General features: G+C 63.7%; 51 protein-coding genes, 1 other RNA gene and 1 pseudogene (1 of these 53 running past the window's edge). 25 read left to right on the top strand and 28 right to left on the bottom strand.

Annotated features, from left to right (window positions below; genetic code table 11):
• The first annotated feature begins 107 nt into the window (after nt 1–107).
• Together DEVEQU_RS05485 and DEVEQU_RS05480 are read left to right on the top strand one after the other, a co-directional pair.
• Nucleotides 108–884 (top strand): hypothetical protein, encoded by a 777-nt coding sequence (locus DEVEQU_RS05485; protein ID WP_126149570.1) that lies wholly within the window; start codon nt 108–110, stop codon nt 882–884.
• A gap of 243 nt (nt 885–1,127) precedes the next feature.
• The gene (locus DEVEQU_RS05480; RefSeq protein ID WP_126149569.1) at nt 1,128–1,793 is read left to right on the top strand and encodes an OmpA family protein; all 666 of its coding nucleotides are present in this window, start codon (nt 1,128–1,130) and stop codon (nt 1,791–1,793) included.
• Nucleotides 1,794–1,842: 49 nt separating this feature from the next.
• Here the strand turns inward: DEVEQU_RS05480 and DEVEQU_RS05475 are convergent, their stop codons facing one another.
• The 10 genes from DEVEQU_RS05475 to DEVEQU_RS19835 form a co-directional block, all read right to left on the bottom strand.
• Nucleotides 1,843–2,139 carry a hypothetical protein gene (locus tag DEVEQU_RS05475; RefSeq protein ID WP_126149568.1) on the bottom strand — a complete coding sequence of 99 codons (297 nt, stop codon included), beginning with the start codon at nt 2,137–2,139 and terminating at the stop codon, nt 1,843–1,845.
• Nucleotides 2,140–2,262: 123 nt separating this feature from the next.
• Entirely contained in the window at nt 2,263–3,810 is a 1,548-nt protein-coding gene (locus DEVEQU_RS05470) for a tripartite tricarboxylate transporter permease (RefSeq protein WP_126149567.1), read from the bottom strand.
• Nucleotides 3,810–4,310 (bottom strand): tripartite tricarboxylate transporter TctB family protein, encoded by a 501-nt coding sequence (locus tag DEVEQU_RS05465; protein ID WP_126149566.1) that lies wholly within the window; start codon nt 4,308–4,310, stop codon nt 3,810–3,812. Before DEVEQU_RS05465 ends, DEVEQU_RS05470 begins: the two co-directional genes overlap by 1 nt.
• The gene (locus DEVEQU_RS05460; protein WP_126149565.1) at nt 4,307–5,251 is read right to left on the bottom strand and encodes a Bug family tripartite tricarboxylate transporter substrate binding protein; all 945 of its coding nucleotides are present in this window, start codon (nt 5,249–5,251) and stop codon (nt 4,307–4,309) included. The genes DEVEQU_RS05465 and DEVEQU_RS05460 overlap by 4 nt, the downstream gene beginning before the upstream one ends.
• A 119-nt stretch (nt 5,252–5,370) precedes the next feature.
• Nucleotides 5,371–7,236, bottom strand: a complete 1,866-nt coding sequence (locus tag DEVEQU_RS05455; RefSeq protein WP_164550266.1) for a bifunctional diguanylate cyclase/phosphodiesterase — start codon at nt 7,234–7,236, stop codon at nt 5,371–5,373.
• 297 nt (nt 7,237–7,533) lie between these two features.
• Nucleotides 7,534–7,704: a hypothetical protein gene (locus DEVEQU_RS19840; RefSeq protein WP_164550265.1), complete on the bottom strand. Its 171-nt coding sequence runs from the start codon at nt 7,702–7,704 to the stop codon at nt 7,534–7,536.
• Between the two features lie 239 nt (nt 7,705–7,943).
• On the bottom strand, nt 7,944–8,252 hold the full coding sequence (locus DEVEQU_RS05450; protein WP_126149563.1) for a hypothetical protein: 309 nt from the start codon (nt 8,250–8,252) through the stop codon (nt 7,944–7,946).
• A 9-nt stretch (nt 8,253–8,261) separates the two neighbouring features.
• Nucleotides 8,262–10,727, bottom strand: coding sequence for a sensor histidine kinase (locus DEVEQU_RS05445; protein WP_126149562.1), 2,466 nt, complete (start codon nt 10,725–10,727; stop codon nt 8,262–8,264).
• Nucleotides 10,728–11,396 (bottom strand): response regulator transcription factor, encoded by a 669-nt coding sequence (locus DEVEQU_RS05440; protein WP_126149579.1) that lies wholly within the window; start codon nt 11,394–11,396, stop codon nt 10,728–10,730.
• A gap of 242 nt (nt 11,397–11,638) precedes the next feature.
• Nucleotides 11,639–11,806 carry a hypothetical protein gene (locus tag DEVEQU_RS19835; RefSeq protein ID WP_164550264.1) on the bottom strand — a complete coding sequence of 56 codons (168 nt, stop codon included), beginning with the start codon at nt 11,804–11,806 and terminating at the stop codon, nt 11,639–11,641.
• 217 nt (nt 11,807–12,023) lie between these two features.
• Between DEVEQU_RS19835 and uxaC the strand changes: the two genes are divergently transcribed.
• From uxaC to DEVEQU_RS05420, 4 genes are all read left to right on the top strand, one after another.
• Nucleotides 12,024–13,442, top strand: a complete 1,419-nt coding sequence (gene uxaC, locus DEVEQU_RS05435; protein ID WP_126149561.1) for a glucuronate isomerase — start codon at nt 12,024–12,026, stop codon at nt 13,440–13,442.
• A gap of 334 nt (nt 13,443–13,776) precedes the next feature.
• The gene (locus tag DEVEQU_RS05430) at nt 13,777–14,628 is read left to right on the top strand and encodes an aminoglycoside phosphotransferase family protein (RefSeq protein WP_126149560.1); all 852 of its coding nucleotides are present in this window, start codon (nt 13,777–13,779) and stop codon (nt 14,626–14,628) included.
• Nucleotides 14,629–14,649: 21 nt separating this feature from the next.
• On the top strand, nt 14,650–15,159 hold the full coding sequence (locus DEVEQU_RS05425) for a CAP domain-containing protein (RefSeq protein ID WP_126149559.1): 510 nt from the start codon (nt 14,650–14,652) through the stop codon (nt 15,157–15,159).
• A gap of 112 nt (nt 15,160–15,271) precedes the next feature.
• The gene (locus DEVEQU_RS05420) at nt 15,272–16,198 is read left to right on the top strand and encodes a pirin family protein (RefSeq protein WP_126149558.1); all 927 of its coding nucleotides are present in this window, start codon (nt 15,272–15,274) and stop codon (nt 16,196–16,198) included.
• Between the two features lie 58 nt (nt 16,199–16,256).
• Here DEVEQU_RS05420 and sthA read toward each other — a convergent pair whose 3' ends face one another.
• On the bottom strand, nt 16,257–17,729 hold the full coding sequence (gene sthA, locus DEVEQU_RS05415) for a Si-specific NAD(P)(+) transhydrogenase (protein WP_126149557.1): 1,473 nt from the start codon (nt 17,727–17,729) through the stop codon (nt 16,257–16,259).
• 69 nt (nt 17,730–17,798) lie between these two features.
• On the bottom strand, nt 17,799–18,665 hold the full coding sequence (locus DEVEQU_RS05410; protein WP_126149556.1) for an LOG family protein: 867 nt from the start codon (nt 18,663–18,665) through the stop codon (nt 17,799–17,801).
• Nucleotides 18,666–18,759: 94 nt separating this feature from the next.
• Here DEVEQU_RS05410 and DEVEQU_RS05405 point away from each other — a divergent pair, with 94 nt between their 5' ends.
• Entirely contained in the window at nt 18,760–19,362 is a 603-nt protein-coding gene (locus DEVEQU_RS05405; RefSeq protein ID WP_206437793.1) for a pseudouridine synthase, read from the top strand.
• Nucleotides 19,363–19,435: 73 nt separating this feature from the next.
• Here the strand turns inward: DEVEQU_RS05405 and DEVEQU_RS05400 are convergent, their stop codons facing one another.
• The 3 genes from DEVEQU_RS05400 to DEVEQU_RS05390 all read right to left on the bottom strand — a co-directional run bounded on the left by DEVEQU_RS05400 (nt 19,436) and on the right by DEVEQU_RS05390 (nt 21,475).
• Nucleotides 19,436–19,999 (bottom strand): fasciclin domain-containing protein, encoded by a 564-nt coding sequence (locus DEVEQU_RS05400; RefSeq protein ID WP_126149555.1) that lies wholly within the window; start codon nt 19,997–19,999, stop codon nt 19,436–19,438.
• A gap of 211 nt (nt 20,000–20,210) precedes the next feature.
• Nucleotides 20,211–20,921 carry an anti-sigma factor gene (locus DEVEQU_RS05395; protein WP_164550263.1) on the bottom strand — a complete coding sequence of 237 codons (711 nt, stop codon included), beginning with the start codon at nt 20,919–20,921 and terminating at the stop codon, nt 20,211–20,213.
• A gap of 2 nt (nt 20,922–20,923) precedes the next feature.
• Nucleotides 20,924–21,475, bottom strand: coding sequence for a sigma-70 family RNA polymerase sigma factor (locus DEVEQU_RS05390; RefSeq protein WP_126149553.1), 552 nt, complete (start codon nt 21,473–21,475; stop codon nt 20,924–20,926).
• Nucleotides 21,476–21,619: 144 nt separating this feature from the next.
• On the opposite strand from DEVEQU_RS05390, the gene ffs reads away from it, so the two are divergent.
• From ffs to recR, 4 genes and pseudogenes are all read left to right on the top strand, one after another.
• An RNA gene (gene ffs / locus DEVEQU_RS05385) (signal recognition particle sRNA small type) lies at nt 21,620–21,715 on the top strand.
• Between the two features lie 128 nt (nt 21,716–21,843).
• Nucleotides 21,844–23,610 (top strand): annotated as a pseudogene (locus tag DEVEQU_RS05380) (DNA polymerase III subunit gamma/tau); the annotation flags it as partial.
• On the top strand, nt 23,607–23,930 hold the full coding sequence (locus tag DEVEQU_RS05375) for a YbaB/EbfC family nucleoid-associated protein (protein ID WP_126149551.1): 324 nt from the start codon (nt 23,607–23,609) through the stop codon (nt 23,928–23,930). The pseudogene DEVEQU_RS05380 and the gene DEVEQU_RS05375, both read left to right, overlap by 4 nt.
• A gap of 105 nt (nt 23,931–24,035) precedes the next feature.
• Nucleotides 24,036–24,632, top strand: a complete 597-nt coding sequence (gene recR, locus DEVEQU_RS05370) for a recombination mediator RecR (protein WP_126149550.1) — start codon at nt 24,036–24,038, stop codon at nt 24,630–24,632.
• Between the two features lie 11 nt (nt 24,633–24,643).
• Here the strand turns inward: recR and DEVEQU_RS05365 are convergent, their stop codons facing one another.
• Both DEVEQU_RS05365 and DEVEQU_RS05360 read right to left on the bottom strand, forming a co-directional pair.
• Nucleotides 24,644–25,108 carry a hypothetical protein gene (locus tag DEVEQU_RS05365; RefSeq protein WP_126149549.1) on the bottom strand — a complete coding sequence of 155 codons (465 nt, stop codon included), beginning with the start codon at nt 25,106–25,108 and terminating at the stop codon, nt 24,644–24,646.
• Between the two features lie 88 nt (nt 25,109–25,196).
• On the bottom strand, nt 25,197–26,342 hold the full coding sequence (locus tag DEVEQU_RS05360; RefSeq protein ID WP_126149548.1) for a DNA recombination protein RmuC: 1,146 nt from the start codon (nt 26,340–26,342) through the stop codon (nt 25,197–25,199).
• A 120-nt stretch (nt 26,343–26,462) separates the two neighbouring features.
• Here DEVEQU_RS05360 and def point away from each other — a divergent pair, with 120 nt between their 5' ends.
• The 3 genes from def (at nt 26,463) to truA (ending at nt 28,768) form a co-directional block, all read left to right on the top strand.
• Complete coding sequence (gene def / locus DEVEQU_RS05355) at nt 26,463–26,978, top strand: peptide deformylase (protein WP_126149547.1); 516 nt, start codon at nt 26,463–26,465, stop codon at nt 26,976–26,978.
• A gap of 129 nt (nt 26,979–27,107) precedes the next feature.
• Nucleotides 27,108–28,031 (top strand): methionyl-tRNA formyltransferase, encoded by a 924-nt coding sequence (fmt, locus tag DEVEQU_RS05350; protein ID WP_126149546.1) that lies wholly within the window; start codon nt 27,108–27,110, stop codon nt 28,029–28,031.
• Nucleotides 28,031–28,768 carry a tRNA pseudouridine(38-40) synthase TruA gene (truA, locus tag DEVEQU_RS05345; protein ID WP_126149545.1) on the top strand — a complete coding sequence of 246 codons (738 nt, stop codon included), beginning with the start codon at nt 28,031–28,033 and terminating at the stop codon, nt 28,766–28,768. The genes fmt and truA overlap by 1 nt, the downstream gene beginning before the upstream one ends.
• A 318-nt stretch (nt 28,769–29,086) precedes the next feature.
• Here the strand turns inward: truA and DEVEQU_RS05340 are convergent, their stop codons facing one another.
• The 5 genes from DEVEQU_RS05340 to dapD form a co-directional block, all read right to left on the bottom strand.
• A complete protein-coding gene (locus tag DEVEQU_RS05340; protein WP_126149544.1) occupies nt 29,087–29,647 on the bottom strand; it encodes a hypothetical protein in 561 nt (186 codons plus the stop codon).
• Nucleotides 29,648–29,663: 16 nt separating this feature from the next.
• Complete coding sequence (locus DEVEQU_RS05335) at nt 29,664–30,209, bottom strand: hypothetical protein (protein ID WP_126149543.1); 546 nt, start codon at nt 30,207–30,209, stop codon at nt 29,664–29,666.
• Entirely contained in the window at nt 30,206–31,372 is a 1,167-nt protein-coding gene (gene dapE / locus DEVEQU_RS05330) for a succinyl-diaminopimelate desuccinylase (protein WP_126149542.1), read from the bottom strand. The genes DEVEQU_RS05335 and dapE overlap by 4 nt, the downstream gene beginning before the upstream one ends.
• 32 nt (nt 31,373–31,404) lie before the next feature.
• A complete protein-coding gene (locus DEVEQU_RS05325; protein ID WP_164550262.1) occupies nt 31,405–31,863 on the bottom strand; it encodes a DUF805 domain-containing protein in 459 nt (152 codons plus the stop codon).
• Nucleotides 31,864–31,952: 89 nt separating this feature from the next.
• Nucleotides 31,953–32,795 carry a 2,3,4,5-tetrahydropyridine-2,6-dicarboxylate N-succinyltransferase gene (gene dapD, locus DEVEQU_RS05320; protein WP_126149577.1) on the bottom strand — a complete coding sequence of 281 codons (843 nt, stop codon included), beginning with the start codon at nt 32,793–32,795 and terminating at the stop codon, nt 31,953–31,955.
• A 313-nt stretch (nt 32,796–33,108) separates the two neighbouring features.
• Between dapD and DEVEQU_RS05315 the strand changes: the two genes are divergently transcribed.
• From DEVEQU_RS05315 to DEVEQU_RS05285, 7 genes are all read left to right on the top strand, one after another.
• Nucleotides 33,109–36,012 (top strand): monovalent cation/H+ antiporter subunit A, encoded by a 2,904-nt coding sequence (locus DEVEQU_RS05315; RefSeq protein ID WP_126149540.1) that lies wholly within the window; start codon nt 33,109–33,111, stop codon nt 36,010–36,012.
• A complete protein-coding gene (locus tag DEVEQU_RS05310; protein ID WP_126149539.1) occupies nt 36,003–36,338 on the top strand; it encodes a Na+/H+ antiporter subunit C in 336 nt (111 codons plus the stop codon). Before DEVEQU_RS05315 ends, DEVEQU_RS05310 begins: the two co-directional genes overlap by 10 nt.
• A 10-nt stretch (nt 36,339–36,348) precedes the next feature.
• Nucleotides 36,349–37,935 (top strand): monovalent cation/H+ antiporter subunit D, encoded by a 1,587-nt coding sequence (locus tag DEVEQU_RS05305; RefSeq protein ID WP_126149538.1) that lies wholly within the window; start codon nt 36,349–36,351, stop codon nt 37,933–37,935.
• Nucleotides 37,932–38,417: a Na+/H+ antiporter subunit E gene (locus DEVEQU_RS05300; protein ID WP_126149537.1), complete on the top strand. Its 486-nt coding sequence runs from the start codon at nt 37,932–37,934 to the stop codon at nt 38,415–38,417. Before DEVEQU_RS05305 ends, DEVEQU_RS05300 begins: the two co-directional genes overlap by 4 nt.
• On the top strand, nt 38,414–38,695 hold the full coding sequence (locus DEVEQU_RS05295; protein WP_126149536.1) for a K+/H+ antiporter subunit F: 282 nt from the start codon (nt 38,414–38,416) through the stop codon (nt 38,693–38,695). The genes DEVEQU_RS05300 and DEVEQU_RS05295 overlap by 4 nt, the downstream gene beginning before the upstream one ends.
• A complete protein-coding gene (gene mnhG, locus DEVEQU_RS05290) occupies nt 38,692–39,066 on the top strand; it encodes a monovalent cation/H(+) antiporter subunit G (protein ID WP_126149535.1) in 375 nt (124 codons plus the stop codon). Before DEVEQU_RS05295 ends, mnhG begins: the two co-directional genes overlap by 4 nt.
• 348 nt (nt 39,067–39,414) lie before the next feature.
• On the top strand, nt 39,415–42,276 hold the full coding sequence (locus DEVEQU_RS05285; RefSeq protein WP_126149534.1) for a S8 family serine peptidase: 2,862 nt from the start codon (nt 39,415–39,417) through the stop codon (nt 42,274–42,276).
• Nucleotides 42,277–42,379: 103 nt separating this feature from the next.
• On the opposite strand, the gene DEVEQU_RS05280 is transcribed toward DEVEQU_RS05285, so the two are convergent.
• Nucleotides 42,380–43,207 (bottom strand): prephenate dehydratase, encoded by an 828-nt coding sequence (locus DEVEQU_RS05280; RefSeq protein WP_126149533.1) that lies wholly within the window; start codon nt 43,205–43,207, stop codon nt 42,380–42,382.
• 261 nt (nt 43,208–43,468) lie between these two features.
• Here DEVEQU_RS05280 and DEVEQU_RS05275 point away from each other — a divergent pair, with 261 nt between their 5' ends.
• From DEVEQU_RS05275 to DEVEQU_RS05265, 3 genes are all read left to right on the top strand, one after another.
• The gene (locus DEVEQU_RS05275) at nt 43,469–44,263 is read left to right on the top strand and encodes a c-type cytochrome (RefSeq protein ID WP_126149532.1); all 795 of its coding nucleotides are present in this window, start codon (nt 43,469–43,471) and stop codon (nt 44,261–44,263) included.
• A gap of 71 nt (nt 44,264–44,334) precedes the next feature.
• Entirely contained in the window at nt 44,335–45,273 is a 939-nt protein-coding gene (locus tag DEVEQU_RS05270) for a 2-hydroxyacid dehydrogenase (protein WP_126149531.1), read from the top strand.
• 71 nt (nt 45,274–45,344) lie between these two features.
• Nucleotides 45,345–46,016 carry a YqaA family protein gene (locus DEVEQU_RS05265; RefSeq protein WP_126149530.1) on the top strand — a complete coding sequence of 224 codons (672 nt, stop codon included), beginning with the start codon at nt 45,345–45,347 and terminating at the stop codon, nt 46,014–46,016.
• Here DEVEQU_RS05265 and DEVEQU_RS05260 read toward each other — a convergent pair.
• The gene (locus DEVEQU_RS05260) at nt 46,013–46,936 is read right to left on the bottom strand and encodes a bifunctional helix-turn-helix transcriptional regulator/GNAT family N-acetyltransferase (protein WP_126149529.1); all 924 of its coding nucleotides are present in this window, start codon (nt 46,934–46,936) and stop codon (nt 46,013–46,015) included. The two genes, DEVEQU_RS05265 and DEVEQU_RS05260, sit on opposite strands and share 4 nt — an antisense overlap.
• A gap of 61 nt (nt 46,937–46,997) precedes the next feature.
• On the bottom strand, nt 46,998–48,347 hold the full coding sequence (locus DEVEQU_RS05255; RefSeq protein ID WP_126149528.1) for a leucyl aminopeptidase family protein: 1,350 nt from the start codon (nt 48,345–48,347) through the stop codon (nt 46,998–47,000).
• A gap of 139 nt (nt 48,348–48,486) precedes the next feature.
• Here DEVEQU_RS05255 and DEVEQU_RS05250 point away from each other — a divergent pair, with 139 nt between their 5' ends.
• On the top strand, nt 48,487–49,257 hold the full coding sequence (locus tag DEVEQU_RS05250; protein ID WP_164550261.1) for a tetratricopeptide repeat protein: 771 nt from the start codon (nt 48,487–48,489) through the stop codon (nt 49,255–49,257).
• 12 nt (nt 49,258–49,269) lie between these two features.
• Here the strand turns inward: DEVEQU_RS05250 and DEVEQU_RS05245 are convergent, their stop codons facing one another.
• The 3 genes in view from DEVEQU_RS05245 to DEVEQU_RS05235 are tightly spaced (each overlapping or abutting the next) and all read right to left on the bottom strand, a layout consistent with a single transcriptional unit that may run on beyond the window.
• The gene (locus DEVEQU_RS05245) at nt 49,270–49,713 is read right to left on the bottom strand and encodes a cytochrome C (protein WP_126149526.1); all 444 of its coding nucleotides are present in this window, start codon (nt 49,711–49,713) and stop codon (nt 49,270–49,272) included.
• Nucleotides 49,710–50,153, bottom strand: coding sequence for a c-type cytochrome (locus DEVEQU_RS05240; protein WP_126149525.1), 444 nt, complete (start codon nt 50,151–50,153; stop codon nt 49,710–49,712). Before DEVEQU_RS05240 ends, DEVEQU_RS05245 begins: the two co-directional genes overlap by 4 nt.
• Nucleotides 50,150–50,662 carry the 3' portion of a methylamine dehydrogenase light chain gene (locus DEVEQU_RS05235; protein WP_126149524.1) on the bottom strand. 27 nt of this gene lie beyond the right edge of the window, so 513 of the gene's 540 nt are visible here — the last part of the coding sequence; its start codon lies beyond the right edge, outside the window; it ends in the stop codon at nt 50,150–50,152. The genes DEVEQU_RS05240 and DEVEQU_RS05235 overlap by 4 nt, the downstream gene beginning before the upstream one ends.

The raw sequence follows: 50,662 nt of genomic DNA, 5'->3' as shown, positions 1-50,662 counted from the left end.
TGGGATAGTTGCGAATGACAAAGCTGGCCTAGCCACTGTGAGCGACCACTCAAGAACTAGATCGGAAAATAAATTCCGTTTTCAAATGTGCTAAAAGGCAAGCAGCATTGCAACGAAACGACTTTATTCTTTTAATTTTTTTTGGACTATTACTCCTATCCATCTGTGCTGTGGCAGCCACAACACAATTGGATCTTTCTCAGAACACGCGTGTTCTGAGCAGCATTGCGAACGCCGATAGTGAAGCCTATCGCCGTGAAAGCGCCGAAGCCACGATACGCGTTTACCAGGCGCAGGCCCATTGGGCTTCTATATCCGCCGTTATTTCAGCAATTGGCGCTGTGGCAACTGCGGCTGGCCTAATATTTGTCGCTGCCCAACTAAGAATTAGTCAGCAACAGTTGCATAAAGACAGGGCCTATATCCACTTTGATGGAATGAAGTGGCTTTCGTTCACTAAACCCCGCCCATCGACAGAGACTGAATGCTGGGGCATTTTTCCTCGCTGGATAAATACCGGCGTTACCCCTGCTCTTAATGTTAATCTCTGGTATGCAAGCAGTTGGCTACCGGTTGAAGAACTCCCCGACTGGTCTATTAAAGCTACATATCAACCTACGACCATTAGGCAGGGGGGACAGATCGAGATGTCCCCAATCATGCTCTCCCCTGACGACATAATGCGCTCCGGTCACTTGGGATCGGTGTTATGCATTTGGGGAGCAGCCACATACAATGACGTATTTCAAAAGAGAAAAAAACGCGAGACGCGCTTCTGCGTGAAGATCCTAGGTTATAGCGGCGACCTAACATTGGAATGGGACGAACAAAGTAACCCCGTCAACATACATTTCGCGAACGTAGGAGAGAACTGGGCTACGTAACCTTGCGCGTTTTTCGCGCCTATTCCATCGACACAACATGAGTGCCCACTGCAGCGACGATCGAGGAGCCCCCCAGCATCTTACACTTTCGGAGTCCACCATCGGCAGTCCGTTCGCGGAAGCTCGCCTATCACTCCCCCCCCCGTTCATCCTCCATTCATCACCTTCCGCTTACCACGCTCCTGCCTTAATGAAGGGGCAGGTAGACGCCACTCCATTCGCGAATCCTTCAGGGGGATACATATGAAGTCGAAGGTTATCGTCGCCCTTGCGGCGACCCTGGCGCTGAGCGCCTGTACCACCACCAATCCTTATACCGGCCAGAGCCAGCTTTCCAACACGGCCGGCGGCGGCCTGCTGGGTGCGGGCGGCGGTGCCGTGGCCGGCGCCATTGTCGGCGCGGCCGTGGGTGGTGATCCGCGCGTCGGCGCACTGATTGGCGCCGGTGTCGGCGGCCTGACGGGCGCTGCGATCGGCAATTACATGGACCAGCAGGAAGCCGAACTGCGCGCGCAGCTGCAGGGCACCGGCGTGTCGGTGACCCGCGTGGGCGACCAGATCATCCTCAACATGCCATCCAACATCACTTTCGCCACCGACCAGTCGACGGTGCAGCCGCAGTTCAACCAGACCCTGGTCTCGGTTGGCCTAGTGCTCAAGAAGTACAACAAGACCATTGTCGACGTGTATGGCCACACCGATTCCACCGGCGGCAACGAGCACAATCTGGCGCTCAGCCAGCGTCGCGCCGTGTCGGTTGCCACGATCCTCGCCAACCAGGGTATCGATCAGCGCCGCTTCTATATCGAGGGCAAGGGCTCTTCGAGCCCGATCGCCTCGAACGGCACCGAAGCCGGTCGCGCCCAGAACCGTCGCGTCGAAATCCAGCTTTCGCCGATCCGCGGCTGATCTGGTTGCTTTGCTCCGAAATCAACGCGGTCCCTCGGGGCCGCGTTTTTTATTGCCCGGATGCGGGCGCCATCTGCTCGGTCACCGGCTGCGATGTGGGCGTGCCCGGCTGCACATCGGTTCCCGGCGCGCCGGAGAACAGCTGCAGGACCAAGAGGAAAGCGATGACGATCCCCAATGCGATGAGCCCATAAAGCCACCAATTGGTCGGGCCGGTGCCGCCAACGCTGGCTTCGTGCTCGCCGGCGACACGAATGCCGGAATCATCGGGAACATCGATCCGCGAGCCATTTTCGTCGACGAGAAAATCGACCTTGGCCGCTTCGGTTTCGCGCTGCGCCACCATTTTGCATCCTCCGTTTTGCGGGTGTTCAGAGGATCAATGCGGTGGGTGGCGCTCGGTTCCTCCCGGAGGGGAAGCGGAGCAAGGTGTTGGCGGCGGCACACTCTGCGCATGCCGCCGGCCTGATCAGTCTTCGTCCGTCGCCAATTGGCCGAGCACCTGGCCCTTGCCGCGCATCCGCATGATGAAGGGCAGGCCGACGGCGATGATGGCGACGATGTAGAGGGTGATCGAGATGGGCGAGGAAACCAAAATGCCCAGCTCGCCTTGGCTGATGGCCAGCGCCCGGCGCAATTGCTGCTCGGCCATGGGGCCGAGGATCAGCCCGACCACCACCGGAGCAATGGGGTAGCCGAAGCGGCGGAGCAGATAGCCGAGGATGCCGAAGGCGAGCAGCAGTACCAGCTCGAAGGAAATGCGCACCGGTCCGATGCCCATGGACATGGCGCCATTGGCCCCCAGCGTGCCGAGCGTGGCAAAGACCAGGATTCCGGCATAGAGCCAGGGTTTCGGGATGGTCAGCAGCTTTACCCAGAGGCCGATCAGCGGCAGGTTGAGCACCAGCAACATGAAATTGGCCACCAGCAGGCTGGCGATCAGCGCCCAGACCAGGCTGGCATTGTTGGCAAACAATAGCGGGCCGGGCTGCAGGCCGAATTGCTGGAAGCCGGCCAGCATGATGGCGGCTGTGGCGGTGGTCGGCAGGCCCAGGGTGAGGAGCGGCACCAGCGTGCCAGCGGCGGAGGCGTTGTTGGCCGCTTCAGGCCCGGCAACGCCCTCGATGGCGCCATGGCCGAACTCTTCGGGATTCTTCGCGAAGCTCTTTTCGGCGCTGTAGGAGAGGAAGCTGGCCACATCGGCACCGCCGGCCGGCATGGCGCCGATGGGGAAGCCAATAAAGGTGCCGCGCAGCCAGGAGGCCCAGCTCCGCTTCCAGTCCTCGACCGTCATCCAGACCGAGCCCTTGACGGCCATGACCTGGGCTGCGACCTGTTCGCGATCCGAGGAGGTCTTGAGGGTTTCGCCGATGGCGAACAGCGCCACGGCCAGCGTCGTGACCTCGATGCCGTCGAGCAGATCCATGACGCCGAAGGCGAGGCGGGTCTGCCCGGTCTGCAGGTCGATGCCGATGAGGCCGAGGCCCAGGCCAATGAAGAGTGCGGTGAGCCCGCGCAGGGCGCTGTCGCCAAAGGCAGCCGAGACGGTGACGAAAGCCAGCACCATCAGCGCGAAATAGTCGGCAGGGCCGAAGGACAGCGCGAACTTGACCACGAAGGGCGCGATGAAGGCGAGGCCCAGCGTGGCGATGAGGCCGGCGACGAAGGAGCCGATGGCGGCGGTGGCCAGAGCCGGACCGCCCCTGCCCTTGCGGGCCATCTTGTTGCCTTCGAGCGCGGTGACGATCGAGGCGCTTTCCCCCGGGGTATTGAGCAGGATGGAGGTGGTCGAGCCGCCATACATGCCGCCATAATAGATGCCCGCGAACATGATCAGCGAGCCGGCGGGGTCGAGCTTGTAGGTGACGGGCAGCAGCAGCGCGACCGTGAGCGCCGGGCCGATGCCGGGCAGGACGCCTACGGCGGTGCCCAGGGTGACGCCAATCAGCGCGTAGATGAGGTTCTGCCACTGCAGGGCCGCGACGAGCCCCTGGGCGAGCAGTTCAAAGGTGTTCATCAGACGAAACTCCCGGTGGTCAGGAGACGCTCGAGCACGCCCACGGGCAGCGACAATTGCAGGCCCTTGGCGAAGATGAACCAGACGACGAAGGCGAAGACGGCGCCGATCGGAATGGTCTGCCAGAGCGGGCCGCGGCCGAAAGCCTTGGCGGTGCAGGCGAAGAGCACGCCGGTGGCAATGGAAAAGCCGGCGGTGGAGAGCAGCAGGATTTGCCCGACAAGGCCGCCCACGACCCAGAAAATGGGGCCGTAATCATCCTTGGAGCGCTCGGGGAAACCGTTGCGGAAGGCTGAAAACACCGTGCCCACGGCGAGGAGCAGCAGCCCCGAAGCCACGATATAGGGAAAGACGGTGGGGCCAACGCGCTGTTGCACCGGTGGCACGCGCATGAGGCTGGTCTGCCAGAAAATGACGATGGCGATGCCGGCCAGAATGGCCGCAATCACCAGCGCCGCCCCATCGGGGCGGCGCTGCGGGCTGGAGGAGCCTGTTGTCATTGGACCAGGCCAATGTCTTTCAGGATGGTCTCGGTGGCAGCGATATCGGCTGCCAGCTGGGTGTCGAAGGCGTCGCCGGCGAGATAGGTATCGACCCAGCCCTTGGCTTCGAGCGCCGACTTCCAGGAGGCCGAGCTGACCATCTTTTCGATGTCGGCGGAGATGGCGGCCTTCTGCTCGGCGGTGATGCCGGGGGCAGCGGCGACCATGCGCCAGTTCTGGACGGCGAGATCGACACCGGCTTCCTTGAGGGTTGGACCATCGATGCCCGGCACGCGCTCTTCGGACGACACGGCGAGCAGGCGCAGTTCACTGGCTTCGATCTGGCTGGCGAACTCGGAAATGCCAGAGATTCCCACGGTCACCTGGCCGCCGAGAATGGCGGCAAGCGCTTCGCCACCGCCCGAATAGGCGATGTAGTTGACCTGGGTGGGGTCGACGCCGATGGTCTTGGCGATGAGGCCGGCGGTGATGTGGTCGACGCCACCAGCCGAACCACCGGCCCAGGCTACGGCACCGGTATTTTCCTTGAGCTTGGCGATGAGGCCGGCAAGATCCTGGATGTCCGAAGCGGATGGCACCACGATGGCGACGGCTTCACCGGTGAGGCGGGCAATCGGGGTGACGTCGGCCAGCGTCACCGGCGACATATTGGTGAGGATGGCGCCGACCATCACATAACCGCCGACGATCAGGGCGTTGGGATTGCCATTTTCCTGCGTGGCGAATTGGGCGAGGCCAATGGTGCCACCGGCGCCGGGCACGTTGGTGACCTGCACATTGCCGGAAATGCCTTCGGCAGTCAGGGCTTCCTGCATGGTGCGGGCGGTCTGGTCCCAGCCGCCGCCGGGACCGGCCGGCGCCAGAATGGTGTAATCGCCCGCAAAAGCGGAGACAGACATGGCACCGGAAACCAGCGCCGCGAGAAGCAGCTTGTTCATAGATCCTCCCAGAAACAAGGCGAACGTCGTTGCGTCCGTAAAGGGAAGATTAATGGGCTAGCCTGTCACCGTCCTGTCACCAAGCACCGGTCCGTGCCGGGCTACGGCGTAACAAGCCACTAGCGCGCCGGCGCAAAACGCGGGCCGGCGGCGCTGGTGGTTTTACCGCCGCCGATGGATTGGGCGAAATTGCGCAAGAGCTTGGTGGCATCGGCCACTGGAACCGGGCGTGAAAACAGATAGCCCTGACCCAGTTTGCAGCCTTCCTGGCGCAGGAACTCGGCCTGCGCCATGCTCTCGATGCCCTCGGCAACCACGCGCATGTCGAGCTTGCGGGCGATATCGAGAATGGCGCTGACCACGACTTCGGCGGGGCGGTCCTCGCCCAGGCGGCCGACGAAGGATTTGTCGATCTTGATGATGTCGACTGGGAAGCTGAGCAGATGGGTGAGCGAGGCGAAACCGGTCCCGAAATCGTCCAGCGCCACCAGAATGCCCTTGTCGCGCAGTGATTCCACCGCATGCGGCACGGCGCGATCATTGCCGCCCATGAATACCGATTCGTTGACCTCGAGGATGACGTGGTGCAGCGGCACGCCGGCTTTGGCGAAAATGCGCGAGACGCGCTCGGAGAGGTTGCCGCGCTGGAAATCGCCGGTGGTGACGTTGACGCCCACATGCTGCACCGGGATGTCGGCGTCGAGCCAGCCCCGGATATCACGGGCCACCTGTTCGAGCATCGTGCCGGTCAGCTCATAGGCGATGCGTGGGTCTTCCATGGCGGTATGGAATTCGCCGGCACTGGCCAGCCGGCCATCGGGCATGGCCAGCCGCGCCAGGGCTTCGATACCGACGATCTCGGACGTCTCCAACCGCACGATCGGCTGGTAATGGGGAATGATCCGGCCATCATTGAGGGCGGAATCCACCTGCCGGATCAATCCGATGCGCTGCACCATATCGATGCGCAGATCGGGACGGAAACCCATATAGCTGCCGCGATGGGTCTGTTTGGCGTGATAAAGCGCGAAGTCGGCATTCTGGCACAGCGTGTCGGCGTCATGACCATCGGCGCCGAACAGCGCGCCGCCCATGGTGACGTGGGCCTCCACGCTCTGGTCGCCGATGCTGACCATGCCATGTGTCGCGTGCAGCAGGCCATGAGCCACCCGCTCGAGGCAGCTGTGATCGGTGCAGTCGGTGACAATGACGGCCATCTCGTCGCCGCCCAGCCGGCACGGCATGACCCCATTGCCATAGGTGGAAAGGCGGGTGGCGACAGCGCGGATCAGCGCATCGCCGGCAGCGTGGCCGATGCTGTCATTGACCAGCTTGAGATGGTCGATATCGAGGAGGATAAGGCCAAAGGGCGCGCCCAGGGCGACGCGGTCGGCCAGCACTTCGTTGAAGCGGCCGCGATTGGGCAGGCCTGTCAGCGCATCGTAATAGGCCAGGCGATGATTGCGGGCCCGCACCCGCTCATGCTCGATGGCCAATGCGCATAGATGCACACAGGTCTCCACCATGCTGGCCTCGAAGGCGGTGGGGCCGCGCGCGCAGCGGTAGTAGAAGGCAAAGGTGGCGACCACCACCCCGTTCTTGTCACAGATCGGCGAGGACCAGCAGGCACGCAGGCCCAGGTCGAGCGGCAGGGATTTGTAGCTGTGCCAGAGCGGGTCGGTTTCGATATCGGTGACCAGCACCGGCTCCTTGCGATAGGCCGCCGTGCCGCAAGAGCCCGCCGCGGGCCCGGCCAGGATGCCGTCGATGGCCCTGCAGTAATAGTCGGGCAGGCTCGGCGCCGATAATGGCCGTAGCGCGCCATTTTCATCGACCAGCAGGATGGAGCAGACAATGCCCTCCGAACTCGCCTCGACGCCGCGACAGATCTCGTCGCCGATGCTCGCAAGTGTTTCGCCGCGCGCCACCGCTTCCAGCACCGCGGTCTGAAGTCGCAACAGGAATTCGGTCTCGCCTTTGGCCATAGCGGTCCCCATGAACGCCGAAAAACCGTCGCAGAGCGCGGTAAACAGAGGGTTGGTTTCTTCGTTCGGCTGGGCGTTGGCCCGGCAAGACTGACGATCGCCGGGCACAAAACGATTTTGAGCTAAACAGAGTGTTTATGCGCACCCAAGACTAGCCACTAATATGTCTTGGACGCGTTGCTGGCGCCGGGCAAGAAAAAAGCCCGGAGGCGCGGGAGGGAAACGCGCGTCCGGGCTTCTTTGTATCGGCCTATGGTACCACAAGGCGGCTGAGGGAGGAGCGCCGCCAAGCGCTCGTCAATGGCCGATGGAGCGGAAAGCGGTGGGGTCGATGCCCAGATTGGTGAGGTGCTTGGCCTTGGGCGCCCGGCCGGCTTCAACTGCCGCCGACACAGCAGCTGCGCTGCCGAATACGGTGACGAAAGTGTCGAGCGTCGCAAAGAACTTGTTCTTGCGGGGGGCGTTCATGATCAGGTCCTCTTTCCGGGCCCGGATGATCCCGGGCCGCTTCCATGACCCCTAGATGGTCCCATATGCCGCCGGGCGGTAGAGGCGGATTGCTCAGCGCAGCTATGCACCAGGGGAAGAGCTTCGCGCATGGCGATGGCCCCTTGTCGGGCAGAGATGCCTTAAAAGTCGCATTGGGCTGGCGGAAGCATCATCGGCGTGGGGCACCAGATATGCACAAATGGCTGAGGTGGAGGCCTCTAGCCGTCACGATAGAGGCGGGCCGAGCGCACGCGATCGCCCTTGGTGTTGGCAAATTCCAAGACCACCGCGAAGCCCAGCGTCTTGCCGCCTTCCGTCACCACGCCATTACCGGCGCCGACACGTCCGTGACTGATGGCGTGGCTGATGCGCAGCGCACTGGCTGTGCTCCAGGGCGACGACGGCAAGTCGGCATCATCGCTGAGCATTTCGGGCGGGACCTTGCCGCCGATAAGGGCGATGATGAACGCCTCGACGAAGGCGTTTTTCGGCGAGTTGCCGCATTCTCCGCTGCGGATAATCTCCACGATCTGCTCCTAAGGCTTGGGCGAGACGATTTCCTGCCAGGTGTCGAGGAAGCGCTGCCGGCGCAGGGTGTCGAGCGCCACCAGCAGGCCCGGTCCCAAGGGGATGGGCTGGATAACGCCGCGCCCGCGCGCCGCGATGGCTTCGCTGGTCCATTCCCCGCTTCCCTCCGGCACCACCGATCCCAGCGCCGTCGGACCGGCGGCAATAGCCTGGCCGGCAGGGGAAAGCGCGAAATCGACGAAGGCGCGGCTCAGATCGGGCTGGGTGGCGCTGCGCGGGATCAGCATGGCGCGGGTCAGCACCAACACATAGTCGTCGGGTACGACGATTTCGATGCGCGCACCCTCGGCCTGCCGGGCGAAGGCATAGGAGCCGAGCACGTTGTAGCCCAGCGCCAGCGAGCCATCGGCAACCCCGTTGAGAATGGCCGGGCTCGATCCCGAGAATTGCGCATTGACGCGCCCGAAGGCATTGGCGAGGCGCCAGAAGGTCGAGGAAATCGTCTGGTCCTGCGCCGCCAGCAGATAGCCGACGCCCGAAAGGGCGATGTCATAGGTGGCGATCTGCCCGCGAAAACGCTCGGTCTGGCTCTCCAGCAATTCGGCCAGCGTCAGGTGGGTGCGCGGCACTTCGGCAGCGGAAATGCGGTCGGGATTATAGATGATCACTGCCGGCTCGAAGGTGAAGCCGAACACTTCGTTGCGCCAATGCGCCCAATCCGGCAGGGCGCTGAGATAGGGACTGTCATAGGCCAGCGCATAGCCGTCATTGGCCAGTTTCAGCTGCAGATCGGAGGCGGAGCTGATCAGCAGGTCCGGCGTCATGCCCAGGCTGTCCGCGAGGAAGCCCTCGAATAGCGGCAGCGAGTCGGTTTCCTCGTAGAGGACGCCGACATCGGGCCGCTGCGCCTGAAACCCCTCGATGAAGTGGGCAAAGAGCGGGGTATCGGTGGTACCCAGAATGGTGAGTATGCGAGCGGTCGAGCCGTCGGGGGCGGGATAGTGGGTGGTGGCGGCCTCCGTCGGCGTGGGCTGCAGAGCGAGCATTGTCGCCGCCGCCAGCACGACCAACGCGCCGAGGCCCAGCCCGGCGCGTCTTGGCAAGGGAAACTCCATCTCCACCGCGAGCCCACCACCGGGGCGATCCCGGAGCGTCAACTTGCCCCTATGCGCCGCGACCACCCGCGCCACGATGGAGAGGCCCAGCCCCGATCCCACCTTGCCGCCGCCGGCCTTGCCGCGATGGAAGCGCTCTAGCACCTTGGCCTTCTCGCCCTCCTCGATGCCCGGTCCACGGTCGCTGACCGCAACAATGAGCGCGCCGCCTTCGAGCCGACCTGAAATGTCCACCCCGCCCTCCGAATAGACCAGCGCATTGTCCACCACGTTGCGCATCATTTCCCGCAGCGCCACGCGGTCGCCGCGCAACACCGCCTCTGCGGCCTCGTGCGTCAGGGCCACAGCAAGCCGTCCCGCCTGATCGGGGTCGAGCCTTTGCCGCACTTCCTCGATCACGGCGGCGAGGTTGATGCTCTCGGTTTCCTGGTTCTCCATGCGGTGGGAAATCGTGGCTTCCATCAAGAGCTGGCTGACCAGTTGGCTGGCCTGCACCGCGCCGGTATGGATACGCCCGACGCGGCGGCGCAGGGCCTCCGGATCGGCCTCGTCCATGGCCACTTCCGCCTGCGCCCGCAGCGAAGCCAGCGGGGTCCGGACTTCGTGCGCCGCCTCGGCCACCAGCCCGCTGACCCGCTCCATGGCCTTTTGCAGCCGCGCCATGAAACCATTGAGCGCCGCCACCAGATGATCGACCTCGGCGGGCACCGGCACGGTGATGGGCGAGAGGTCATCGGGCGCGCGGGCGCGCAATTCGTGTTCCAGTTCGGTCAGCGGCGCGAACATGCGCGAAATGCCGGTCCAGACCAGCCCCACCGCCAGAAGCGTCAGCGCAATCACCGGCAGCACTGCATTGGAGAGAATTTCGGCGCTCAGCGCCTCGCGCTGCTTCTGGGTTTCGGCCACGTGGATGGTGACCCAGCCGGTATCGCTCGCCGTCGAGATCAGCCGGCCGACACTGGCCACCCGCACCACCTCGCCCCGATAGTCCACATCGGTAAAGCGCGGCTCGGCCGACACCGTCTCGGGCATCTGCATGGCCAGGTCCTCATAGCCTGTCACCGTGCGCGCATCGGGGTCCTCGACGGCGTAGAACACCCGGTCCTGCCCCGAAAACATGGCAAAGGCGGCGAAGGGGATTTCGACCACCACCGCCTCATTTTCCACCTGCACCGCACCGGCAATGGTCAGCGCCGAGGCGGCCAGCAAGCGGTCGAAGGCACGATCAGAGGCGCGCTCGGCATAATCGCGGATAAAGACGATGAGCACCACCGCGGCCAGCAGCAGCAGCGCCACCGCCAGCGCGAAGATGCGGCGGCGGATGGAAAACGACTTTTGCGAAGCCGTGCCGGCAGCCAACTAGGCGCCCACCCGCATCACATAGCCGACGCCGCGCACCGTGCCGATTTCGACATTGGCGGCCTCGAGCTTCTTGCGGAGGCGCGAAATATGCAATTCAAGCGCATTGACCGAGACGGCTTCGTCGAAATTGAACAGCTGGTTCATCAGCCGCTCTTTGGCAACCACCTTGCCGGCATTGGTGGCGAGAATCTCCAGCAGCCGGAATTCGCGCCGCCCCAGCTCCAACGCCTTGCCATTGACCGACGCATTGAGCCCGGCCAGGTCGAGTTCGAGATTGCCGGCGCTCAGCGTGCTCGACGCCTGCCCGCCGGTCCGCCGCAACAAGGCCCGCAAGCGCGCCTCGAGCTCGCGCAGATCGAAGGGTTTGACGAGGTAGTCGTCGGCACCCAGATCGAGCAAGCTCACCTTGTCGTCGATCTCCGAACGGGCGGTGATGACCAGGATCGGCGCATTGAATTTGCGCTTGCGCAATTCGGCGATCAATCCGATGCCGTCGCGATTGGGCAGCATGAGATCGAGCGCCACCGCGTCGAACAGATCGGCCTCGGCGGTGGGCACCACATCGGCGCCGTCGCGCACCCATTCCACCGAATGGCCGGCATTGCGCAGGCGCTTTTCGATCGCCTCGCCCAGATCCTCATTGTCCTCGACCAGCAGAATGCGCATGCGCAATCGGTCCTCCCCGGCCGGGATAGTAGTCACACGATGCCGGGCTGGAAACCGCTTTTGCGGCAATGATTAGCCCGTTTCACCTTCTGACTGATGCGGCTCCATCGTTCCCTCCCCCTTGGGGGGAGGGCCGGGGTGGGGGTCTTTGGATGACCCGCTGATGGACCCCCTCCCTCATTCCCTCCCCTCAAGGGGGAGGGAGGCGAAACTGCCTAGAGTCCGCCTCAGGCTGAAATGATCTAGATGACGTTGGTCAGGAGCACCGCTGCCACCGCCACCACGCCGCAGGTGGCAAGCCCGGCGGCAACCAGCATGGCCTGCGCCCGCCGCACATGCCCGGCATGTCGGGCCCGGCGCCGCATGGCGTCGATGTCGGTTCCGATGTCGCGAAAGTCGATATTGGCCATGTCGCCCTCCACAGCAACGGTTCACCCCGGAACCGTCGCATTGAATGGGCAGCCGCCTTGCTCAGCCGTTTCTCACCCTCTGCGCCCGAGGCTAACCCCGCTTGGCGCAGGGACGAACTCACGCCTGCAAACGGCGTTAATTTGTTTTAAATGCCGCGCATCGGCATCTTGTATGGTAGATGTTGAAACCGGCCCCGGATCGTGGCACAACCGGCCCATGACCCAGCCAGCCCATCTCCATCCCGACCGCCTGTTCCCCGCCTCCGAGCCGGCCCGCTCCATTGCGCGCGACCTTTATCCGGCGGTCAAGGACCTGCCGATTGTCAGCCCCCACGGCCATACCGACCCGGCCTGGTTTGCCGACAATGGCCGCTTTGCCAGCCCCGCGGCACTGTTCCTGACGCCGGACCATTATGTGCTGCGCATGCTGAAAAGCCGCGGCATTTCCTATGATACGCTGGGGATTGCGCGCAAGGACGGCGGGCCGGTGGAGACAGATGGGCGCAAGGCCTGGCGGCTCTTTGCCGACAATTATCACCTCTTTGCCGGCACGCCGTCGAAAACCTGGGTCGATCATTCCCTCCAGGCCGTCTTCGGCATTGCCGAGGAATTGTCGGGCAAGACCGCCGACACCATCTATGACGCCATCGACTCGCGCCTGGGCACGCCGGAGCTGTTGCCGCGCGCCATTCTCGATCGCTTCAATGTCGAGGTGATCGCCACCACCGAATTCGCGCTCGATCCGCTCACCCATCACCAGAAAATGGAGGGTGACAACTATATCGGCCGGGTGCGCACCACCTATCGCCCCGACGATGTCACCGATCCCAGCCGCCCGGCCATTGTCGACAATCTGAAAAAATTCGGCGAGCTGACCGGCGAAGACATTTCCAAATGGGACGGCCTCATCAATGCCCACCGCAAGCGGCGCGAGACCTTCCGCCGTTTTGGCGCAGTGGCGACTGACCATGGCGTGCCGACGGCCAATACCGCCGACCTGCCTCTGGTTGAGAAGCAGGCGCTGCTCGACAAGGTGCTGGCCGGTCGGCATGACGCCCAGGACGCCGAATTGTTCCGCGCGCAGATGCTGACGGAGATGGCGCTGCTTTCGGTCGAGGATGGCATGGTCATGCAGATCCATGCCGGCTCGCGCCGCAACACCGATCCGCTGCTGTTCGCTGAACGCGGGCCGGATCTGGGCGCAGATATTCCGGGCCCGACAGACTATGTCGGCGGGCTGCGGGCCCTGCTCGGCCGCTGTGGCAACGAGCCCAATCTGCGCATCCTGATGTTCGTGCTCGACGAGACGACCTATGCGCGGGAACTGGCGCCAATGGCGGGCTATTGGCCTTCGCTGATGATCGGGCCGCCCTGGTGGTTCCACGACAGCCCCCAGGGCATTCGCCGCTATCTCGACCAGGTGGTCGAAACCGCCGGCTTCTACAATCTCGCCGGCTTCAACGACGATACAAGGGCGCTGCTCTCCATCCCCGCCCGCCACGATGTGTGGCGCCGCGAAGTCTGCCATTTCCTCGGCACCTGGGTCGCCGAAAATCGCCTCACCCGCGCCACGGCCGAAGATCTGGCCAAACATCTGAGCTACCAGTCGGCCAAGGACGCCTACAAGATCGGGTAGGGTTTCGGACTCCGGCTATTGGACTGGAGCCCCTGCGGGCGCTCTGCCTTGCGGATAGGGCTCTCGCAGATGGCCCATTCCCAACGGGCTCTCATCCGCCCACCCCAGCCCTCCCCGCAAGGGAGAGGACGACGGCCGGTGCTTTTGGCTGACTTTTGCCCAGGACGCGATGCGGCTCCTCCCCCTTCTTCAGGGGGAGGTTGGGAGGGGGTGTGCAGCAGGCTCAAACCCATATGCGGTGACCCTGCCTTCCTAATCAGCACGCCCGCCGCATTTCCATCATCTTTTGCCGCCACCGGTCGAATCCGCCCTCGGCTTCTGCTTTAATGGCATCATGATGAATCAGTCCCCTGCCGAAACCGCGCTGAGCCGCGCCATGATCCGCTGGTCGCTTACCAAATCGACCCCGGTGGCCGAAACGCCGCGCAGCTGGATCTTTCGGGTCGAGCAGGGCAGCCGTAGTTCCGGGGCGCTGAAAATTCTCAAGCCATCGGTCTCGGCCGAAGAGGGGCGCGGGGCGCGTCTTTTGCAATGGTATGAGGGGGATGGCGCCGCCACCGTCTTCGACATTCATGGTGACACCATTTTCATGGAATGGATCGATGGCGGCACTTTGGGCGATCCCTCGCGCAATGGCCGCGACGACGAGGCCACCAATGCCTTTGCCACCGTGGTCGCCAATCTGCATCGTCCACGGCCGGATCGCCCCGACGGGCTGATGCCGCTGCGCCAGCGTTTCGAGGCCTTGTTCGACACCGATGTGCGCGCCTGGCCGCACACGGCCCGCGATCTCTATGCCCGCGCCGCCGGCATCGCTCTCAAACTCTTCGACAAGCCGACCGCCGAACTGCCGCTGCATGGCGATCTGCATCACGACAATATCCTCTCCTCCGATCGCGGCTGGCTGGCCATCGATCCCAAGGGCCTGTTCGGCGATCCGCATTACGAACTGGCCAATGCCTTCCGCAATCCCCAGGGCTCGCCCACGCTTTATGCCGACCCGCGCCGCATCAAGGCCATGGCCGATACCTTTTCGGCCCGGCTCGGCCTCAACCGCAAGCGCCTGCTTGGTTTTGCCGCGGCCCATTCCGGCCTCTCGGCCTGCTGGGATCTGGCAGATGGCAATTCGATCATCGGCGATCTGGCGGTGCTTCCCAATCTGCTCAGTGCCTATGACCAGGCCTGATCCTGCTTTCGGACCGTTGTCATGACCCAGTTTTCGCGCCGCGCCGTCCTCGTTCTGGGCGCCGCCGCGCTGCTATCGGCCTGCTCGGCCACCATTCCGCCGCTGCCTGCCAGCACCTCCAATCGCCCCGAGGACCTGACGCGCGAGCAGATCGTTGCCGCCATCAATGCGGTGCGCAAGGCCAATGGCGCGCCGGCCTGGAGCTATAATCCGCGGCTCGAAACCGCGGCCCGCTCGCAGGCCCGGCTGATGGCCAGCAAGGATACGCTCAGCCACGATCTCGGCGTCACCTTGCGCCAGCGCGTCACCGAAGCCGGCTATCTCGGAGCGGTCGGCGAAAACGTCGCCAAGGGCTACAAGACCCTGCCTGACGTCATCGAAGGCTGGCTCGCCTCGCAGGGCCATCGCAACACCCTGCTCTCGCCCAAATTCATCGAGTTCGGCCTCGCCACCGCCCGCACCGGCTCCGGCAAACTCTACTGGGCCATGATCGCCGGCGGCAGCTTCGATGCCTGGCGGGTGCAGGGATAGCGCCGCCGCTCATGGGTAATGGCAGCATCTGCGTAACCAACCAGGGCACATGGCTGTGCCGGGTCGACAAGGGTGTCGGGTTGGCGGCAGGATTGGGCTGAAGGAGAGGCCGATGACCTGGTTGCCCGACTACGACCCGATTGCCGGAGACAGGCAGAGCTGCGACGCGCTGGAACTGGTGGTGGTGCCGCGGACGCGCGATCTCGGTGGGGGCTTTCCGGTGCGGCGGGCGCTGCCGCATGGCAAGCGGCAAATGGTTGGCCCGTTTATCTTTTTCGATCATTTCGGGCCGGTGCAGTTCCTGGCGGGCCAGGGCATGGACGTCAAGCCGCATCCTCATATCGGACTGGCGACGGTGAGCTATCTGTTCGATGGCAAGATCACCCATCGCGACAGCGAGGGCAATATCCAGGACATTCGCCCCGGCGCCATGAACCTGATGACGGCGGGACGCGGCATTGCCCATTCGGAGCGCACGCCGGAGGTGGAGCGCGCGGACGGGCATAGTTTACTGGGGCTGCAAAGCTGGATCGCCCTACCCGCGGGGCAGGAGGAAATCGACCCTAGTTTCCAGCATTTTTCTGCCGACGCGCTGCCCTCGATCACCGATGGCGGGCTCACTGCGCGGGTGATCGCCGGAAAGGCCTTTGGCAAGGCGGCGCCGGTCAAGACGGTGTCGGACTGGTTCTATGTCGAGGTGCAGCTGGGCGCCGGCATGAGCGCGCCTCTCGACAACGACTATGAGGAGCGGGCGATCTATCTGGTCAGCGGTGCTGTGCAGATTGCCGGCGATGTGTTCGAGGGGCCGCGACTGCTGGTGTTCCGGCCGGGTGACGCCATCACGGTGACGGCGACCAGCCCGGCGCGGATGATGTTCCTGGGCGGCACGGCGCTTGAAGGGCCGCGCTATATCTGGTGGAATTTCGTTTCGTCGAGCCAGGAGCGGATCGAACAGGCCAAGGAAGATTGGAAACAGGCGCGCTTCGGGCCGGTGCCGGACGAGACCGAGTTCATCCCGCTGCCGGAGAAGAGCTACTGAGCCTGGCATTCGCATATGGTCTGAGGCTCGTGCCGGTGGCTCCTGGGCATTACAAGTCCTAGCCTTTGACCGGCTCCGGCGTGTCCGGGCTCGCGTCGGGGGTGGGCGTGGCCTTGTCCATCACGGGCGCGACCGGGGTAACGCGGGGCATGCGGTTCCAGGCGTCGAGGGCGGCGATCTTGTAGGCTTCGGCGAGCGTCGGATAGTTGAAGGTGTTTTCGACGAAATAGTCGAGCGTGGCGCCCAGATTGAGCACGGCCTGGCCGATATGGATGAGCTCGGTGGCGCCCTCCCCCACGATATGGACGCCGAGCAGCTTGCGGGTTTCCAGCGAGACGATCATCTTCATCATGCCCGACTGCAGGCCCATGATGTGGCCACGCGAGGTTTCGCGGAAGCGGGCGACGCCGCATTCATAAGGGATTTTCTGCTCGCGCACCTGCGTTTCGGTGAGGCCGATGGTGGAGATTTCGGGCACGGCATAGATGCCATAGGGGAAAAATGCCGGAGCCGGCGGCATTTTGGCGCCGAAGGCATGGAGAGCGGCGATGCGGCCCTGTTCCATCGAGGTGGAGGCCAGCGCCGGGAAACCAATGACGTCACCGGCGGCGTAAATATGGGGAATTTCGGTCTGGAAGGTATCCGGGTCGACCTTGAGACGGCCGCGCTCGACAGGGACCACGCCGCAGCATTCGAGCCCCAGATCGGCAGTGGCGCCAACGCGGCCCGCTGCATAGAGCAGCATGTCGGAGCGGATTTGCCGTCCATCGGTCAGATGGGCGATGGCCCAGCCCTGCGCATCCTTTTCCACATGATCGACCTTGCCGCCCAGGCGCAGGGTCACCCCGCGCTGGCGCAGATCATGGGTGAACTCCTCGATGATCTCGCGGTCGATGAAATCGAGGAAATTGTCGCGCGGCTCGATGATGGTCACCGGCACGTCGAGGGCGGAGAAGATGGTGGCATATTCGATGCCGATGACGCCGGCGCCCACAACGGTGAGACTGCGCGGCACGCGCAATTCGCTGACCAGGCTGTCGCTGTCGAGGATGGTATGATCGTCGAAGGCAATATTGGCCGGACGGTAGGGTGCGGTCCCAACGGCGATGATGGCGTTGTGGAAGCCGAAGAGATGTTCGTCGCCGAGATGATCGGTCACACAGATATGGTGATCGTCGCGAAAGCGGGCGATGCCGCCGAAGGTGCGCACGCCATTGCGGGCGAACTGATGTTCGAGCACCTCGATCTCGTAGTCGAGCGTCTTGCGCAGGCGGGCGCCGAGATCCTTACCCTCGATATCCTTCTTGACGCGATAAGCGAGGCCATAAAAGCCGCGTTCGCGCCAGCCGGAGAGGTTGAGCACCGTCTCGCGCAGGGTTTTCGAGGGAATGGTGCCAGTATGGACCGAGACGCCACCGAGCCGCAGGCGATTTTCCACCACCAGCACCGACTTGCCGAGCTTGGCGGCCTGAATGGCGGCCCGGCGCCCGGCAGGCCCCGAACCGATGACGACGAGATCGAAAGTTTCCAACGCATTGCCCCCGCAGTAATTGCGGCAATCTAGCTGGCTAGTGTGGCAATGCCGTTAAGGTCGCGTGTTTCAGCCGCCGAGCCAGGCCGGCTCTCCCACCTGGGGAAGATCATAGAACTGGCGGACGATGTCCCAGCCCTCTTCGGCCTTGTCGACGACACTGAAGAGATTGATGTCCTCGGGGGAAATGGTGCCGGCCTCGGCCAGGGCTTCGAGATTGAGCACCTTGGTCCAGAAATCGCGGCCGAAGAGCAGCAGGGGCACGCGCTCCATCCGGCCAGTCTGGATCAGGGTCAGCGTTTCGAAAAATTCGTCCATGGTGCCGAAACCGCCGGGGAAGACGGCGACGGCCTTGGCCCGCAGCAGGAAATGAATCTTGCGGGTGGCGAAGTAGTGAAAATTGAAGCTGAGATCGGGCGTGACGTAAAGGTTGGGCGCCTGCTCGTGCGGCAGCACGATATTGAGCGCGATGGAGGGCGCGCCCATATCGGCGGCGCCGCGATTGCCCGCTTCCATCACACCGGGGCCACCGCCGGTAACCACCACGAACTCCTTGTAGTCGGCGGTCGCGGAAGTCAGCGAGGCCAGTTGCGCGAAGCGGCGGGCTTCCTCGTAATAGCGTGACGCCGCTTCGAGATTGCGCTTCTGCGTTTCGTTCCGCGCCGCCCAGGCCGGCTTGCTGGGTTCGGGAATGCGGGCGCCGCCGAACAGCACCACGGTCGAGGTGATGCCGTGTTCGCGCAGGCGGAACTCGGTCTTGAGATATTCGAGCTGGAAGCGAATGCCGCGCGTGTCTTCGGAGGTCATGAACTCGTCATCGGCGAAGGCCAGCCGATAGGCAGCACTGCGCGTCTGGGGGGTGTCAGGGACCTTTTTGGAGACGACCACGTCCTCGCCGGATGTGCGCAAAGAGGTGGGGTGGCGGCGTTTGGCCAAGGCGAACTCCTCGATTTTCCGGCGCAGCGCCTGGAATTGTTCTCATGGGCATAGCCAGCGTTGCCGCTTCGGGCAAGGGTTGGAGGGCAGTTGGGTGTCACGAAAGCGCCAGCAGCCGCTTGACGAACGCCCCGCCATGCCGGATGCCATGGCGATGTCGCGCCTCATCCTTTTCAACAAGCCGTTCAACGTCCTGACCCAGTTTACCGGCGAAGGCCGGACGCTGGCCGAGTTCATTGACGTGCCCGGCGTCTACGCGGCCGGCCGGCTGGACAAAGACAGCGAGGGACTGCTGTTGCTGACCGATGACGGCAAGCTGCAGGCGCGGATTGCCGACCCGAAGTTCAAGCTGGAAAAGACCTATCTCGTACAGGTGGAGGGTGTGCCGACACCCGAGGCGCTGGAGCGTCTGCGCCGGGGCGTAGAACTCAATGACGGGCCGACGCGGCCGGCCAAGGTGGAAATGATCGAGCCACCCGAACTCTGGCCGCGCGATCCGCCGGTGCGGTTTCGCAAGAGCGTGCCGGACAGCTGGCTATCGCTCACCATCAGCGAGGGACGCAATAGGCAGGTGCGGCGGATGACGGCGGCCGTGGGTTTTCCGACGCTGCGGCTGGTGCGCGGGCGCATCGGGGACTGGACGCTGGAGGGCCTGGCGCCCGGAGACTGGCGCGACGTGGGCCCGAAGCGACGCTAGAGGCCGGACATGGGTCAGGAGGACTTGCGGAAATCCGCAAGCCCTCCCACCCTGAACCGCACGATGCCGAGGATTACATCTTCGGGGTCAGGACGGCGTCAATGACGTGGATCACGCCGTTGGACTGGATGACGTCCGGGATGGTGACATTGGCAACGGTGCCGTTTTCGTCGGTCACGGTGACCTTGCCGTCAGTGGCCTTGAGGGTCAGCTTGCAGCCGCCCACGGTGTCGACGACATGTTCGCCGCCATCAGCTTCGACCATCGAGACGATGTCGGTGGAGAGCGCCTTGGCAGGGATGACGTGGCAGGTCAGGACCTTGACCAGCGCATCCTTGTTTTCCGGCTTCAGCAGGTTTTCGACGGTACCGGCAGGCAGGGCTTCGAAGGCGGCATTGACGGGAGCCAATACGGTGAACGGGCCAGGACCCTGGAGGGTTTCGACCAGGCCGGCAGCCTGGACGGCGGCAACGAGCGTGGTGTGGTCAGCCGAATTCACGGCGTTTTCGACGATGTTCTTGTCGGCATACATCGGCGCGCCACCGACTTCAGGATTGTCCTGGGCGAAGGCAGTGCCCGAGAGAGCCGAGACGGAGAGCATGCCGGCAACGAAAAGCGTACGCAAAGAGAGAGTCATCTGTTTGTTCCTTCCTCGATTTTGCCCCATGTTTCAGCGGGGTCACGGGAAGTTACGAAGGCTCAAAGAACAAGTTTCAGCCGATTTCATTTTTTTCGCATTTTTGTCGATTATTTTTTTCGGCGCCACATTCGCGGAAAATGAAAAGCAATCAGCCCCATCGAAGAGCCGATTGCTTGAAAAATGCAGAAAACAACTGTGAATAGCGCCGTCAGATATTGGTGACGACGCCTTGGGCAACGACGGGGCCGTGCGGGTTGCCATCGGGCGAGCCGCCGGCTTGTTCGAGCGTGATCGCCAGAACCGAGCCTTCGCCCCAACCCGCGCTGATCGCTGGCGAAAGGGGGACGCTGGTTTTGGCACCGGCAGGAATAACGCCCATGGAGATGGGATTGTTCCCGCCCTGAATCGCCCAAAGTTCAAAATCGCTGCCGGGCTGGGCCGCGCCGGACAAACCGGCCAGACGCACATTGCCCTCGCCGTCATAGACGGCGATGAACTGCACATCGCTGCCTTCGGACTGAAGCGCAGCCACCAATTGCTGGGTCAGAGCGGTCGAGTCGCTGGCAGGGCGCATGAGGCCGAAACCAACCACGGCGACAGCCACGGCCAAAGCGCCAGCGGCGAGGCCGCGCCAGAGAAAGAGGGAATCGAACCAGCGTGTCGCGGTTGCACTCGCCTTGCCGAAGAGGCGCGCTTCCACCGCGCGCAGGGCATGAGCGGGCGCCGCCACCTCTTCGAATTCGCGATCGAGGCCGGCAAAGCGGGCCTGCCAAAAATCGCGTTCGGCGCGCAGGCGCGGGTCGGCTTCGATGGCGCGACCCACGCGAATATGGGTCTCGGCATCGAGCAGGCCGAGCACATATTCGGCCACCTGGGTCAGGCGGGCATCGCCCATTTCAGCATTATTGTCGTCACCCATGCTCATGCCGCCAGACAGTCTTTCAGCTTGATGAGGCTGCGGCGCAGCCAGGTGCGCATGGTATTCAACGGCACGGCGTGACGGGAAGCCAATTCTTCATAGGAATAGCCATCGAGATAGGCGCCGCGCACGGCATCGGCGCGATCGCTTTCGAGGGTGCCAAGGCAATGTTCGATGCGGGCGCGATCCTGGCTGTCGGCCGTCATGCGCTCGGGCGACGGCGCGGGATCGGCAATATCGAGCGCGGCGTCGATATCGGCCGCGGCGGGGCGGCGGGTGCGCAAAATGTCGAGGGCATGATTGCGGGCGACGGCCACCAGCCAGCTGATGGGGCTGGCCTGGCCGGCAACGAACCGATCGGCCCGATACCAGATCTTTACATACACTTCCTGGATCGCTTCCTCTGCTTCGGCCCGGTCTTTCAAGATACGCAGGAGGACGCCGAACAGTTTCGCGCTGGTGCGATCGTAGAGATCACGAAAAGCGGCCTGGTCGCGCAAGACGCAGCGGGCGAGCAGATCGGAGATTTCGTCTCGGGAGGCTTGGGCGGACATGGAGGGTTCCAATTGAGACCGGCGCATCCATAACGACACAAGTGGCCAAGTGGATCACTTCAAGGTGACGTGTTTTTATCGTGTGGGCGAAGCGAGGGCCACTCCCTCTTGCATCCTTGGCCAAGAATCCGCATATAGCCTCTCGGGAGGTTGGCGCGGACGTGTTCCTCGCCAACCGGGTCAGGTCCGGAAGGAAGCAGCCCCAACGAGATCCTCACGGGTCGATGCCAGCCTCCTACTCAATCTGTTCACAACTGGGCATGAGCGCCCCGCAAAACCTCGATAGGCTTTTGCGGTCGAACGCGGCTTGCCCTATGGTCCGGACATGAACGAAGGCAGAATCCCAATGCAGCGCGGCACGGAGGGGCGGCATGGCTGACCAGCGGACCTCCCCCTATCTGGTGCTGGCGCGCAAATACCGCCCGCGCGACTTTTCCACCCTGGTGGGACAGGATGCCATGGTGCAGACGCTGGGCAATGCCTTTGCGCAGAACCGCATCCACCATGCCTTTATTCTCACGGGCGTGCGGGGCGTGGGCAAGACCACCACAGCCCGTATCCTGGCGCGTGCCTTCAACTATGAGGATGCCAGCGGCCGCCGCCCCACGCTCGATCTCGAAGTGGAGGGCAATCACTGCCGCGCCATCATCGAGGGACGGCATGTGGACGTGGTGGAGATGGACGCCGCCAGCAATACCGGCATTGGCGACATTCGCGAGATCATCGACTCGGTGAAATACGGGCCGGTTTCGGCGCCTTACAAGGTTTATGTGATCGACGAGGTGCACATGCTCTCCACGGCGGCCTTTAACGGGCTGCTGAAGACCCTGGAAGAGCCGCCGCCCTATGTGAAATTCATCTTCGCGACCACGGAAATCCGCAAGGTCCCGATCACCATCCTGTCGCGTTGCCAGCGCTTCGACCTGCGCCGCATCCCTGCCGAGATCATGTCGAGCTATCTCGAAAAGATCCTCGGGCAGGAAGGCATTGGCTTCGAGGCCGACGCGCTCGCCATGATCGTGCGGGCAGGCGAAGGCTCGGCGCGCGACAGTCTGAGCCTGCTCGACCAGGCCATTGCCCATGGCAATGGCGCGGTGACGGCGGCCACGGTCAAGGCCATGCTGGGGCTGGGCGACCGCGCGCGGATCATCGACCTGTTCGAAGACGTGATGGGCGGGCGGATCGGGGAGGCGCTGACAGCACTGCGCGAACTCTACGATCTGGGTGCCGACCCGCAGACGCTGCTGGGCGATCTGGCCGAATTCACTCATCTGGTCACCCGCATCAAGGTGGTGCCCGCCGCAGCCGATGATGCCGCGCTGACCCCGGATGAGCGAACGCGTGGCCGCGATCTCGCCGGAAGGCTGCCGATGCGGGCGCTGACGCGGGCCTGGCAGATCCTCTTCAAGGGCAATGAAGAAACCAGCCGCGCCGGCAATGCGCTGCAGGCGGCGGAAATGACGCTCATTCGCCTGGCCTATGCCGCCGATCTGCCCAGCCCGGACGAGGTGATTGCCAAGCTGACGCAACAGGGACAGGTGGCTGTTTCGAGCCAGAGCGCACCGGCTTTGCCGCCGCGCGGACCTTCGGGCTCTTCGGGCGGCGCGTCGGCCATGCGGGTCGAGGCGATGCAGCACAGTCCCGCGCCGATGGAAGTGGCGGTGAGCACGCCCAATCCGGTGACGCGTCCACAGGCGGTGGCGCAGCCGGCCCTCGCCACGCTGACCAGCTACAAGGATTTGATCGCCCTGGCGCAGGCCAAGCGCGACGTGCTGGTCAAGCTAGCGCTGGAAGGCCAAATGCGCCCGATTTCCTTCGAGCAGGGCCGCATTGAGGTGGCGCTGGCCGATGGCGCCGATCCCGGTATGATCGCGACGCTCTCGGCGCGGCTGCAGGCCTGGACCGGCGAGCGCTGGCTGGTGATGGTCTCGACCAAGGCCCCCGAGGGGCTGACCATCCGCCAGGAAAACGAGCAGAAGAAGCAGGCAGCGACACAGGCGGCGCATGACGATCCGCTGGTCAAAGCCATCATGGATACCTTTCCCGGCGCCAAGCTGGTCAATGTGACGGTGCGCGACGAGGCCGCCGTTGCCGAGGCCCTGCCGGCGCCCCCGATCGAAGAGGACGACGAATGAAAGACATCATGGGCATGATGAAAGCCGCCAGCGAAATGAAGGGCAAGATGGAGGCCATGCAGGCCGAGCTTGCCGAGCTGGTGGTGGAAGGCCGTTCGGGCGGCGGGATGGTGGTCGTGGCGCTTTCGGGCAAGGGCGATGTGCGCGGGATCAAGATCGACCCCAGCTTGCTCAAGCCCGAAGATGCCGAGATGGTGGAAGACCTGATCGTCGCCGCCTTTACCGACGCCAAGGGCAAGAGCGAGGCCGAAATGCAGCGGCGGATGCAGGACGTGACAGCCGGCCTGCCGATCCCGCCGGGCATGAAGTTTCCGTTCTAGGCCTTAGGGCAAAGCAAAGTCGAGCGGCCTAAGTGCCGCTCACCTCTCATCCGGCGCTGCGCGCCACCTTCTCCCACAAGGGAGAGGGCGATCCGGTGAACTGAAATGGCATCCGGCGGACCGGAAATCGAACAGTTGATCCAGCTGATGGCCCGATTGCCGGGCCTGGGCCCGCGCTCGGCGCGGCGGGCGGTCTTGCATCTGATCAAGAAGAAGGACCAGCTCATGCTGCCGCTATCGGCGGCGCTGGACCGGGCGGTGCTTGCCGTGCGCACCTGCGAGGTCTGCGGCAATATCGACACCATGAGCCCCTGCTCGATCTGCTCGGACCCCAGGCGCGGCGAGAGCGGCATGCTGATCGTGGTCGAGGATGTGGCCGATCTCTGGGCGCTGGAGCGAGCGGGCGTCGGCCAGGTGCGATATCATGTACTGGGCGGCGTGCTGTCGCCACTTGATGGGGTCGGGCCCGACGATCTCAATCTCGATGCGCTGATCGCACGCGCACCGGATTATGCCGAGATCGTTCTGGCGATGAATGCCACGGTGGAGGGGCAAACCACCGCACATTACATCACCGACCGGCTGGACGGCAGCGGCGTCAAGGTGAGCCGCCTGGCCCATGGCGTGCCGGTGGGCGGGGAACTCGACTATCTCGATGAGGGCACGCTGAGCCAGGCGCTCAAGGCCCGCACGCAGATTTAGGTTGCGTTCGCCTATTGCAGGCCCAGCGTTTCGTTGATCTCGTCGTCTTCGAGTTCGGCGTCGAAATTTTCGTCACTGTCCTCGTCTTCCTCGCCGGTCAGGGCCTGGCGGGCTTCGACATCGTCGGGCGACAGCGCGTCGAGATGGTCGTTGGGATCGATGGCAATGGCGGCATCGAGTGCGCCGTTTTCGTCGGCATAGTCGCTATCGGCCTGCAACTCCTCAAGCGCGCGGTCGATTTCCACCATGATGGCCTTGGGGTCCTGGTCGCCGAAGTCGCCGCTTTCGCGCGCCACCAGTTCCTCGCGCATGTCACGCAGGCGCTGCATGCGCTCTTCTACCGGCCGGTCGGCGCCATAGAGCAGGTCCTCGATCTCGTCCTGACTATAGGGGAAGGACAGGACCGGCTGATCGCCGGCGTCGAGTACGGCATCGACGGGGATAAGGGCATCGGAATTGTCGCGGGGCTGAGCCATCTTGGCCTCCAGGGTTGGGTTGCTGGCTCAACGCGGAGGCAGAGGGTCGGTTCGGTGGCGGCGGGAATGTGATCGGAAAAGCGCCTGATCAGTCCTCGGCCAGGCGCGGCTGGTCTTCGAAATCCATGGCGTCGATGCGGTCGCCACGGCGGGCGATCTTGCCCGACGAAATGACGATGTCGCCAATGTCCTTTTGCGCCTGAGTGAAATGGGTCTGGAGACGATTGACCCGCTCGTCGAGGCGGGTGATGTCGGCCAAGAGCTCACGCACTTCCTTCTGGATGAGATGGGCCTGCTCGCGCATGCGCACGTCGCGCAACAGCGCCTGGATGACCTGGATCGAGAGCATGAGCAGGGCGGGCGACACGATCACCACCCGGGCGCGGGCGGCGCGCTGCACCACGTCCTCGAAATGCTCATGCAGATCGGCAAAGATCGATTCGGACGGCACGAACATGAAGGCGGTGTCCTGCGTCTCTCCGGGGATCAGGTATTTTTCCGAAATGGCCTTGATGTGGACGCCGAGGTCGGCGCGGAAGCCGGATTGGGCCTGACGCAATTCCTCGGGGGAGGAAGCCGTGCTCAGACGTTGCCAGCTCTCGAGCGGGAATTTGGCGTCGATGACCAGCGACGGCGCACCATTGGGCATGACCACGACGCAATCGGGACGCGAGCCATTGGAGAGCGTCGACTGGAAGGCATAGGCATTGGGGGCAAGGCCATCGGCGATGATGGCTTCCATCCGCCCCTGCCCGAAGGCGCCACGCGTCTGCTTGTTGGAGAGGATGGACTGCAGCGAGACGATTTCGGAAGAAAGCGCCGAAATCGTGGACTGGGCGCGGTCGATGACGGCGAGGCGTTCATGCAGCTTGCTCAGGCCCTCGTCGGTGCGGGTCCTAGTCTCCTGCAGGGCCTGTCCGACGCGTTGGGAGGTTGAATCCAGCCGTTCATTGACCAGCCTGGCGAGGTCGGAGGTGCGGGAGCCGAAAATCTCGGACATGGTCTGCATGCGGCCCGTCATTTCCGACTGCACCTGCATCAGGCCGGCGAGATGGCGCTCAAGCTCGGCCGAGCGCGCCTGTTGCGCCATGGCTTCGGCGGCACGCGCGCGACCCGAGCGGAGGGCCGAAAGCAGCAGGACCAGCAAGAGCACCAGCACGAGACCGACGGCAGAGGCGACGGCCATGGCAAGAGTGATCGGGATATCGCCGAGGGTGAAGAGAGTGCTGTCCATGCACCATCTCTAGATCGATTCGGGTGTTCACAGAATGTTCTATCGCGGTGCCATATGGTTGACCGGACCGGCGGAAATCGCCATATCGGGGGCAATCCCATTTTTGCCGGACTCCCTGCCATGGCCATCCGCCCTATTTTGATCATTCCAGATGCGCGTCTGCGCGCCGTTGCCGATCCGATCGTCGAGGTCGACGACGAGATCAAGACGCTGGCCAAGGATATGCTCGACACCATGTATGACGCGCCGGGCATCGGCCTGGCTGCGCCGCAGATCGGCGTGCTCAAGCGCATCGTGGTGATGGACCTGGCCGGCGAGGGCGAGCCCCCTGCCCCGCTGGTGATGATCAACCCGGAAATCACTCATTTCGGCGAGCAGATGCAGGTGACCGAAGAGGGGTGCCTGTCGATTCCCGAGCTCTATTACGAGGTGGAGCGGCCCAATGAAGTGTCGGTGACCTATACCGATCTCGAGGGCAAGGAAATCACCAAGGACGCCGAGGGCAAGCTGGCCGTGTGCATTCAGCACGAACTCGATCACCTCGATGGCGTGCTCTATATCGATTATCTGAGCCGGCTGAAGCGCGACCGCGTGATCAAGAAATTCGACAAGCAGGCGAAGCTGGCGGCGCGGTAATCGGACACTGTCGCGTTGAATACTGTCATCACCGGGCTTGACCCGGTGATCCAGGCAACCGCCGATGGATTGCCCGATCAATCCGGGCAATGACGATAAAACAAGCATCCAGATCGAAGGGCTCCGGCCATGCGCGTCGTTTTCATGGGTACGCCCGAATTTTCCGTGCCGACGCTGACCGAGATCGTCTCGGCCGGGCATGAGGTGGTGGCGGTCTATACGCGGGCACCAAAGCCGGCGGGGCGCGGACAGACCGAGCGCCGGAGCCCGGTGCATGAAGCGGCCGAGGCGTTCGGCATTCCGGTTTTCACGCCACGATCGCTCAAGGGCGAGGCCGAGCAGGCGCAGTTCGCCGCCCTCGGTGCCGAGGTTGCAGTGGTGGTGGCCTATGGGTTGATCCTGCCCAAGCCGGTACTGGACGCGCCAGAATATGGGTGTCTTAACCTCCATGGATCGCTCCTGCCGCGCTGGCGTGGGGCGGCGCCGATCCAGCGCGCTATCATGGCGGGCGACAAACAGACCGGCATCGTGGTCATGCAGATGGATGAAGGCCTCGATACCGGCGCCATGGGGCCGACCGAGATCATTGCCATCGGACCGGAGATGACGGCGGGCGAATTGCACGACCAGATGATGCGCGTCGGGGCCGACCTGATGAGCCGTGCGCTGGCGGCGCTGGAGCGCGGCAGCCTCGATTTCACCCCGCAGCCGGCAAGCGGCGAGACCTATGCGACCAAGATCGAGAAGGCCGAGGCCCGGCTCGATTTTTCCCAAAGCGCCGATGAGGTGCATAACCGTATTCGCGGGCTTTCGCCGTTCCCGGGGGCCTGGTTCGAGCTGGATCTGGGCGGCAAGCCGGTGCGCATCAAGGCGCTGCGCTCGAGCCTTGTCGAGGGTAGCGGCGCGCCAGGGGCGTTGATCGGGGATGGGCTCACCATTGCCTGCGGCACGGGCGCGGTGCGGCTGATCCAGGTGCAGCGCGAAGGCAAGGGCGCTATGGACGCTGGCACTTTCCTCCGCGGCGCCGGGCCGCTGCCGGCCACAGTCAGCTGATGGCACGCTACAAGCTCATCATCGAATATGACGGAACCCCGTTCTGCGGCTGGCAGCGGCAGGCGGACCGGATGAGCGTGCAGCAGGCGCTGGAAGAGGCCATTGCAAGATTTTCCGGCGAGGTGGTGGTGACGCAGGCGGCCGGGCGTACCGATGCCGGCGTGCATGCGCTGGGCCAGGTGGCGCATTTCGACCTCGGCAAGGACTGGGATCCGTTCCGCATTCGCGAGGCGCTCAACTATCACTTGCGGCCGCATCCGGTGGTGGTGATCGCGTGCGCGGCGGTTGGCCCAGAGTTCGAGGCGCGGTTTTCGGCCAAGGCGCGGCATTATGAATATCGCATTCTCAACCGCCGGGCTCCGGCAGCGATCGAGCGCAACCAGGTCTGGCACGTTGCCAAGCCGCTCGATGTGGACCGCATGCATATTGCTGCGCAGCTGATCCTGGGGCAGCACGATTTCTCCACCTTCCGCTCGGCAGAGTGCCAGGCCAATTCGCCCATCCGCACGCTCGACGCCTTCGATGTGACCGGAGATGGCGAGGTGATTTCGGTCACCGCCAGCGCCCGCTCGTTCCTGCACCATCAGGTGCGCTCGATGGTCGGATCGCTCAAGCTGGTGGGCGAGGGGAAATGGAGCCCCGCCGATTTCCGCGCCGCGCTCGACGCCGCCGACCGCACCCGCTGCGGCCCAATGGCGCCGGCAAGCGGGCTCTATCTCACCGGCGTGGATTACTGATCCAGCCGCCAGACCTAACTACGTCATTTCAAACTGAAATGAACTCTCAACTCTTTCGCCTCCCTCCCCCGTGAGGGGAGGGAATGAGGGAGGGGGGCATCGGTGGGCTACTGAACCACCCCCCACCCCGGCCCTCCCCCTCAAGGGGGGAGGGAGTTCGGGCCGTGTCTTTGGCAAAATCTCACCCCAAACGCGATGCGCCCCCCCTTGACGGGCGAGCTTGGGAGGGGGTGTGCAGCACGCTCAAACGCATATGCGACAGCCCTGCCTCAAGCAGGGATGCGAAGGAGCACCGAGTGCACCTCAGTTCGAAGTGAACTAGACGGTCGGCACCGGCAGGAAGATGGCGACGATCCCCAGGGCCAGGAAGACGCCGACGGCCTGGGAGACGAAGAGCAGGCCGATCTGGATGGCGGAGAGGGTGACGATGAAGCGGCCGATATTGACGAAGGTCAGAATGGCCACGATCACCACGGCGAGCAGCACGACAAGGCCGAGTTCGCCGAAGAACAGCGAAATCAGCAGCAGCACGCCCGAGACCAGGGTCACCCAATTGGTGGCGACGAGATAAGGCACGAATCCGTCCTGACGGCCCATTTGCCGCAGCACGATCCAGGCCATGCCGGCCTGGGCGGCGAAGAGGATGGCGTTGACGATGATCGACTGGGTGGGCGCCCCGGCGCGCACCGGAATGCCCAGCAACATGGGGCCAAAGCCGGCCAGCAGCATGGCGATCAGCACGGCGACGAAACTGCCCACCAGACCACGCTGGGAGAAATCGAACCAGGCCGACGCATTGCGCTTGCCGGTGATCAGGGCCCAGCAGCCTCGCACGGCATTGGTGGCTTCGTCGAAAAATGTCTGGGAAGGCTGGGCCAAGGGCTTTGGTCTCGTCTTAGGCGGCGGGAGCGGCGGTGGGTCCGGTTAGCATGTAGAGCGTCAGGGGCATGCCGACAAGGAGGACCAGGGTAAGAAGTGCGAAGCCCACCGAAACGCCGAGCGGCCAGCCTGCGGCCATGCGCCCCAGGCGATAGAGCAGCACGGCCATGATGGCCCAGAGCAGCAGCAGGACCGCGCCGCCGAACAGCGACAGTATGGTGCCCAGGATGATGTAGAGCACCAGCAGATAGACGCCGGGGACCAGAGCATCGAGCAGTCGCGCCTCGGTGGGAACCATCATGCGGGTGGCGTAGAGGCCGATGACGAGGGCGACAATGCCCAGGGCCTGCACCAGCATGACGGCAATGAAGCCCGAAAGGGTGGGAATGCCGACGCTGGTGGAGGCGACGACCACCGAAAGGAAGGCGAAGACCAGGAACAGCACCAGCGCCGTGACAAGCCCGGGCATGGTGATGACGAAATGGCGACGCCAATCGGCCTCGCCCCGCACGATCTCGACCCAGCCGGCAAAGGCGGCGCTGAGCAGCGCCCAGATTTTCATCGCCCTGCCCCGGCGAAATAGAGCTGCATGAAGCGGCGATAGATTTCGGTGAGCCCGGTGAGATCGGCGACGGCGATATGCTCGTCGGCCTTGTGCATAGAGGGACCCACCAGGCCGCATTCCACCACCGGCCCATATTGGGCGATGAACCGCGCATCGGAAGTGCCACCGCCGGTGGAATATTCGGGCGGGCGACCGTTGCGCTCGGCAATAACGGCCGAAAGCGTTTCTATATCGGCGCTAAGCGGCGACAGAAAGGCGCGCGAGGGGATGCCGGACACTTCGAAAGCGATGGTGGTGCCGTTGGCGGGCACAGTGGCGATGCGGGAGCGGACCCAATCGGCCAGCGTGTCCGGGGTCCAGCTGTCATTGTAGCGGATGTTGAAGCGCAGCGTGCCGCTCATCGGGATGACGTTGGAGGTGGGATTGCCGACATCGATGGTGGTGACCTCGAGATTGGAGGCCGGGAAATGGTCGGTGCCGGCATCGAGCCGTTCGCTGGACAGCGCGGTGACGATGGCAGCGAGCACGGGAAGCGGATTGTTGGCCTTGTCGGGATAGGCGACATGGCCTTGCGTGCCAGTGACGGTGACCTTGCCGGAGAACGAGCCACGGCGGCCGATCTTGATGCTGTCACCCAGGGTCTGGGCGGAGCTGGGTTCGCCGACAATGGCGAAATCGAAGGCGTGGCCGTTCTCGGCCATCCAGGCCACCAGCTTCTCGGTGCCGTTGATGGCGTCGGCTTCCTCGTCATTGGTGATGGCGAGCTGGATGGTGCCGGCTTCGGGCGGTGTGGCGGCGCAGGCGGCGACGAAGGCGGCAATCCCTGACTTCATGTCGGCGGCGCCGCGGCCATAGAGCTTGCCATCGGCATGGCGGGGCACGAAGGGGTCCGCGGTCCAGTTGGCGACATCGCCGGGGGGAACCACATCGGTATGGCCGGCAAAGAGCAGGCGGCGGCCGCCCTGCCCGCGCGTGGCAAAGAGATTATCGACGGGATAGGAGCCATCGCCCTCAAAACGCAGGCGCGTGACGGCAAAGCCGAGTTCGGTGAGTTCGTGGGCGAGCAAATCCTGCACGCCCGCTGCTTCGGGGGTGACCGAGCGGCAGGCGATGAGGCGTTCGAGCAGGCGGACGGCATAGTCGGTCGAAAGATCAGTCACGAATGGCTTGCCGTCCTTGTCGGCTGGAAAAATCAGGCCAGCGGATCGGGCCCATAGCTGTTGTCGCCGGTGGTGCCCTTGAGGAAGCCAAGCTGCACCAGCATGTAGATGCCGAAAATGGCGAAGGCCAGTTGCAGCAATGACATCCAGAGACCGGGCATCATGCCGACGAAGCCGTTGCCCAGATCAACCGGACTATAACCGATTCCCAGGCTCTGCAGGATGGTGAAGACGGCTGAGCCGGCGAGGAGAATGAGATAGTCCTGACCGGGATTATCGCGGTCGTGCCGACGCTTGAGACCGAGATTATAGGCCGGGTAGATCATCAGCAGATAAACGATAAGAGGCATCCACGAACTCACCCCAAGCCCAATCAGGGCCAAGACCAGATTGATCACCAGACTGGCCGCGATCAGCATCAGCGAGCCGAACCACCAGGTACGGCGCGAAATGCGGCCGGAACTGGCGAGAAACATCGACTTGATATCCATGGTTATCCCCTCCCAAAAACCAAATGTGCCGGGACCCATCCGGCCCCGGCACAATATTGCAGTCCTCTCGCGGGCGAAAGCGCGTTCGATCAGTCGCGCAGCAGCTCGTTGATGCCGGTCTTGGAGCGCGTCTGGGCGTCGACGGTCTTGACGATGACTGCGCAGTAAAGGCTCGGGCCCGGCGTGCCATCGGGGAGCGGCTTGCCCGGGAGGCTGCCGGAAACGACGACGGAATAGGGCGGCACCCTGCCGATATGGACTTCGCCGGTATGGCGGTTGACCACCTTGGTGGAGGCACCGATGAAGACGCCCATGGAGACAACCGAGCCCTCGCCGACCACGACGCCCTCGACGATTTCGGAGCGGGCGCCGATGAAGCAATTGTCCTCGATGATGGTGGGGCCGGCCTGCAGCGGCTCGAGCACGCCGCCAATGCCGACACCGCCCGAGAGGTGCACATTCTTGCCGATCTGGGCGCAGGAGCCGACGGTCACCCAGGTGTCGACCATGGTGCTTTCATCGACATAGGCGCCCAGATTGACGAAGCTGGGCATGAGAATGGCGTTCTTGCCGATGAAGGCGGACTTGCGCACGATGGCGCCGGGCACGGCGCGGAAGCCGGCTTCGCGCCAGTGGTTCTCGCTCCAGCCTTCGAACTTGGTCGGCACCTTGTCCCACCAGGTCGACCCCTGCGGTCCTCCGGTCATGGGCACGTTGTCGTTGAGACGGAAGGAGAGCAGCACGGCGCGCTTCAGCCACTGGTTGACCTGCCACTGTCCATCGACCTTCTCGGCGACACGGGCCTTGCCACTGTCGAGCAGGTCGAGCGCGGTGTTGACGGCATCGCGAATTTCACCAGTCGTGCCGAAATTGACGTCGGCGCGGTTTTCGAAGGCGGTGTCGATGATCTGGGCAAGCTGGGCGTGCGACATGGCGGCATCCTGAATGTAACTGGCGCGGACCATAGCGGGGGCCGCCAGCGTGTCAACGCCATTGCCGGGCGCGGCATAGGGCAATCGACAGCAATGGCGGGGATGCTGAGCATAGGGACGGGCAGAAACGGCGCGCGACAGAAGTCGAAGCCCGCCGATTGTCATCATCGCGACATCGAGAGGGAGGCGAATTGACGCGATGCCAAAAATTTCAAAAAACTTGCCCCTATATGCATTTGGTGTGGGTTGCCGATCCGCACTTCACCGTTTAGGCAGAGAGTGATCAACACTAGTGGAGTAGTCGCGAAACACGATGCCAACCGACATTGCCCTCACGCTCATTTGGGCCTTGCCGTTCCTGACCAGCCTGATCGCGGTGGCAATGCCCGCCGGAGCCCGAAACGGCGAGGCATGGCTGGGCGGCACGGTAGCCGGTATCTGTTTACTGCTGACCATCTTCCTGTTCCCCGCCATTACCGATGGCGGCGTCGTCACCTACAAGCTGGACTGGATCGCCTCGGCTGGGTTGACGCTCAATTTCCGCATGGATGGGCTGGCCTGGCTGTTCTGCGTGCTCATCACCTTTATCGGCCTTCTGGTGGTGCTCTATGCGCGCTACTACATGTCGCCCAAGGACCCGGTGCCGCGCTTTTACGCGCTGCTGATGGCCTTTATGGGCGCCATGCTGGGCCTGGTCATGTCGGGCAATATCATCCAGCTTGCCATCTTCTGGGAGCTGACCAGCCTCGTCTCGTTCCTGTTGATCGGCTACTGGTATCACCGTAGCGATGCCCGCGACGGCGCGCGCATGGCGCTGATCATCACCGGCACGGGCGGGCTGGCGCTGTTCGTCTCGATGATGCTGATCGGCCATATCGTGGGCAGCTATGACCTCGACGTGGTGCTGGCTTCGGGCTCGATGATCGTCGAGCACCCGCTCTATCCGGTGACGCTGATCCTGTTCCTGCTCGCCGCCTTCACCAAGAGCGCGCAGTTCCCCTTCCAGTTCTGGCTGCCCAATGCCATGACGGCGCCGACGCCGGTTTCGGCCTATCTGCATTCGGCCACCATGGTGAAGGCCGGTGTATTCCTGCTCACCCGGTTCTGGCCGGTGATGTCGGACAGCCAGCTGTGGTTCTGGATCGTCACATATACGGGATTGGTGACGCTCATCTTCGGGGCCTATACCGCGCTGTTCCAGCGCGATCTCAAGGGCCTGCTCGCCTATTCGACTATTTCCCATCTGGGGTTGATCACCACCCTGCTCGGCATGGGAACACCGCTCGCCGCGGTAGCCGCCATCTTCCACATCGCCAATCACGCCACCTTCAAAGCCTCGCTGTTCATGGCCGTGGGCATTATCGACCACGAGGCCGGGACGCGCGACGTGCGCAAGCTCAGCGGGCTGATCAAGTTCATGCCGGTTACCGGCACCTTCGCCATCATCGCCAGCGCCGCCATGGCCGGCGTGCCGCTGTTGAACGGGTTCCTGTCAAAGGAAATGTTCTTTACCGAGACGGCGGAGTTCGACCCCAATATCTTCGTCAATCTCTCCCTGCCAATCGGCGCGACGCTGGCCGGCATGCTGAGCGTGGCCTATTCGATCAAGTTCGTGCACGGCGTGTTCTTCGGGCCGCCGCCGACTGAGCTCGAGGTGGTACCGCACGAACCACCGGCGCTGATGCGCCGCCCGGTGGAACTGCTGGTGCTGATCTGCCTGGCCGTCGGCATCATTCCCGGCATCACCATCGGCCCCTACCTTGCCGCCGCCGTGCAATCGGTGCTGGGACCGGAAACGCCATATTACAGCCTCTCGATCTGGCACGGTTTCAACCTGCCGCTGGTGATGAGCCTGATCGCGCTGGTGGGCGGGGCCATTATCTACGTGCCCTATTACCGGCGCCTGCGGAATATCGACGGTGTGCCGCTGACCCGGGGACTGCGCGGGCAACGCGTGTTCGAGCGTATCCTCGTGACCGCCACCAATCGCTGGGCCCGCAAGGTGGTGTCGGTGTTCGGTACCAACCGCTTGCAACCACAGATCTTCATCGTCGTGCTGCTGGCGCTGTGCGCCGGCACCGGCGCCGGCTGGGCGCAACTCGGCAATTTGCCACTGCCCGACAATTTCGACCCCATTCTCGGGATCATCTGGCTTCTGGGCTGCATCAGCGCTATTGCCGCGGCGCATCAGGCCAAGTTCCATCGCCTCGTGGCTATGATCCTGCTCGGCGGCGCGGGGCTCGCGACCTGCATCACCTTCGCCTGGTTCTCGGCGCCCGACCTGGCGCTGACCCAGTTGTTGGCGGAGATCGCCACCACGGTCCTGATCCTGCTCGGCCTGCGCTGGCTGCCCAAGCGCATGCCGGTCGCCGAGGACCTCAACTGGCCGACCCGCTTCCGGCGCTATCGCGACTTCACCCTGGCCAGCCTCGTGGGCATCGGCACGGCGGTCGCCAGCTACGCCATCATGACCCGCCAGGCACCCGAGGGCATTTCGGACTTCTTCCTTGCCAATGCCTATAGCGAGGGTGGCGGTACCAATGTGGTCAATGTCATGCTGGTGGACTTCCGCGGCTTCGACACTATGGGCGAAATCACCGTGCTGGGCATGGTGGCGCTGACGGTGTTCGCGCTGCTGCGTCGTTTCCGCCCGGCAGCCGACAGCGTGGAACGGCCGGAGCAGCAGCGGGTACTCGACGAATATGCCAATGGGTCGGGCCAGCACGTGGCCGACGACTTCCTGCGCATTCCAGCGCTGATGATGAACTGGCTGTTCCCGGTGATCATCGTGGTGGCCATCTACATGTTCCTGCGCGGCCACGATCTGCCGGGCGGCGGCTTCATCGCCGGCATCGTCATGTCGCTGGCCTTCATCCTGCAATATATGGCGGGCGGAACACGCTGGGTGGAGGAGCGCCTGCGCATCCTGCCGGTACTGTGGATCGGTTGGGGGTTGCTGCTGGCACTCTTGACGGGTCTCGGCGCCATGGCGCTGGGCGCCCCCTTCCTGACCTCGGCCTTTGCCTATGCGGATATTCCGCTGATCGGCAAGGTGCCAATGGCCACAGCGCTGCTGTTCGATCTCGGCGTCTTCGCGCTCGTGGTCGGCGCCACGGTGCTCATGCTTATCGCGCTTGCCCACCAATCCATCCGTCGCCCGAAGGCGGCGGGGTCGTCCAAGCCCAAGATCCGGGAGGGGCTCGACAAATGGAACTGACGCTCGCCATTGCCATCGGCGTTCTGGCCGCTTCCGGGGTGTATCTGCTGCTGCGTCCACGCACCTTCCAGGTGATCGTGGGCCTGTCGCTGGTGTCCTATGCAGTGAACCTGTTCATCCTGGCCATGGGCCGGCTGCGCATGGACGCTGCCCCCATTCTGTCGGGATCGGACGCCAACCCTGCCGATTATACCGACCCGGTGCCGCAGGCGCTGGTGCTGACCGCCATCGTCATCGGCTTTGCCATGACCGCCCTGTTCCTCGTCGTCATGCTGGCCGCTCGCGGCGTCACCGGCAATGACCATGTCGACGGCAAGGGGAACTGAGATGACGGGCATGAACCATATTGCCATCCTGCCCATTCTCGTCCCCATGGCTGCCGCCATCGCCAATCTGGTGCTGGGCGACATGCGCACCAAATCGCGGGTTCTGGGGCTCAACATCGCCTTCAGCGTCATTCTGGTGCTGGTATCGCTATTGCTGTTCGTGGTGCTGGCGCAGTCGGGCGGCGCGGCCGCCGCGGTCTATCCGCTCGGCAATTGGCCGGTGCCATTCGGCATCGTGCTGGTGGCCGACAGGCTGGCCGCGCTGATGGTGCTGACCACCTCGATCCTGGCCCTGGCCTCGCTCGTCTATGCCTCGGCGCGCTGGTATAATAAGGGCACCAATTTCTTCCCGCTGTTCCATGCACTGACCATGGGGCTGAACGGCGCCTTTCTCACCGGCGACCTGTTCAATCTCTTCGTCTTCTTCGAACTGCTGCTGGCCGCCTCCTATGGGCTGGTGCTGCATGGCGGCGGCCGCAACCGGGTGCGCTCGGCGCTGCACTATATCGCCATCAACCTGGTTGCCTCGTTCCTGTTCCTGATCGGCGTGGCGCTGATCTATGGCACGACCGGAACGCTCAACATGGCCGATATCGCCCGCGTGGCCCCCACCATTGCGGCGGAGGATCGCGGCCTGTTCGAAGCCGGTGCCGCCGTGCTTGGGGTGGCCTTCCTGATCAAGGCCGGCGCCTGGCCGCTGCATTTCTGGCTGCCCAATACCTATTCGGCGGCCGCGCCACCGGTGGCGGCGCTGTTTGCGGTGATGACCAAGGTGGGCTTTTACGCCATTCTGCGGCTCTGGACGCTGGTCTTCGCCAATAGCACAGGTCCGGAATATACGTTCGGGCAGAACACGCTGCTCTTCATCGGCGTGGCCACCATCGCCTATGGCAGTATCGGGGCCCTGTCCTGCAAGGCACTGGACCGGCTGGCGAGCTATCTCATCCTGGTGTCCGCCGGAACGCTGCTGCTGGCGGTCGCCTATAATGCCCCGGGGGTGACCACCGGAGCGCTCTATTACGTGGTGGTGGCGACGCTGGCCGCGGGTGCGCTGTTCCTGCTCAAGGACGTGATCGACCAGATCCTGCCGGCCGAAGCACAGGTTCTCGCCGTGTCGCTCGAACTCTATGGTGACGAGGACGAACAACTGGACGAAGACCAGGAAGTCAGCCGCACCATTCCGGCAGCGGCAACGCTGATCAGCTGGTGCTTTGCCGTGGCGGCCCTGGTCATGGCCGGCCTGCCGCCGCTCTCCGGGTTCCTCGCCAAATTCACCATGATCTCGGCGGCGATCAATGCCGAAGGGGCGCCCTCGGCCGCCACCTGGTGGTTTATCGGCGCGGTGATCGTATCCGGGCTCTTCGTGCTCATCTCGATGGTCCGTAACGGCATCAACATCTTCTGGACGTCGTTGCCGGAAGGCTCGCTGCGGCTAAGGCCGATGGAGATTGCGCCGATCGTCGCTCTCCTGGCGTTGTGCGTGCTGATGGCAGTGGCGGCGGGACCGGCCATGACCTTCCTGGGCGAAACCGCAATGTTCCTGCATTCGCCCACCGGCTATATCGACATGGTGCTGCCCCAGGGAGGCCAGGGATGAGCAAGATCCTTCCCCACCCGATCCTTGCGGTTGTGCTATTCATCTTCTGGCTGGTGCTGCAGCAATCGGCGGGCCTGGGGCATATGCTGCTCGGCGCGGCAATCGCCATCGGGGTGTCCATCCTCGCCAATGCCGTCATTCCCGAACCGCTGACCGTACGCCGGCCGCTGAAGGTGCTGCAGCTGGTCTTCGTGGCCGGACTGGACATCATACGCTCCAACCTCGCCGTGCTCTGGGTGCTGCTGCATCCGCGGCCCAGGCCGACGGCCGGCTTTGTCGAGATGAAGCTGGAACTGACCAATCCTTTCGCTCTGGCGGTGCTGGCGACGCTGATCACTGCCACGCCGGGCAGCGCCTGGCTCGAATATGACCGCGACCGCAGCGTGGTCCTCATCCATGTGTTCGACCTGGTCGATGCAGACGACTGGGTTGAAACCATCAAGAACCGCTACGAATCGCTGCTGCTGGAGATTTTCCAATGAGCACCGCCATTCTCTTCTGGAGCCTGTTTGCCGCCCAGTTCATGCTCGGCATCGCCATGCTGGCCACGCTCTATCGCATGGTGATGGGGCCACGCGCGCAGGACCGCATCCTGGCGCTGGATGCGCTCTATGTGGTGGCGTTGCTGATGCTGATCACGCTGGGCATCCGCACCAATTCGCAGGTCTATTTCGAGCTGGCCATGTTGATCGGACTACTCGGTTTCGTGGGCACGGTAGCGCTGGCGAAATTCCTCATGCGCGGCGAGGTGATCGAATGATCGAGGACCTGCCCCTCTGGCTTTCCATTCTGGTGTCGGCTCTGGTGGTCATCGGCGCGCTGCTGACCATGGCCGGCTGCCTGGGCCTGGTCAGGCTGGGCAATTTTTACCTGCGCATCCATGCGCCCACCATGGGCACCAGCATGGGCGGCGGGCTGATCCTTTTCGGCTCGGCCATCTATTTCACGCTGACGCAGCAGCGCCTGGTGCTGCACGAGATCGCGATCTTCCTGTTCGTGACCATTACCACCCCGATCACCTTGATGCTGCTGGCCCGCGCCACCCTGTTCCGCGACCGCGTCGAAGGCGCCCCCGACCTCCCCAAAAGCCTGGCGCAGCGGGGGGATGTACCCCCCGAGAACGAAGGCTGATTCGCGCCTTTATGGCGGGATCGTGGCACACCCGCCGAATCAGGAGAGAATGCCAGAGGGATTATTTTCTCAACATGGAGAAAATCCCGATTGCGCGTAATTATGCTTAACATCAGCGTAATGGTGCAGTCATGCAGGCCGCTGGGCGCTTTCAGGGACAGGAAGCATTGTGCTCATGCGCTGCGTTGATTGCATAGGGAGCAATCACTTCGCCGTCGCGCTGAGCCTATAGTATTCGAACCGGCATTGCGCCGCCGTGCCTAACTGGTCCGGCGGTTTTTATGATGGTTCGTTTGCTCCGGGAACGCTGCGTCGGGCGACTGATCAGGCAGTCAACTGGGGCCAAACATGGCAAGTGCACAATCTTACGAGATCATCTCGAGACTCTATATCACCTATCTCAATCGCCCTGCCGACCCCGAAGGGCTGCGCTACTGGGCGGACCAGCTCGAGGGGCCGCTGGGCGGCAATATCGTGCCGATCGCGCGCAGCATGTGGGCGTCCGATGAATCGCAGGCGATCATGGGCGGCATCGGCACCGAGGTCGGGCAGGTCGTGGATCGCATCTACAATGCGTTCCTGGCGCGCAATCCCGATGCGGAAGGCCGCGCCTATTGGATTTCCAGAGTGACCGATGGCGGCCTCGACATCGCGGAGCTGCCCTTCTATCTGCTCGCCGGCGCACGTGGCTCGACCAATGATTCCGACCGCGCCATCAGCCAGAACCGGGAAGCTGCCGCCAAGATTTTCACCGAAATCGCCGATGGCCGCAGTTTCGCCGACCCCAATTTCGGCAAGGCGCCGTTCCAGGCCACCTTCACCTCGAGCGATACCAACGAGGCCCGCGGCTTCCTTTCGAACGTGATGACGACCATGCCCACCACCGATGCCATCCGGCAGGTGGTCATCGACAAGATCGCCAATCCGGGCGACCCGATCAAGGGCGGCACTGGCGGCCTCCCCATTCTTCTGGGTACATCCTTCGAGCACGGCGACCTCGCCAAGCTCGACATCGACGCGCTAAACGACCCTCTGATTGCAGCGCAGTGGTATCTCAAGAATACCGGGCAGCGTTATGCCGATGGTGACGTAAAACCCAACAAGTTCCTTGACCTCAACATTGCGGGCGCCTGGGCAGATGGGTACACCGGCAAGGGCGTTCGCGTGGTCATCAACGATGATGGCCTCGACCTCAAGCACGAGTCGATGGTCAAGAACGTCCTCGCCGATCTTACATACAACTCGGTAAACGGCGCTACGGGACCGGATGCACTGTCTACGCCCACCACGGCGGCTCAGGGCGGTGCCTATACTCCGGATCCGGAAGCCCATGGTCATGGCACGGTCGTCGGCTCTATCGTCGGCATGGCCGCCAATGACGGCATTGGCATGGTCGGCATTGCGCCCGATGTAAAGCTGGTGTCGGGCCTGGCGCTGTCCAAGGGCAACAATACCAGTGTGCCCAAGCTCTACAATCACCTGACCGACATCGTGAAAGCCGATGTGTGGGTGAATTCGTTCGGCAAGGACCCTGCCTTTTCGGAAAACTTCTTCGTCGGTCCCAATACTGACCAGCAGAGCGAAGACTATCTCTACCTACGTTCCATCGAGAAGGGCGCCAAGGAAGGCCGCAATGGCCTGGGCACCGTGATCGAGGTATCGGCGGGCAATGAAGGCCCGAACAACGCCGATGCGGCGATGACCGGGACCACCAACAACAAGTACATCATCTCGGTCGGCGCGGTGAACGAGTTGGGCCAGAAGTCCAGCTACACCACCCCTGGCGCGTCGGTGCTGGTCTCGGCCTTTGGCGGTGAAAATCCCACCGACAAGGCGCAATCGGTCAATTCCGGCTTTGGCCTGGTCTCTGCCGATATCACTGGCGCGGCCGGCTACAATACCCAGGCCGGGGCAGCGGGCAATTATGCCTTCCAGAACTTTGGCACCTCCTATTCGGGCCCGATCGTGGGCGCGACCGCAGCGCTGATGCTGCAGGCCAATCCGCTGCTGGGCTTCCGTGACGTTGCGAACATTCTCGCCATGACGGCACGGGTGATCGAGCCGAACAACCACACGGTGCTGACCGGCAATCTGGTCAATTTCGGCGGCCTCGCCTTCTCGCGCGACATCGGTTTTGGTCTCGTGGATATCTCGGCCGCCGTGCGCCTAGCAGCGTCCTGGGTGGACGCGGCAAAGACCGCGGCCAACTGGGTGAGCGCCGAAGGCACGAGCGCCAGTGCGGCAGCCGACATTCCGGACAATGACCCCAACGGCACGACCGCGACCGCCACGCTGAACAAGAATGTCATCATCGAGCGTATGGAGTTCGACCTCAAGCTGAACAGCAATACGCCGAGCCAGCTGCGGGCAGAAATCACCTCGCCCAATGGTACGACTATCGTGCTGTTCGACCAGCCGCTGTCCAAGGACACCGACGCCGCCGCCGGCACGGCCGATACGCCATGGCCCGAAACCTTCCAAATCGGCGCCACCGCCTTCTTCGGCGAACAGAGCGCCGGTGAATGGAAGCTCAAGCTGATCGACAAAGTGACCGGCGAAGTCTCGCGCTTCGAGACGCTGACCGTGCGGGCCTGGGGCTCGGAAGTGACGCAGGACAATCAATATGTCCTGACCGATGCCTATACCGGCGAGCGGACCGTGACCGATGCCGCCGGTGTCGACCTGATCAACGCCGCAGCGGTCAGCGGCTCGGTGTCGATCAACCTCAATGCCGGGGAAACCTCGACCATTGCGGCCGGCAAGTTCGTCATCGGCACCGGCGTGGTCATCGAGAATGCCTTCGGCGGGGCCGGCAACGACTTTATCATCGGCAATGACCAGGGCAATGTGCTGCGCGGCAATGGCGGCGCGGATACGCTGACCGGCAATGGCGGCGCCGACATCTTCATGTTCACCACGGTCAATGACAGCCGGTCGGGCGCGCGCGACACGATCACCGACTTCGCCGTCGGCGTGGACAAGATCGACCTGCGCCTGCTCGATGCCAATATCACCCTCGCCGGCAACCAGGACTTCGGCTTTGGCGGGCAGAACGCCGCCACACTGGCTCACAGCGTGACCTTCTCGTTCGTTGAGACCAACACGGTGATCTTCGCGGATGTCAACGGCGACACCGTCGCCGATGTGGAGATCATGCTGATCGGTCAGAAGCAACTGACCGCAGGAGACTTCCTGGGCCTGGCTGCCTAAGAACCTGCTTCGCCACGCCAGTTGCTGGCGTGGCGGACAGCATCAAAATAAGAAGCCGCGCGCTCGGGTGGAGGGCGCGGCTTTTGTTTGGGGAGCGGCTGCTTCAGCGGTCGGTGGCGGCGGGGTAGACGCCCAGGATGCGGAAATAGTCGGTGAAGAAGTGCAGCTCGTCGAAGGCGTGCTGCACGCTGATGTCGTCGGGATGGCCTTCGATATCGGCATAGAATTGGGTGGCCGTGAAGGCGCCGCCGACCATATAGCTTTCGAGCTTAGTCATGTTGACACCATTGGTGGCAAAGCCGCCCATGGCCTTGTAGAGCGCTGCAGGAACGTTGCGGACGCGGAAGACGAAGGTGGTCTTCACCTTGCCCTGTTGCGGCGCCAGCTTTTCGGTGGGCGAGAGGACCAGGAAGCGCGTGGTGTTGTGGTCAGCATCTTCGATATTGGAGGCGAGAACGTCCAGGCCATAGATTTCGCCAGCAAAGCGGGAGGCGATGGCGGCGACGGATTTGTCGGCCTTCTGGGCAATTTCGCGGGCGGAGCCGGCGGTATCGACCGCATTGATGGTGCGGAAGCCATTGGTCGAAATGAATTTGCGGCACTGGCCCAAAGCCACGGACAGGGACTGGACCGCCTTGATGTCCTCAAGACGCGCACCGGGCACGCCGAGCAGGGTCATCTCGACGCGCAGATAGGTCTCGCCGATGATGAAGAGGCCGCTTTCGGGCAAGAGGTGGTGGATGTCGGTGATGCGGCCATAAAGCGAGTTTTCGACCGGAACCACGGCGAAATCGGCACGGCCAGACTGCACGGCCTGCAGGGTTTCCTCAAAGGTGACGCAGCCCACGAAATCATCGCCCGGAAAGACATTGGCGGCGGCGGCGTGGCTGAAGGCCCCGGGTTCGCCCTGAAACGCGATCTTCTTGCTCATGGTTGTGTCCAGAAATGGTAGGCCCCCGGCTTTTGACGCGGGGCCGCCAAGCTGTCAATGTGGGCACAAGACGCGTAGCGCGATCATTGAGATGGGGGAATTGTCGCACCAGGGCTTTGACCTGTTGCGCCACATAAGCCTTGATACTATCTTCCGCGCGCGTCGGGCTGGCCGGTTGAGGCCGTTTTCCCTATTGGGGAAACAAAATGTGGGCTAGCCAGACATATTCGTCCATAGGGGATGGACCGGCAGAGAGACCAAATGGATTCGTTCGAGCTAAACAAGATTACCGGCGCCGTCCTCGGCACGCTGTTGTTCGTGATGGGTGTCGGCTTTCTGGCCGAAGCCATCTACCACCCGATCGAGGGCCGTGGTCCGGGCTATGCCCTGCCCGAGCCCGAAATTGCCGAAGCCGGTGCCCCGGTCGAAGCTGCACCCGAAATCCCGCTGGGCGTGCTGCTGGCCAGCGCCAGCGTCGATCGTGGCGCCGCGGCCGTTCGCAAGTGCCAGTCGTGCCACAATTTCGGTGAAGGCGAGCCCAACAAGCAGGGGCCGAACCTCTATCACATCGTCGGTGCGACCAAGGCCCATATGCCCGACTTCGCCTATTCGGACATTCTGCAGCAGCAGAAGGCTGAGGGCCAGGTGTGGAGCTATGAGAACCTCAACACCTTCCTGACCAATCCCAAGGCCTATGCGCCCGGCACCAAGATGAACTTCGCCGGTGTGCGCACCGCCGAGGAACGTGCCGACATCCTGGCCTATCTGCAGACCCTGTCGCCCGATCCGGTGCCGTTCCCGGCCGCCGAAGAAGCGGCGCCTGCCGCTGACGCAGCACCGGCTGCCGAAACCGCGCCGGCAACCGACGTCGTGCCTGCCGAAGTGACCGCACCGGCTGCCGAGACGGCACCGACTACGGCCCCCGAAGCGGTGACGCAGACGCCGACGACCACCCAGAGCGACACCCCGGTCGTGGGCACCCCGACCGACAGCGCCCCGGCCACGACGACGGCACCGGCAACTACCCCGGCTCCGGCGACGACGTCGGGCCAGTAACGCCTGGTTCCGTCCAATCGATTTTTCGAGCCGCGCCCCACAGCGCGGCTCTTTTTCTTGTGAGGTGCCCGATGCTCTTGGTGCATGTGACCGGCCAGGACCAAGCCCCCTGGGCTGCGGCGTTTGCCGAAACCTTGGCGCCCTACCCCGTCGTGCAGCATGGGGACGGCCATGATCCCGCGGAGGTCGAATACATCTTCGCCTGGAAGCCGGTGCCAGATGCCTTCGAGGGGCTCGGCAATCTCAAGGCGGTGCTGTCCATGGGGGCCGGCGTCGATGCGCTGATGCAGCATCCGCGCCTGCCCGCGGCACCGGTGGTGCGCTTTGTCGCCGATGACCTAAGCCAGCGGATGAGTGACTATGTCGTGGCTCACGTCACCATGCATCAGCGGCTGTTCACCAGCTTCCGGTCAGCACAGCGGGCGCATCGCTGGGATCAGATCAAACCGCCGCTGGCGCGCGACGTGACGGTCGGGATCATGGGGATGGGGGAGTTGGGGCAGCGCGCGGCCCAGAGCCTCGGACCGCTCGGCTTTGCCTTGCGGGGCTGGAGCCGCAGCCGCAAGTCGATCGACGGCGTCACCAGCTTTGCCGAGCCTGACGGGTTCGACGCCTTTCTCGGCGGTACCGATATTCTGGTGAACCTGTTGCCGCTGACGCCCGATACCGCGGGTATTCTCAATCGTACGACCTTCGGCAAGCTGCGGCGCGGGGTGCTGCCGGGTGGTCCGGTGGTGATCAATGCGGCGCGGGGCAAGCACCAGCGCGAGGCCGATCTGGTGGACGCACTGCGCGACGGCACGCTGGGGGCGGCCAGCCTCGATGTGTTCGAGACCGAGCCGCTGCCGGCGGACAGTCCGCTCTGGGATATCGAGAATTGCTACATTACCCCCCACATATCGGCAGTTTCTGACATAAAGAGCTGCGTCGACTACTTCACCCGGATCATCCAGGCGCATGAGGGCGGCGGGGCGCTGCCCCATGTAGTGGATCGGGCGCGGGGATATTGACGTAAATTTCACTGGCACTGCGGCAGATTTGCAGACAGCATGTTGGACACTCCATTTTCAGAAGTGACTGAATGACAGATAGCGCAGCGACCACCAAGATTGGCTTTTACGACCGCCTGAAGCTGGCCACCAAACACCGGCTGGCGGAACCCATCCTCGCAGCGCTGTGCTTTTTCGAAGCCATGATCATTCCGGTCTTTCCGGAAATCATGCTCGCCCCCATGATCATTGCCGACCGGTTGCGCGCCTGGCGGCTGGCGACCATCTGCACCATCGCCTCAGTAACAGGCGGGCTGGCGGGCTATGCCATCGGCTATTTCCTGTTCGACACTGTTGGCCGGGCGATCATCGACTTCTACGGCGCCGGCGACGGTTTCGAAGCGTTGCGGCTCAGCTTCGTGGAAAACGGGCCGCTGATGATCATGATCGGCGCGCTCTCGCCCATCCCCTACAAGGTGATCACCATCACCAGCGGCGTGGCGGGGCTCGATATCTGGACCTTCGTCCTGTTCAGCATTATCGGCCGGGGCCTGCGCTATTTCGTGCCCTGCGGGTTGTTTTACTTCTTCGGCCCGGTCGCGGGCGAGTTCATCGAGAAGCACAAGAAATGGGCCGGCTGGGGCATGGTCGCCCTGGTGGTCGTGGGCTTTGCCATGGCGCCGCTGCTGTTTCCCAAGAGCGGCACCGTGGTGACGGAGACAGTGGAGCAGACACTAGGCATCGACCTGCTGCCGACCAGCTAAAACTCAAGAACCCAATATTGGCCATTGAGGTCGGTACCGAAGGAGCGGTGCGGTTCCTCTTTGGCCAGCTCAAAGCCGGCGCCCTGATAGATACGGCGGGCGGAGACCAGGCAGTCCTGAGTCCAGAGCATGATGCGGCGGTACCCGGCATTGCGGGCGAAAGCCACGGCCGCCTCTACCAGCGCGCCGCCAATGCCGCGCCCTCGAAACGTCGGCTCGACATAGAGCATGCGCAATTGCGCTGTGTCGTCAGCCTCCGCGGCTGGCAGCACATAGACCGAGCCGGCGATCTCGCCACCGATATCGGCCACCCAGAGGGCCTTGCCGGGCGCTGCCGGTGCGGCGTGGAAATCGGCATAGAGGCGCGCGATCAGCATTTCGAACTCGGCATTCCAGCCCTGCTCGATGTTGTAGAGCAGCGCCTGGCGATGAATGAGCCAACCGATATCGCCAACGCGCGGGGGACGCAGCACCAAGGGGGCGGCATCGGGCTCTGCGAGAATGGACTGGATGCGGCGCATGGCATCAACGAGGTCCTTGCGCTCGAGGGGCGAGACCGGATCGAGCAGCGCCGAAGACACCATTTCGTCGCTCATGGCGCTGAGGCGCGCCGCCACGGCCCGACCTTCGGGTGTCAGGGCAATGGGGTTGGCGCGGCCATCGCCGGAGCGCGGCAGGACGGCGACGAGGCCCTGATCGACAAGCCGGCTCATCATCCGGCTCAACTGGCCGCGATCCATGTTGAGGCCGGCAGCGATCTGGGAGCCGGTGGTGACGCCATCCTGGCTCAACTCGTAGATCACCCGCGCCTCGGCGAGGCTATGTATGGTCTTGTGCATGCCTTCGTCGAGAAGGCCGATAATGCGCGTATAGAAGCGGTTAAACGCGCGAACCTGGGCAACGTCGTCGGAACTGGCCACTACGCATCTCCATTTGCTTGAAGAAATCAATCAAATGTTTGCGCAAGTCAACTATATTGTTTCAGGCGCCGTAACGTTGACGCAGCAGGCCATAGACAGCACGAATGCCCTGATCGGTCGCCCCCACTGGGCGCCCCGGCCGGGCTTCAGGGGCCCAGCCGAAAATATCGAGATGCACCCAGGCCTTGGCCTCGGCAACGAAGCGCTTGAGGAAGAGGGCAGCGGTGACTGAGCCGGCATAGCCGCCCGAACCAGTATTGTTGATGTCGGCGATCTTGGAACTCAGCTGGCCGTCATAAGGGGCCCAGAGCGGCATGGGCCAGAGCGGGTCTTCCGCGGCAAGGCCGAGAGCGGCCAGATCGCGGGCAATGGCGTCGTCGGTGGCATAGACCGGCGGCAGTTCCGGGCCGAGGGCGACGCGGGCGGCGCCGGTGAGGGTCGCCATATCGACGAGCAATTCAGGCGCCTCCTCATCGGCCAGAGCCAGCGCATCGGCGAGAATGAGCCGGCCTTCGGCGTCGGTATTGCCGATCTCGACTGTGAGGCCTTTTCGCGAGCGGATGACATCGCCGGGGCGGAAAGCGCTGCCGGCAATGGCGTTTTCGACAATGGGCAGCAGCACGCGCAGGCGCACCGGCAGAGCGGCCGAGACCACGGTATGCGCCAGGCCCAGAATGTTTGCCGCGCCGCCCATGTCCTTTTTCATCATCAGCATGCCGGCGGCGCTCTTGATGTCGAGGCCACCAGTGTCGAAGGTGACCCCTTTGCCCACCAGCGTCACCTTGGGATGGCTGGGGTCGCCCCAGGTGAGATCGACGAGGCGCGGGGCCTGGGCGCTGGCGCGGCCGACGGCATGGATGAGCGGGAAGTTTTGGGCCAACAGGTCGTCGCCCGAAGTGACAGAAATGGCCATGCCGCGGCTGGCGGCGAACTCCCGAGCCACCTGCTCGAGCGCGTCCGGGCCCAGATCATTGGCAGGGGTATTGATGAGATCGCGTGCCAGAGTGGCGGCGACAACCTGCCGCTCGACCTCGTCCGCATCGGCGCCCTCGGGCAGCGCGATGTTGGGGACCGGCTTGGCCTCGCGATAGCGATCGAAGCGATAGGCGCCGAGGCGGAAGCCAATGGCGGCCAGGGTCGGATCACCGAATGCACCGGCGAGCGTATAGTGCCCCTCGGGCAAGCCTGCAGCGGCAAGGCCGGTGAGCAGCGGGTTGCGCCTGGCATCCCCGCCCATGCCGAACATCCAGGCGCCGATGGCCCCTTGGGCGCCGGGCACCGCCAGCAGCTTGCCGCGCTGGCCGGCAAAACCATGCTGGTCGGCCCAGGCGCGCTGGACCGGGTCGAGGCCAGCGGCATCGAGCCCATTCTCGGCAACGCAGATGAGGGGAAGCGGGGCGGATATGGACATGGGCGACTCCGGTAATAGTGGGTCTGTTTCTATCCTCTGGCACGCGTTGGGCGCAATGCAAGCCAGGGCGCCTTAACCGGGTGTTAGGGTTAATGATCTATTGCTGCGGAAGGGCGGAAGGCCCGTTTCGGAGTGTGCCGTGTCCAGATTGTCCTCGCTCGCAAAGGTGGTGCGCCCCCTGCTTCTGGCAGGCATTGCGGCGCTGGCCCTGAGCGCCTGCGCCTCCAATCGCGGGCAGCTGGGCAATACCGATCATGGCGGCATAGCCGCCAGCCAGGGCCAGAGCTCGCTGGCGGAGCTGACCGAGCGCTATCGCCGCAATCCGCGCGACCGCAATGTGGTGATCAATTATGCCGCCGCCTTGCGTGCCGCTGGCCAGTCGGGCCAGGCTGCCGCCGCGCTGGAACAGGCCATCACCTACAGCCCCAACGATGTCGAAATCCGCATCGCCTATGCCAAGGCTCTGACCGCCAATGGACGCTTCGACCAGTCGCTGGGCGTGCTCGACGGCGTCATCCGCCCCGATGCGCCGGACTGGAACGCGCTAATGGTCAAGGGCGCGACGCTGGACCAGATGGGCCAGAACGACCAGGCCCGCGCGCTCTATGCCCAGGCGGCGGTGATGGCGCCCGGCGAGGCCTCGATCGAGACCAATATGGGCCTCTCCTATGCCATGTCGAACGATCTGGTAACGGCAGAGAAGCATCTCCGCCGTGCGGTGCAGATGCGCGGCGCCACCAGCCAGACGCGGCAGAACCTGGCACTGATCGTCGGCCTGCAGGGCCGGTTCGGCGAGGCCAAGGCGATCTATGCCGCCGAACTGCCGCCCGACCAGGTGGAATCGAACATGCTCTATGTCCGCGCCATGCTGACCCAGCAGAACCGCTGGGACCTGATCGCCAAGAACTAGGCGGATACTGCCTCAAGGCCAGGGATAGTCGGCAACCACATAGCCTTCTGCCTCGAGCGCCGCGGCGATACGCCGACGATAGGCGACGACATTGCCCACATCCTGCGCCTTGAGCACCCCCACCTCCTCGGCGGTGAAGGGCTCCACGCCATCGGGCATCGAGTCACCGGCATAGGTGTCCATGATATAGTTCAGCAGCGCGGCGGTCTCGTTGTCGCTGAGGCCGGAATTGATCACGCCGGGGACATGCAGCAGATAGCGGCGCGCCTCCTCGTTGCCGGTGAAGACGCCGACCATGCCGACGAAATCAGGAATACCGGCGGCAGGCAGGCCGGTGCCGTCCTGCAGATGGCAACCCAGACAGCGCAGCACATAATTGACCGGCGCCGATCGCTCGGCCCCAAGGGCGGGCGCGCAGGCGAGGAGGAGGACGGCCAGGGCGGAGCGGACGATCATGGAATGGCCTCCTTGCGCAGCGCGCGCAGCGCGGAATGGGACGGCGGTGCCTGGCGCAATGCCGCGAAGGTTTCGACGGGGATGTCGAGGCCAAGGCCGTTGAGATCGTTGAGGACGTAGTCGGCGACCGCCTGCATTTCCTCGTCGGTCATCCAGTCCTGCGGGGGCATTGCAAGGCCGATATACTTTTGCCCCGCGGCAGTGATGGTGCCGGTGAGCCCGCCCATCATCACCCCGGCGATGTAGTCGGTGCCGCGCGGCCCAAGACCGGTCCACAACGCCTTGTCGGTGAGCGGCGGGGCGAGCCCGGCCTGGCCGGCACCGGCGAGCTGGTGGCAGCCGCTGCAGCTGTCGACGAAGAGAGTTTCCCCTGCTTCGCCGGCCATGGCCGGCGCTCCGAGGAGCGCCAGCACGAGGACGGAGAAAGTCCCAAGCTTCATTCGGCCAGACCCACGACGATGGCAACGGTGCAATGGATACCCTTGTTGTCATTGGCCTGGCACCAGCTGGATTCGCTGGCGAGACCCATGAGGTAGCCGGGCCGATCGCCTTCCTGGCGCGAGCAGCCGTCGCCACAACCGCCGCCCTTGCCGCAGCAGTCGTTGTAGGAGACGAGATAATCCTTGTCGTCGTTGGGATTGCGGCAGGTGCCGACCCAGGCGACCTTAGAGGGCTGGGTGCCGGGCGGACACTGGGTGACCGAGCCGCCGCACTGGCTGCAGAGCGAGCCGTGCAGCGAACAGTAGCGCCAATATTCGCAATCTTCGGGCAGTTCATCCGGTTCGCCAAGACCGCGGGCATAGGCGACACCGTTGGAATTGTCATAGGGCAGCATGGGCAGGACGGCACCGCCGACCAGAGCCCAGCCGGCCTTTTGCAGGAAACTGCGGCGGCCGGCGCGGTGGGCGATGTCGCGGGTCCGGCTTTCGGCCGCATCGTCCATCCAGGT

Origin of the sequence: Devosia equisanguinis (assembly GCF_900631955.1) — a bacterium.
Classification (GTDB): Bacteria; Pseudomonadota; Alphaproteobacteria; order Rhizobiales; family Devosiaceae; genus Devosia; species Devosia equisanguinis.
The sequence above is the reverse complement of the archived record's forward strand: the minus strand, read 5'-3'. Positions and strand labels throughout refer to the sequence as shown.

Bases quoted from the DNA above. Each gene is read 5' to 3' on its own strand.
- truA (WP_126149545.1), top strand. From the start codon at position 28,031: ATGGCACGCTACAAGCTCATCATCGAATATGACGGAACCCCGTTCTGC.
- DEVEQU_RS05255 (WP_126149528.1), bottom strand. From the start codon at position 48,347: ATGTCCATATCCGCCCCGCTTCCCCTCATCTGCGTTGCCGAGAATGGG.
- DEVEQU_RS05400 (WP_126149555.1), bottom strand. From the start codon at position 19,999: ATGACTCTCTCTTTGCGTACGCTTTTCGTTGCCGGCATGCTCTCCGTC.
- DEVEQU_RS05425 (WP_126149559.1), top strand. From the start codon at position 14,650: ATGACCCAGTTTTCGCGCCGCGCCGTCCTCGTTCTGGGCGCCGCCGCG.
- DEVEQU_RS05440 (WP_126149579.1), bottom strand. From the start codon at position 11,396: ATGCGCATTCTGCTGGTCGAGGACAATGAGGATCTGGGCGAGGCGATC.
- DEVEQU_RS05395 (WP_164550263.1), bottom strand. From the start codon at position 20,921: ATGGGTGACGACAATAATGCTGAAATGGGCGATGCCCGCCTGACCCAG.
- DEVEQU_RS05365 (WP_126149549.1), bottom strand. From the start codon at position 25,108: ATGGCTCAGCCCCGCGACAATTCCGATGCCCTTATCCCCGTCGATGCC.
- DEVEQU_RS05265 (WP_126149530.1), top strand. From the start codon at position 45,345: ATGACAGATAGCGCAGCGACCACCAAGATTGGCTTTTACGACCGCCTG.
- DEVEQU_RS05305 (WP_126149538.1), top strand. From the start codon at position 36,349: ATGAACCATATTGCCATCCTGCCCATTCTCGTCCCCATGGCTGCCGCC.
- def (WP_126149547.1), top strand. From the start codon at position 26,463: ATGGCCATCCGCCCTATTTTGATCATTCCAGATGCGCGTCTGCGCGCC.
- DEVEQU_RS05335 (WP_126149543.1), bottom strand. From the start codon at position 30,209: ATGAAAATCTGGGCGCTGCTCAGCGCCGCCTTTGCCGGCTGGGTCGAG.
- dapD (WP_126149577.1), bottom strand. From the start codon at position 32,795: ATGTCGCACGCCCAGCTTGCCCAGATCATCGACACCGCCTTCGAAAAC.
- DEVEQU_RS05240 (WP_126149525.1), bottom strand. From the start codon at position 50,153: ATGAAGCTTGGGACTTTCTCCGTCCTCGTGCTGGCGCTCCTCGGAGCG.
- DEVEQU_RS05360 (WP_126149548.1), bottom strand. From the start codon at position 26,342: ATGGACAGCACTCTCTTCACCCTCGGCGATATCCCGATCACTCTTGCC.
- recR (WP_126149550.1), top strand. From the start codon at position 24,036: ATGGCATCCGGCGGACCGGAAATCGAACAGTTGATCCAGCTGATGGCC.
- DEVEQU_RS05300 (WP_126149537.1), top strand. From the start codon at position 37,932: ATGAGCAAGATCCTTCCCCACCCGATCCTTGCGGTTGTGCTATTCATC.
- DEVEQU_RS05470 (WP_126149567.1), bottom strand. From the start codon at position 3,810: ATGAACACCTTTGAACTGCTCGCCCAGGGGCTCGTCGCGGCCCTGCAG.
- DEVEQU_RS05310 (WP_126149539.1), top strand. From the start codon at position 36,003: ATGGAACTGACGCTCGCCATTGCCATCGGCGTTCTGGCCGCTTCCGGG.
- DEVEQU_RS05285 (WP_126149534.1), top strand. From the start codon at position 39,415: ATGGCAAGTGCACAATCTTACGAGATCATCTCGAGACTCTATATCACC.
- DEVEQU_RS05315 (WP_126149540.1), top strand. From the start codon at position 33,109: ATGCCAACCGACATTGCCCTCACGCTCATTTGGGCCTTGCCGTTCCTG.
- mnhG (WP_126149535.1), top strand. From the start codon at position 38,692: ATGATCGAGGACCTGCCCCTCTGGCTTTCCATTCTGGTGTCGGCTCTG.
- DEVEQU_RS05475 (WP_126149568.1), bottom strand. From the start codon at position 2,139: ATGGTGGCGCAGCGCGAAACCGAAGCGGCCAAGGTCGATTTTCTCGTC.
- DEVEQU_RS05275 (WP_126149532.1), top strand. From the start codon at position 43,469: ATGGATTCGTTCGAGCTAAACAAGATTACCGGCGCCGTCCTCGGCACG.
- DEVEQU_RS05270 (WP_126149531.1), top strand. From the start codon at position 44,335: ATGCTCTTGGTGCATGTGACCGGCCAGGACCAAGCCCCCTGGGCTGCG.
- uxaC (WP_126149561.1), top strand. From the start codon at position 12,024: ATGACCCAGCCAGCCCATCTCCATCCCGACCGCCTGTTCCCCGCCTCC.
- DEVEQU_RS05390 (WP_126149553.1), bottom strand. From the start codon at position 21,475: ATGTCCGCCCAAGCCTCCCGAGACGAAATCTCCGATCTGCTCGCCCGC.
- DEVEQU_RS19840 (WP_164550265.1), bottom strand. From the start codon at position 7,704: ATGAACGCCCCCCGCAAGAACAAGTTCTTTGCGACGCTCGACACTTTC.
- fmt (WP_126149546.1), top strand. From the start codon at position 27,108: ATGCGCGTCGTTTTCATGGGTACGCCCGAATTTTCCGTGCCGACGCTG.
- DEVEQU_RS05295 (WP_126149536.1), top strand. From the start codon at position 38,414: ATGAGCACCGCCATTCTCTTCTGGAGCCTGTTTGCCGCCCAGTTCATG.
- DEVEQU_RS05375 (WP_126149551.1), top strand. From the start codon at position 23,607: ATGAAAGACATCATGGGCATGATGAAAGCCGCCAGCGAAATGAAGGGC.
- DEVEQU_RS05460 (WP_126149565.1), bottom strand. From the start codon at position 5,251: ATGAACAAGCTGCTTCTCGCGGCGCTGGTTTCCGGTGCCATGTCTGTC.
- DEVEQU_RS05325 (WP_164550262.1), bottom strand. From the start codon at position 31,863: ATGGATATCAAGTCGATGTTTCTCGCCAGTTCCGGCCGCATTTCGCGC.
- DEVEQU_RS05430 (WP_126149560.1), top strand. From the start codon at position 13,777: ATGATGAATCAGTCCCCTGCCGAAACCGCGCTGAGCCGCGCCATGATC.
- DEVEQU_RS05245 (WP_126149526.1), bottom strand. From the start codon at position 49,713: ATGATCGTCCGCTCCGCCCTGGCCGTCCTCCTCCTCGCCTGCGCGCCC.
- DEVEQU_RS05455 (WP_164550266.1), bottom strand. From the start codon at position 7,236: ATGGCCAAAGGCGAGACCGAATTCCTGTTGCGACTTCAGACCGCGGTG.
- DEVEQU_RS05420 (WP_126149558.1), top strand. From the start codon at position 15,272: ATGACCTGGTTGCCCGACTACGACCCGATTGCCGGAGACAGGCAGAGC.
- DEVEQU_RS05465 (WP_126149566.1), bottom strand. From the start codon at position 4,310: ATGACAACAGGCTCCTCCAGCCCGCAGCGCCGCCCCGATGGGGCGGCG.
- DEVEQU_RS05480 (WP_126149569.1), top strand. From the start codon at position 1,128: ATGAAGTCGAAGGTTATCGTCGCCCTTGCGGCGACCCTGGCGCTGAGC.
- DEVEQU_RS05280 (WP_126149533.1), bottom strand. From the start codon at position 43,207: ATGAGCAAGAAGATCGCGTTTCAGGGCGAACCCGGGGCCTTCAGCCAC.
- DEVEQU_RS19835 (WP_164550264.1), bottom strand. From the start codon at position 11,806: ATGGCCAATATCGACTTTCGCGACATCGGAACCGACATCGACGCCATG.